The organism is Aquiflexum sp., from assembly GCF_977115555.1.
The window spans coordinates 1-40,422 of the sequence record NZ_CDSBKL010000002.1; the positions used below are offsets into that span (position 1 = coordinate 1).

Consider the following 40,422-nt stretch of genomic DNA (forward strand, 5'->3'; position numbering starts at 1 on the left):
TATGCTTTTCAAAATCACTAAGGTATTTGATAAAACCCTTTATCTCTTTGGACAATTCTACCAATTGGGGATAGAGTCTCTCATAGTCTTCTTTTGAAATCCTATTTGTTAACATAAGAACGTAAGCTTCACTTCTGACTTCCCCTGCCGACCCTTTTGCATAGGTCAAATACTTCATAAATGCTCGGTTACTATTATATTCAAAACCTTCTGCAATGTTATTTGAAATGGAAAGTGCAGCAGCTATTATTTGGCTTCTTGATCGGTAATCGGTTGCTAAAGTTCCTTTATCCGCCAATTCATAAACCTGAATAGCAATTTCAACTCCCTTTTTCCAAATCCCCAAATCTTCAAATCTTTCAATTTTACCCATTTCCTGAAGAATTTAATCAATCATTTTTAAACCAAAATTTTACAATTTTATAATTTTGCAATTTTCCAATCCTTTATATGGCTTCTGCCGCTTTTAGCGCAACCCTCAGCGCTTCGAGTTTGTTGGCGACTTCCTGAAGTTCGGATGGAATGGACGATTTGGCTACGACTCCGGCACCGGCTTGGAATCTGAGCTGGTTGTTTTGGGAGACAAATGATCTGATCAAAATGGCATGATTGAAATCTCCGTTGAATCCAAGAAATCCTATAGCACCTCCATAGAATTTACGGGAAGTGTTTTCAAGTTGACCTATGAGTTCCATCGCACGGTATTTTGGAGCCCCTGAAAGTGTCCCTGCCGGGAAAGTATCAGCTACCAATTGCAAAGGATTGGTCCCTTCGGGAAGGATACCGGTCACTTTGGACACCAAATGGATGACGTGGGAATAGTATTGGATTTCTTTGAAAACCTCCACTTCCACTTTTTCAGAGGACCGGCTGAGGTCATTCCTTGCCAAATCCACTAGCATGACATGCTCGGAATTTTCCTTTGGATCATCATATAGCTTTCTTGCCAGGTCAGCATCAGCCATGTCATTTCCTGTCCGTTTGAATGTCCCTGCAATAGGATAAATCGTGGCTTTGTTGTTTTTGACGACGATCTGGGCTTCCGGTGAACTCCCAAAAACCTTATAGGAACCATAGTCAAAATAAAAGAGATAAGGAGAGGGATTTACCGAGCGGAGTGCACGGTAGACATTGAATTCATCACCTTTAAACTGTGTGGTGAAATTTCTTGAAAGTACAATTTGGAACACATCCCCACGGAAGCAATGCTCCTGCCCTTTTTTGAGAATATCCAAAAATTCTGAATCAGTATAATTGGAAGACTCCTCACCCACCAAGCTGAATGAATAGGCCGGGATATTTTTGTTATTAAGCAGCGTTTCCAAAATTGGAAGCTGATTTTCAGTCTCCGCACCTTCTACCTGATGTTCGAAAAGGTGCATTTCATTTTTGAAATGGTCGACGACAATCACGTTTTGGTATACCGCATAGTGTAACATCGGTATGGAATCCGGTGATGAATTCTCAAGCTTGATATCCTCAAAATAAGCCAAAGTATCATATTGCATATAGCCAAAAAGTCCGTTGCTTATAAACTTGTGTTTCCCGTTGTCATCCTGAAACTTACCTGAAAAATTTCTCAAAGCATCTATCAGCTTTACTTCTTCACCCACTCGGTAGGTAAGGGTTTCCCCAAAAGGAAGCGTTTCTTTCACCTGACCGCAATTGAATGAAAATGAAGCTATGGGATTGAAGCAGATATAGGAAAAACTATCTTCCTGTCCATGGTAATCAGAACTTTCCAGGAGAATAGGATTGGCAAACCTATCCCTGGTCTGAAGGTAAATGCTTACCGGCGTAATCGTGTCAGCCAAGCGCTTTTTATGATGGGTTTTAATTTTAAATTTTTCCATGAGTCAGGTTTAGGGAATAAAAAAAGGCTTACTGGAAAAACCAGTAAGCCCTTTCGAAATGTTATACAAACACAAAATTAGGCAACAACAACTGGTTCTTCCATTTTAGAAGTTCCATGCCACCACCAATATTTGTTTTGAGTTGTTTTCATTTTTTCAGTGGGACAAAGTTAAAAATGCATTTTGCTTATCAAAAAGATATTGAATAAAAATTATCGGTAATTTTGAATAAAAAAATTGAAGCCATGGGTACTATGCCAAAATATTTCAAAAGGGTATTTGACGATTACCAAGTTTTGGTCAAGGTCAATCCTGAGGATTGGACCGGAACTGAACTCATCATCCATCCTGATGGAAAGGTAGAAAAAACCGAAATGGAGTTTGATGATGAAATCATGGAAGACTTGGAAGTGGATGAGTTTGTAGCAGGTAATGCCTTGGAGTTCAACCTTTATCTTGCCAAATCATAATTGGTTTACCTTATTTCCACCTAATCAATGACTCCCCTGCACCAACTTACACCCCCTCAAATCTGGAATGGACGTCCTTCGGATTCCATTCAATATTGGTATCAGGCAGTTACCTGTATGGATAATTTGGAACTCAGCAAACCAAGCAACGAAAAAGGAATTGCACTTCTTGGTTATGCGGGTGATGAAGGCGTTCGAAGAAATCAGGGGAGAACAGGTGCAGCCAAAGGTCCTGAATCTATCAGAAAAATGATGGCTCCTATGGCTTTTCACTTAGAAAAAGATACCAAAATATATGATTTTGGAGATGTCATCACAGAAAATGAAGACATGGAATCGAGTCATTCCCTGATTTCAAAAACCGTTACGGGGTTACTTTCAAACCGATATTTCCCGGTATTATTGGGTGGAGGTCATGACTTGGCATATGCCCATGGCAGAGGAATTTTTGACTACTTGATTCCAAAAGGAGAAAAACTAGGCATTATCAATCTGGACGCTCACTTTGACCTTAGAAATTTAAATGCTGGCAAAGGTCATTCAGGTTCTCCTTTTTTTCAGTTGGCAAATGAATACCAAAGCCACTTCCATTACTTATGTCTCGGTATCCAACAATCATCCAATCCAAAAGTCCTTTTTGAAACTGCTTTGAAACACAAGGTGAGGTGGATGGAGATGGAAGAATTCAATTTGGGAAATTGGGAAGCCATCTCACAAACACTCGATAATTTCTGTAGGAAAGTCAACAAAATATACCTCAGTATTGATCTTGATGGTTTTTCATCGGCTTATGCCCCGGCGGTCAGTGCACCTGCACCTATGGGATTTTCGCCTGATTTGGCTTTCAAAATATTTCATTTTTTGGCTAAAACCGGAAAATTGTTAAGTATGGATATCGTGGAACTTAATCCAACTTTTGATAATGACAACTGTACTGCAAGACTTGCTGCTAGGTGTGTTGAGTTTATAATTAGAAAACTTATTTAATTATCATTTTTTGATGACAATCAGTTGGTAATGTGACTATTGTCATTGGATTTTTTGACTAGATGGTTTTAATTGGTATCGTTAAATAAATCCATTAAACCTCTAAATTCTAGTAGCTATGGGATCACTAACTAAGCAAAACGGAAATGCGTGGCCAAAATTGGTCCAGGATTTTTTTGGAGCAGAAAGCCCATTTAATTGGGATGAAAAATTCTGGCTTCCAGAAAAAGGAGTGGAAATTCCATCCACCAATGTGATTGAAAATGACAAAGAGTTCAAACTTGAACTTTCTGCACCGGGCTTTGACAAAAAGGATTTTAAAGTTGAAGTAGTAGACGGAGTACTGAATATCAGCGCAGAAAAAGAAGAAGATAAAGAAGAGAAGAAGGAAAACTACCGCAAAAAAGAATTTTCCTATTCAAGCATCAGGCGTTCTTTCAGTCTTCCTGAAAATGTGGTGGATGAAAAAATCGATGCCAAATATGACAATGGCATTTTGAATGTAATCCTCCCAAAAAAGGTCATTGAAAGTACAAAACCCAAAAAAGCCATTTCGGTAGGCTGAAATTTTTCCCTACGTATGCGAGTCCCCGGTCTCAGAAGGCTGGGGCTTTTTATTTTATAGAAAATGTATAGTCTGTTCAAAGATTTGATATTTGGAAAGATACCTACGAATAAATTCCTTTATTTTGAGTAAAAATCGGATTTCCATTCTCTTAAATCAAAAATCATGAATAGAAAAGGTCTTGTGGTTAGTATTTTATTGATTTTCCTTTCTACCCTGCTTGCTGAAGTAAAAGCCCAAACTTTCAGGATATTTGAAAAACCTATCATTTTTGATGAGGAAAGAGAAAGACTTTCGCTCGAATACCTAAAAAACAGACATGGTATAGAAAAGGAAACTGCCACCATCCTACCGACAATGGTTGTGGTACATTGGACAGCAGTATATTCATTGGAATCGACTTTTGATGTTTTCAATCCAGTTCATCTTGGGGGTAGACCGGAACTGACATCTGCAAGCAATCTCAATGTTTCCGCCCATTTCTTGGTAGACAGGGACGGTACTATTTTCAGGTTGCTACCCGATACGACTTTTGCCAGGCATACCATTGGGCTAAATTATACTGCAATCGGTATTGAAAATATCGGAGGGCCGGAGGCTCCTTTGACCAAAGCACAGGTCAAAGCCAATGCGGATTTGATCAGATATCTGAACAAAAAATATAAACTGACCTATGTTATAGGACACCACGAATATTATGCTTTTCAGGGGACACCACTTTGGAAAGAATCTGACCCCAACTACCTGACCCAAAAACAGGATCCTGGTCCAAAATTCATGAAAAAGTTAAGAAAAAAACTGGCGGACCTGAATTTCAAAAGCAATCCTTAACAAGGCATGAACCCTCCATTTAACTTGAAAAAATACCGAATATTTTATCTTTCCATCATTCTATTTGCCATGATGGGGATGCAATCCTGCAAAACAGCAAAGCCTACTGCAGAAAACAAAACAAATCCACCAACCAACGATACCTCTCATCCGAAAGAAGCTAATTCAGGTATTTCAAATCCGATTCCATTTTACAAACCCATGGAAGTTGACCTAGGACCTAGTCCGAGGGAATTCAGAGGAGTTTGGATTGCGACTGTGGCAAATATTGACTGGCCCACCTCTCCCGCTGATCTTTACTCCAAGCAAAAAGAGGATTTTATCAAACTTCTTGATTATTACAAATCACTCAACTTCAATGCCGTCATTGTCCAAGTAAGGACTGCAGGTGATGCATTTTACCCTTCCAAATACTCCCCTTGGTCCAAATACCTGACAGGAAAGCAAGGCCAAAAACCAAACACTTTGGAAGATCCCCTCTCTTGGATGATATTGGAATCACATAAGCGGGGATTGGAATTCCATGCCTGGTTCAACCCCTATCGGGCTACGATGACTTTGGATACAGAAGAACTAAGCCCTAGCCATGATTTTGTAAAGCATCCTGAGTGGATGATAAAATATGCTACAAAATATTATTACAATCCAGGCTTGCCTGAAGTCAGGGCACATTTATTGGAAATTATCAATGAAGTAGTCCAAAACTACAACATCGACGCGATCCATTTTGACGATTATTTTTATCCTTATAAGGTTGAAAAAGTCAAGTTTGATGATGCAGCTTCCTTTAAGAAGTATGGCAAACCTGGCCAAAAACTGGATGATTGGCGAAGAGAAAACGTCAACCTTTTGGTCAAAGAAGTTAATGAAAACATCAAAGCCCATAAACCTTGGGTTCAGTTTGGGATCAGTCCATTTGGAGTCTGGAGAAACATCGACAAAGACCCAACAGGATCCAAAACAAGAGCAGGTCAGACCAATTATGACGATCTCTATGCGGATGTGATCACCTGGATGAAAAACGGCTGGATCGACTACCTCATCCCTCAATTGTATTGGAGTATGGATTATGAACTTGCCTCTCACCGTATCCTGATTGATTGGTGGTCAAAAAACAGCTATAATACCAAAATATACATTGGAAACGGCCCTTATAAAGTAAGAGACAATGCTGATAAAGCTTGGGACAACCCAATGGAAATCTCCAATCAGGTAGGGCTCTCCAAAATCACTCCAAACATATCCGGAAACGCTTATTTCAGTGCAAAATCCATGTTTGTAAAAAATAAAGACGTGGCTGATTTACTGCACAAAAACCATTATCACTTTGCTGCCTTGCCTCCAGATGTCTTTACAAATCAAGAAAATGAAAGCATTGGACAAGTCCCAATTCTCATTCCGCATGGTGATGGCTTTGCGTTTCAGTTTGAGCAGTCCTTACAGCCTGATTTCCGGTTTGCATTGATTTATACAGCACCGACCCTCTCTGATTTACAAAAGCGACAGGAGAATGTCTTTTTGCAAAGAATTTATCTTGACGAAAGCAACAGGATGTTGTTGCCAGTCTTGAATTCAATCAGCCAAAAATATATTGCCATCAGTTTTTTAGACCGATTCGGAAAAGAATCAAAACCACAGGTTTTTGAAATTCAGGCCAACCCAATAACACAAATCCCATGAAAGACATGCTCGTCCGCTTGATGGAATTGCCGGATATTTCCGAAAAGGAAGGGCAATTGGCGCAAGAGAAAATTATTTTCAGAAAGCCAATCCCACCCGAAAAATCATTTGTAAGAGATTGGGTTTTTGATCATTTTGGAATCTATTGGGCCAATGAAGTAGAAGCCTCATTCAGCCATCTGCCTGTCCACTGTTGGATTGCACAAAAGGGAAACGATATTTTGGGATTTGCCTGCTATGAAGCTACGGCTAGGAATTTTTTTGGTCCTACCGGTACTTTGGAGTCTATGAGAAACAAAGGAATCGGTAAGATTCTTTTGGTCAAAAGCCTTCAATCCCTCAAAGAAATGGGATACGCTTATGCCATCATCGGCGGTGTAGGTCCTGCGGATTTCTATAAAAATACCGTAGGTGCCAGTATCATTGATGGTTCGGAAATCAGCATATACGAAAACCTCATCCGGAAAAAACCATGAGCAAAACCATCAAAAACAATCCATGGTATTGGATTCCCCCACTGTACCTGACAGAAGGAATTCCCTATGTTTTGATCATTACGGTCTCTGTGATTATGTATAAAAAGCTGGGAGTAGACAATTCTGATATTGGTCTTTACACCAGTTTCCTGTATCTCCCTTGGGTCATCAAACCACTTTGGAGTCCATTTGTCGACCTTTATGGAACTAAGCGCAAATGGTTTTTGGCTATGCAATTGGTTTTGTCTTTTGCCTTTTTGTGTGTTGGACTTACATTGCCGACTAGTCAATTCTTTGTACTATCCCTTGCATTTTTCTGGTTGGCTTCATTTGCCTCTGCTACAAACGACATCGCCTCAGATGGGTTTTACCTTTTGGCATTGAAAGAAGACCAACAATCTTTTTTCATTGGATTGAGAAGTACCTTTTACCGTGTCGCAATGGTGACTGGGCAGGGATTGTTTGTCATTGTAGCAGGATACTTGGAAGTCAAATATGGGGACAATACCAAAGCATGGTCTCTTACCATGGTAATGGTCGCCGGATTGATGTTTATTTTGAATCTGATCAACTTTTGGACCACTCCCAATATCGAAAAAAGCAGCGCTTATGTAAAAGAGATCCAATTGACCTTTGGGAAAGTTTTCATCTCCTTTTTTCAGAAAAAAGAAATCTGGGCAGCAATGGCATTCATACTTTTTTACCGCTTGGGAGAATCCCAATTGGTAAAAATGGCCTCTCCTTTCCTTTTGGACAGCCGTCCTGAAGGCGGTCTGGGTCTCAGCACCACGGATGTGGGTTTGATTTATGGAACCTTTGGCATCATCGCACTATCCCTTGGTGGCATCATCGGTGGAGTTGTCATTTCAAAAGATGGCTTGGGAAAATGGATGTTACCCATGATTTTGGCATTGAACGTTCCTAACTTCTTTTATTATCTCTTGGCTTATTTCCAACCCGAATCTGCTTTTTGGGCCGGGTTCGTGGTTATCGTGGAGCAGTTGGGTTATGGATTTGGGTTTGCGGCTTTTATGATGTATTTGATTTATGTTTCAGAAGGCCCTTCCAAAACCTCCCATTATGCCATCGCCACGGGTTTTATGGCCTTGGGAATGATGCTACCCGGCATGGCAAGCGGTTTTGTGCAGGAATGGTTGGGCTATGAGGGATTTTTCCTTTGGGTAGTTGCGGCTGCGATTCCTGGCATTCTGATGATCAGGTATGTAAAATTTCCGAAGGAATATGGGAAGAAGAAGGATGAGTGAATTCAGAATGAAAAATGATGAATTATTTAGAAATTATCTCAAAAATGACTTTAAAAGAAAAGATAGGGCAGCTTTTTTCGCCTGCGGCATTTATCCATGATACCGAGGAAAATTATTTGAAAATCGAGTCATTGATCAAAAACCACCATATCGGAGGCCTGACTTTTTTCCATAGCCGCCACAGTGCCGCTGCCAATTTTGAGAAAAGACAGGAGAAACTGAGTTATGAAAACACACTCGAAAAACTGCGCACTTTAATTGCTCGATATCAATCTATTTCCAAACAACCTCTTTTGATGAGCATTGATGCAGAATTTGGGTTGGCGATGAGGATAGAAAATACGCCCCAATATCCCTATGCCATCACTTTGGGAGCGCTTTCACTCGAACATGAGGATTTGGTCTTGGAAACAGGTTACAGAATAGGCAAAGACCTCAAGCAAACCGGACTTCACCTCAATTTTGCCCCTGTTGCAGATATCAATACCAATCCAAAAAACCCGGTGATCGGATACAGGTCTTTTGGACCCAACAAGGAGAAAGTAAGTCGCTTTGCCTTGGCAATGTATAAAGGAATGGAGAAAGCCGGAATCGGCGCCTGTTACAAGCATTTCCCGGGACATGGGGATACAGACACCGATTCGCACCTTGGACTTCCTGTCATCCATAAATCCAAAGAAGAATTGATGGCCGAGGAACTTTATCCTTTTGCCAATGGAATCAAGGAAGGGATTGACATGATCATGGTCGGACATCTTGCCGCCCCTGCACTTTCCAATGGGAAAAGCATTCCCGCCTCCATTTCGAAAGAAATCATCACTGATTTATTAAAGGATGAAATGGGTTTCAAAGGAATCGTCGTCTCAGATGCATTGAATATGAAAAGTGTCTCTGATCTTTTTCCTGAACCGGGACAGTTGGAATGGGAAGCTTTCGATGCAGGAAATGATTTGCTATGTTTTTCGGAAAATGTTGAAGAAGGGATAGACATGATCTCAAAGTTCGGATCTAAAGAAAAAATAGAAGAGAGTTTTCAAAAAATTTCCAGCTTGAAAGAAAAACTTGGCCTATACACTACCAGCCATACCGAAGAAGTAGGATTTTATTGGTCAAACCATGTGGAATTCAATGGTAAATTATCTCTCCGATATATCACCGAAATTTCCAACCAAAATCCGCAAACCTCTCTTGATTTATCAGATTCAAATTTTGCTAAAGTATGCCTTTTTCAAGGCAAGGAAAATGCTTTCTTTTCCGAATTGGACAAAGTTATTCCTTCCAGATCTATTGGATTGGCTTCAGTCAATGATTCAAACTGGGAGAAACTAAATGACTTTGACAATCTTTTAGTAGCTGTTTTTGTACCATCGGCCAAGCCGGTGAATCATTTTGGGATGGACATGGATATGCTTGATAAACTGATGGCAAAAATTGAAAACAAAAATTGTCAACTCTACCTGTTCGGTTCACCCCTTTCTTTGAATGAAATTAGGTTCCATCAAAAATTCAAAAAAATAATCTGTGCTTTTCAGGACTTTGAATCTGCACAAAAAGCAGCTGCCCTCTACTTCCTTCGAAAAATTGACGCAGAGGGCAGGCTTGATTGATCTCAATCAGTTTCTTGTCAATATCCTAAATTGGTCCATAACCCGGTAAGTCGCCTTGGTCAGTTCGGAGTTGACTTCCGGAGAATAAAAATCAAAACTAGCTGCTGTATATCCTTGCCAAATGGTATTTCCTCTTTTATTGTCAATCACGAAGATGACCAACATGCCATTATTTTCGGTAAATTTCACCTGATCGTAATTTTCATCTTTTTCGCGGTTTTTTCTTTCCTCTTCTTCAGTCATTTCAAGCTCTGTGCTTCTTCTCTGGACCCAATAATCAAAATCCGGCTGTTCGTAACCACGGTACTTCACATCATCGGTAAAAACCTTGTAGTTTATAAGAATGTCAGGTTTATCTGTTTGCAGCTTAAATCCCTGAGAACCCAACCTGTTTGAGATAGTCTTTTCAATAGCCAAATGATGGGATGTTGTATCAGGAAATGGGTTGTTTACAAAACCAAAAGTTTTGTACTTTTTAAAATTTCCCGCATAATTAAAATCGGATTCTGCTATGTAATCTTTTTGGCTCAAGCATGCAGAAAATAACAAAGAAATAGTGAAGAGAATTAATGATGATTTTTTCATAACAAACAACCTTAAGGAAATTAAAATGGTTTAAAGAGACATAGATGTGGTTTAAGATAATTATACAGAATTAACCAGATTAAAACTTCTTTTGTCCAATATTGTTTTGGCGATATTAAATTGATTATGAAGTGATTATAATTAAAAATATCGATGGAAACAAATAAATAATTGAATCATTTATTGTTTTTTTTGTAATTTAAGAAAGCGATGAGTTTTTAACCTTTCTACGAATATGGGGATCTTTATTGTTGGTGATGTACATGGGTGTCTCAATACCTTTTTGAATCTTTTGGACTATTGGGATCCAAAATCTGAAACCCTAATCCAGGTGGGTGACTTGATAGATAGAGGGGCTTTGTCACCCTCAGTCATCCACCTGGCTTTCGAGTTACAGATGAATTTTAAAAAGGAAGCACATTTCTTGAAAGGTAACCACGAGCAACTCATGATCAATTATATGCAAGGTGAGGACATAAAGGGTATATGGCTTTCAAACGGAGGGAACAAAACCCTTCAACAATTTGAAGAAGCAGAAGTAGATCCGGACAATTATTCGACTTGGTTGACAGACCTTCCGATGATTTGGGAAAATGACCATATCCAGGTAACCCATGCCGGTTTCTCAGGTCTTGGGATTCCCTATGACCAAAATAATCCAAATGGGGTACTTTGGAACAGACAACCACTGATCAATACAGGTAAATTGCAAATCATCGGACATACCCCTAGGTGGGACGGTATCCCAAGTTTCAACCCCGCATCTAATTCTTGGAACATAGACACCGGCGCCTACAAAGGTGTTTGCTTGACCGGTATCAGACTTGGAGATGATGGTACATTTATAGAAACTGTTTCTGTTCCGACAGAAGCAATCGACCTTCTTTAAAGGTCAAAAAACAGTTTTCCCTTTTTTTAATCTAAAAATTTCATCTACGCACTTGGGGATATCTTCTTCGTAGTGACTGACATAAATCAACGAAACAGGTAGTATTCCGCAAACCAGGTCGACAGTTTCTCTGAATCTGATCCTTTGAATGTCATCCATTCCCTGCGAGGCCTCATCCAAAACCAATAATTTTGGGTTTTTGATTAAAGCCCTGGCAAGCAATATAAACCTTTGGTTTTCTAGAGACACCTGGCTTAGCAAACGGTTGGCCATTTTTTCCAAGTGAAACAATTTCAGCCAATCCATTGCCAATTTTTCCTGTTCCTGGGAAATTTTCTTGAATAGACCCATCGTATCAAACAGCCCTGAGAGGACCACTTTGATACAAGTTTGGTTGGAGGGAAAAAACCTTGAAAGTTCAGGAGCTACAAATCCAATTTGCTTTTTGATATCCCAGATGCTTTCTCCTGAACCCCTTTTCCGGTCAAATAGCCATATTTCATTGGCATAGGCTTGGGGGTTTTCACCTAAAATCAAACTTAGAAGTGTGGATTTCCCTGCGCCGTTTTCACCTTTGAGTGCCCACTTTTCATTGGGTAGAATGGTCCAATTCACCTTGTTAAGGATCAGGTTTTCTCCGTATATCACTGAGACATTTCTGAATTCCACTATTTTCTGATAAGGGTTTTCGGTTTGTCTTTTCAAAAGCTTTTTTACAAACTCAGGATCAATGTCATTCTCAAAATTCGATAGTCCGGGATTCTCTGTTATTTCTCCGGCATTTATCATTCGGGTGATACCCTTATCAGCTAAAAGAGCCACATGGGTGATGCAAGAAGGAATCTCATTATGGCGGGTACTCATCAAGACATGTATCCCTGAGGCGATTATATCGGAAAGCATTGATCCAAAATCATCCCGGGTTTCTTTGTCCAAACCTGTCAATGGTTGGTCCAACAACAACATCTTTGGATTCTTAATCAGCGCCGATGCAAAAGTCAATCTTCTTGTCTCTCCATTGGAAAGTTTGATGATGGATTTATCTTTAAGATGCTCCAAATTCATAAAACTAATTACCCTTGGTAGGTCCCATGGTCCGGAAACCTTCACTTCAATGTTTTTCAGATATTCCTCAACAGACAAAGCTTCATCAGATTCCATCGAATTGAAGCGCTGTTGATAGTAAAAATTGCCAAGGTTAGATTTGTTCTTAAAAGTATATTGCTGTGAAACGATAGCAATCAAATCCCTGAACGAATTTACTTCCCCGGCTTCTGACTTTTGTTTTTGGTATTCTTTTGAAAATGGCCTTTGGATAATTCCTGAGGTTACCATGGTCTTGCCGAGGATAGTATCCAAAAAAGCGGTGAGCCCAACTCCTGATTGTCCCAAGATAGCCCAATGTTGCTCTGTTTCCCATTCAAAACCCAAGTCTTCAAAAACTACCTTATCAAATTGTTTTATTGCTGCATTTTGAATGGAAATTAGAGTTGGCATGCAATGGGGTTTTGTATTGGTTATAATTGTTGTAGTGGTTGTAATTGTTGTCAAGTTATCGCGTTGTCGAGTTTTTGGGTTTTGCCAAACTGCCTACTGCGACTGTTAACTGTAAACTTTTACTTCTTCCTCAAACCTTATTTTTACTGTCCATGATAATCGTCACTGGACCATCATTGATCAATGCAACTTTCATATCTGCACCGAATTCTCCTGTTTGGATGGATTTGCCCAATTCCTTTTCGAGAGAAAGAATAAATTTTTCATAAAGCGGAATGGCAATATCGGGTTTTGCGGCTTTGATGTAAGAAGGACGGTTTCCTTTCTTTGTACTTGCATGAAGTGTAAACTGACTGATGAGCAAAATGTCTCCCGAAGCCTCAAGGATACTATTGTTCATCACCATATTTTCATCCGGGAAAATCCTCAGGTTTACAATTTTCTTGCTGAGCCAGTCGATATCTTCATTGTTATCCGCCTCCTCTATTCCCAATAAAATCATCAATCCTTCGCCGATCTGACCTTTGATGCGCCCATTTATTTTGACTGTGGACTCAGATACCCTTTGAATAACTGCTATCATATCTCAAAAATCCTGCATTATTTTGGAGGAAATAGTCTCAACTTTTACTGATTTGGTTTGGTTGGCATAGTAAATCATGGCCTTTGCGACTTGGTTGTCATTGATGGGACGGAAGGATTTTCCCAACTTCAACCACACCAAAGGCTTCGTCAATATTTTGGCCACCTCTTCTCCAAAACGGAATTCTTTCCTATTGCCAAGTAAAAGAGAAGGCTGAAACAAACCGACATATTCAAATGGAATCCCTTTGAGGTCTTGCTCTACTTCCCCTTTGACTTTGTTGTAAAACACCGAGGACTGTGAATTTGCACCCATAGCGCTGACATATAGAAATTTAGTTGCACCCAAAGCATGCGTCCAATCTGCGAATCCAATCACGTAATCATGGTCAATTTGGTAGAATTTATCTTTGGAACCTGCGACTTTGATCGTGGTACCAAGTGAACAGAAAGCATGCATTTCGCATGATTTTTTAAGAATGGCATCTACGATGTGGAAAAAATTCCCACCTAGATCCTCTTCGCGGATTTTGGATTCAATATCCCAACTTTGGATCTTGCCGAAGTCTCCTTCTACTTGGATCAACTTGTTATGCTTCAGTGCCAACTTGCGTCTCCCGACCGAAATGAGGTAATCATAAGAACTGTCCTGAAGCAATTGGTGAAGCAATTGCATGCCGATCAAACCTGAAGTACCGGCTAGAAATGCTATTTTTTTCATATCAGGTAAAGTACGCCCAAAAAGATGAAAAGCAAAAGTCCAAAGTGCTTAAGCCTGTGTCTTTTCCCAATTCAAAAAATCATCGACTTCATGCTTCACCGAATTGAATACCGCCAAAATAACTGACAGGTCATCAGTAAAGCCCAAAATCGGCATGAAGTCAGGGATAATATCTATCGGAGTAATAAAATACAACAATCCCAAAACAATGAGGCCAAGTGTCTTGGAGGAAACTTTAAATTTCCCACTTCTATGGGCTTGGATCATCCTTTTGAAGATCAAGATCGGTTCCAATGCTGCCTGGACCTTTGGATGATTGGAAACTTGACTGAGCCGTTCACCTACATTTTTCAGAAGGTTTTGAAGCTTACCATCTTCTCCCGCAATTTGATTGGCTTTTTCTAGGTAAAGAAGTTTTGCCTTACCAAAAAAATCAACTGTCTTTTCCCTGAGTGATGCCATTTCTTTAGAAGTAAATCCTTATTTCAGACTTAACGGATTTTAGTGCCATTTGGATGGCATCATCTTTCTGGTCAAGTGAAAGTTGAAAAACCCGCTTGGCAAGGTCAAGACTTCTCGCTTCTTCAGGCATGTCCTGCATGGCAGTATTGATGATGGTCACTACGCTTTCCGCTGCACGGCGAACACTTTCCCATGTCTCGTCTGTAAAGTAAACCTGCTGCGAAAGGTTATGGTTAAATTCTTCCCTAACCTCATGAAGTAATTGACTGTAAAATTCCCTTGCCGAATATTCTGGATTGTTTACCCTTCTGACGAGGTTGTTTGGTGTGATTCTTTCCAGCAAAAGACATAGCCTTTCTCCAGCCTGAAGCCTTACAGGGAGAACCGTTTGGGTATTTTGGGTTTTTAAATCCAACAGCATCTTTTCCCTTTCCTTTTGAAGGAAAGATATGATAGTCAGGTACATCCCATAAATAACCAAACCTGCAGGCAAAACTATTTTCAATAAATCAGCGAGATACTCCATAGAATTACAATATTTTGATCCGAATATCAGAAATTAATGGACGCAATAAAACTTTGACAATTGATATTTTTAAAACCTAAATTTGAACTTCAACCTCAAAAAGTGGCTTAAATAGACATGTTGATTCCCATCCAAATCACCGAAAAGGCTCAAGCTGAAATCAAGGACATCATTGCCAATAAAAATATCCCCTCCGATTACTCACTCCGTGTAGGGGTCAAAGGCGGCGGCTGTGGGGGCATGTCTTACCTTTTGGGCTTTGACAAACCCAAAGAAGGTGACCAGAAATTTGAGGTTGGGGGAATTCCTGTCCTGATCGAAAAAAAACATTACATGTTTTTGATGGGGATGCTGGTGGATTTTTTTGAAGGTGATGAGGCAAGGGGTTTTACTTTTGTCAATCCTGATCTTCCTAAGAGGCACGATATTGACGAAAAATAAGTTTTTGTTGGTGTATTTTGTATCGACCTATTCCCTTCTTTTCAATCCATTTACAAGGTCTTTTTCTTCGCCTTTCAACTTCAACGACCGAATAATCCTATCAGGAGAAGGCTTTGCCGCTGAAAAAAACACCAAAGTCACTGCAAAAGCGATGGTATAACCGGCATTGCCAAACAACAATAATCCTGCTGCTGCTACCAAGGCCGCGACAAACAATATTCCAAATCTTTTGAATGAAGCTTTGGAATAGGATGTAAGTTTTGCAGGGAGTTCAGAAGATGAATCGACAATGGTTTTAGTCTCTTTTTTAAAAAAAACATATTGGGCAATCAAAAGAGTAAAAACCATACCCAATCCAAAATATTCCCAGAATTCAGTTACTTGAGGGATTTCAAAAAAGAAAATCGGGTTTTCCGAATTCAGATAAACGAATCCAAAAAAAGGAATCGGAATGGCGATCATGATGAGCACATTCCGTTCCAATTTATCGTAAATTTTTCGTATCGGGGAGATTTCCAAGATCCTATTCGATTACAATTTTGATATCCGAACCTGCTGGCTTGGAAGAGCAACAAAGGATATATCCTGCTGAAATTTCACTTTCGCTCAATCCTGCGTCCTCAATCATATCTACTTTACCTGAAATCAATTTACCCCTACAAGCTGTACAAAGGCCACTTTGGCAGCTGTAAGGCATATTGATGTCATTATCCAAACCTGCTTCCAAGATAGTTTTGCCGGCAGGCACTTCAAAAGAGTAAGATTGGCCTTCGACCACTACTTCTATTTCTCTGGTCAGCTCTGGGGATAGTTTTCCTTTGGATTTGAGTTCCGCTTCTTTGGCATCCAAGTCCAAATAAAAACTTTCTTTATGTATGTTTTTTTGGTCTACGCCCATTGAAGCAAAGGCTTCGAGCGCTGTATCCATCACGCCATCCGGACCGCACACAAAGTATTTGGAACCTTCTATTTCAGGGTAGCTGATTTCAGAAAGAATGGATTTTACTGTTTCAGGCTTCAATCTCCCCTTGTATCCTCCCCAATCTCCAGAGGGTCGACTCAAGACATCTACCACTTTCAATCTTCCCTGATATTTGGATTCAAGTCCTTCCAATTGTTTTTTGAAAATGATTTGCTCTTGGGATCGGCTGCAATAAATCAAAGTCACTTTGGAATCAGGCTCGTTCACAAGTACTGATTTTGTGATTCCCATGATAGGCGTAATTCCACTGCCTCCGGCTACCATTATAAAATGATTTTTGTTTTTGGAATGGAAATCACTCGTGAAATTCCCCAAAGGCTTCATGATTTCAATTGTTTTGCCGGGACGGACCTGATCGTTGAGGTAATTGGAGACCAAGCCATCTTTAACTTTTTTCACTGTGATTCCCGGATGCGGGTCAATATAGGGCGAGGTACAAAGGCTGTAAGATCTCCTAACTTCTTTGCCCCCCAATTCCAAAATTACAGTTAGGTATTGACCGGGTTTATATTCCAGATAGGGTTCAGGCTGCTCAAAATATATAGTTACTGTGTCAGAAGTTTCTTTAACAACTTCTCTTACTTTGAGAGACAAATATTGGTCACCTCTTTTATTTTCTTCTTTCTTTTTCTTGAATAGATTAAACATTCCAATTTCGTTTTTCCAGTTAATCCTGCGGCAAGCCCAAAATTAATGTACGGTTTTGTATTTATTTACCTTGATGCCAGATTATATCCATCTTCACAACAAATAAATTAGAAACAGGTTCGAATCCAGCAAAAGGAATCTGAAAAGAATTTGAATTTTTTGTCTAGAGTAACGAAATGGAAGAGCAATACTAAAATTCCTTGAACAGGATGTCCAATAATTAAAAAATTTACCCGAGTATTTCAGACTGAAAACCTAAATTGCAGGCCTAAATCAAAAATCATCCTTATGGAATTGACAACTCTGACAGCCGTGAGCTCCATTGACGGCAGATATGGTAACAAAACCGCTCCCCTACGTGCCTATTTTTCTGAGTTTGCTTTGATCAAATACCGGGTTCATGTGGAAATCGAATATTTCATCGCGCTTTGCGAATTGCCACTTCCCCAGCTTAAAGACTTTGACAAATCACTTTTCCCGGCCTTGAGAAATATTGTATCTCAATTTCAGATTTCAGATGCCGAAACCATAAAAGAAACCGAGAAGACCACCAATCACGATGTCAAAGCCGTAGAATATTTTATAAAGGAAAGATTTGACAACCTTCAATTACATGAATTCAAAGAATTTATCCATTTTGGTCTTACCTCTCAAGACATCAACAATACCTCTACGCCTTTAATGTTGAAAAACGGCCTCAATGAGGTTATTTTACCATCAATTGGTCGCGTGATTTCCAAGCTCCAGTCTCAGGCCAATGACTGGAAAGAAATCCCAATGCTTGCTAAAACCCATGGCCAACCTGCCTCTCCTACAAGGCTTGGAAAAGAGATAAGAGTGTTTGTAGTACGCCTTGAAAAGCAACTTGAATTATTGGCCCAAGTTCCTTATTCCGCAAAGTTTGGTGGAGCAACAGGAAACCTGAATGCCCACTATGTGGCCTATCCTGAAATGGACTGGCATGGGTTTGCCGATGATTTTGTATCAAAATACCTGGGTTTAGAGAGAAGTTATCCCACCACTCAGATTGAGCATTATGATAACATGGCTGCACTTTTTGACGGACTCAAAAGAATCAATACCATTCTTTTGGATCTTTCTAAAGATGTGTGGCAGTATGTGGCTATGAATTATTTCAAACAAAAAATCAAAGCTGGAGAAATAGGGTCTTCCGCTATGCCACATAAAGTCAATCCTATTGATTTTGAAAATGCAGAAGGAAACCTTGGGATAGCAAATGCCCTCTTCGAGCATCTCGCTGCCAAACTGCCTATCAGCAGGTTACAGCGTGACCTCACTGACAGCACTGTCCTAAGAATAATAGGAGTACCTTTGGGACACATGCTGATAGCGCTTGAATCCCTTGAAAAGGGCCTTGGCAAGCTCGAACTTAACCGTGCTGCAATAGATGCCGATCTGGAAGACAATTGGGCTGTTGTTGCCGAAGCCATTCAAACCATCCTGAGAAGAGAAGGTTATCCAAAACCTTACGAGGCATTGAAAGAATTGACTCGGACAAATGAAAAAATCACCGAATCATCCATCAAACAATTTATTGGCACCCTGAATGTTTCTGATTCGGTTAAGGATGAACTTTATAAGATCAGTCCATTCAATTTTACGGGCATATTTTAAAAACTAAATACCCACATAATACCCCCATGGATCATGGTACTTTACTTAGGAATAGGGATTGGTTAGCTTTTTCATTTTAGACAAAAGGGTGTTTGCCAATAAACTAAAAATGACACTTTAGCTGTCAGTTTTAACCTATTTGCTCCGAAATCAATGCAGAAAAGAATTTTTTCACAACTAGGCAATGATTTGCCTGCAGGATTAGTGGTATTTCTGGTAGCACTCCCACTTTGTCTTGGGATAGCCTTAGCTTCCGGGGCACCTTTATTTTCAGGAATTATTGCAGGAGTGGTTGGAGGTATTGTTATTGGAACTTTGTCCGGATCTCATACATCAGTTTCCGGACCTGCCGCGGGCCTGACAGCTATTGTTTTCAGTGCCATTACCGAACTTGGAAGCTTTGAGGTTTTTCTTTCAGCTATCGTATTGACGGGAATTTTTCAGATTTTTTTGGGGATTTTAAAAGCAGGAGTAATTAGCCAATATTTTCCAAAATCAGTGATCAAAGGTATGCTAGCAGGTATCGGAATCATTTTGATCATCAATCAGTTCCCCTATGCATTGGGCATGAACAAATCGGAAAGTCTTGAAAAACAATTGCCTTTTGTAGATGATTTGGGTGTTGGACTGAGCTTAGAAAACCTTTTCCAAACATTTGATTTCGGAGCTATAATTATTTCTGCTATTTCTATTGGCTTCTTGATTTTGTGGGAAATCAAATTTTTCAAAAACCTAGCTTTTACCAGACTGGTTCCAGGTCCATTGGTTGTTGTTTTGCTAGGTATCGGGCTAAATGAATATTTTAAGCTATTTGTACCTTCATTTTATCTGAATGCCGAAAACAAAGTTGTACTTCCTGTTTTGGAGTCTATAGATGGGATTTATAATTTATTCACCTTCCCTGATTTTTCTCAGTTGGATAACGGCGATGTATGGTTCGCAGCGATTACAATAGGAATTATTGCCAGTCTTGAAAGTTTACTGAGTTTGGATGCTGCCGATAGAATTGATCCCTCGAAACGTGTTTCCCCGCCCAATAGAGAACTTTTGGCGCAGGGAGTTGGTAATGTTTTCAACGGTTTGTTAGGGGGACTTCCTGTAACGGCAGTGATAGTCCGAAGCTCTGCTAATGTAACGGCAGGGGGGAAAACCAAGATTTCAGCAATATTTCATGGGATACTTCTGCTAGCAAGTGTAATCTTTATTCCTGAAATCCTCAATTTGATTCCATTGGCTTGCCTCTCTGCTATTTTGATGACGGTAGGCTATAAGCTGACAAAGGTGTCGTTGTATCATGGTCAATTCAAGCTTGGTTGGAATCAATTTCTCCCTTTTATCATCACTATATTGGGAATTGTATTCTTTGATCTCTTGATAGGAATTGGATTGGGTATGGGAATGGCCTTGGTATTTATTCTATTCAGGAACTTCCAAAATCCTTGATTACCATACAAAAAAGGAAGGAATCAAATGGTCTTTTGAGGATTTCCCTTTCATGAAAAGGGCTTTACGAATTAATATTTATTGAAAAAAAGTGAATACTTACAATTGAAACAAAGACCACAAGTATAGCTTAGACCCTGCAATATCAAGGGATTACAAGAGCGGTAAAAAAATCTCAGCCATCATACATCTGACACTTCCTCCACCGATTTTTTCAATAGTGGGTATTTTTGGAACAATGATTTCTGTATATCTCTTGATGGTGTTGATCTGCACATCTCCTAAAGATTGAAATGCTGAATCAGACATGATCGTAAATTTTGACCCAAGGTTATTTTGGATTTCAAGCATGTTCCCTGCAAATTGGAATTTTTGTTTGGCAGTAATCGGAATCATTTTCTTACCTGTTTTTTCCAGATATTCCTGGACTTTTAGCTTTTCAGAAGCCAAAGGGATAGACTCCAAACAGACCACGGCAATTTCAGTCCCGATATGCATCATGACGTTAGTATGGTAAATAGGTGACAAAATGCCATTGACCACTTGGGTGGCATCAAAATCCACAACTTCAAATCCCATCAGATTTCCAAAATATCCCAATGGCGTTTTGTGTGTCCTTTGAGACCTGCAAGCATAAGCTACCTTGTTTATCCTATCCAAGATCAAACTTCCAGTTCCTTCTAAAAATTGGTTATCCTGCTCAAAAAACGTCAAATCCACGATTTCACTGATCCTAAATCCTTTTTGTATCAGGATTTCAATAATATCCTTTCTCCTTTCCAGTCTCCTATTTGGTGAAAACATGGGATAAAGCAGAATCTTACCGTCCTGGTGGGTACTAAACCAATTGTTTGGAAAAATAGCATCGGTTTTTATTGGGAGATCAGTATCTTCAATCACCAAGACATCAATTCCCTTGTCCTGAAGCAGGGAAACAAAACCATCAAACTCCTGCTGTGCAATCTTATTGATTTCATCTGCTTCTCTTTCATCTCTTTGCTGGTAAAAATTATTTTCAGCAGTTTCTGGATTAAAACCAAAATTAGCCGGTCTAACCATTAAGATGTGGGAAGTAGTCTGATTTGTCATAGAGGTAAATTTTGTTAAAGCTACTTTCTGTCGTAACGGTACAATACAGGTTCAATGTTGAACCTTTTCTCACTCAAAGTAAAATAACTTTTGCCATTGGGATGAAAGGCAATTGCCTCCCCTTGCGGTTCGGGCTTATAAGGCAATATCAATGGGTCACGTGAAAGAGCCTGCTCGACAGTCTCATTTTCATTTCTCTTCCAATAATAGACCGTAAAGTAATTTTTAATCAAAATCTCCTTGCCATCTGCAGAAATATCCCCTGCAACAGACATGGTAAATGGCAATTCGATCACTTTTTCCAAAACTGCCTCTTCCTTTTCAAAAGCATCTTGTGTTGTCTTATAAAGAATATTCAGACTATCCCTTTTAGACAAAATAAAAATATCTTTTGAAATCGGATCAACCATCAATGTCTCGGCATCTTTGGGTCCATCAGGGTAAGTCAGTTTTAAAATCTCAGGTTCCACTTCCATACCCTCTGTAAATTGCACCGGTTCAGGAAACCGATATATGAAAATATTGGTGTATTTAGCTTCGTTGTCTCCTATTTCGCCGACATATACATAATTGAGTTTTGGGTCAGGTCCAGGGCCGACAGCGATATCTTCCCAATCTCTGTTCCAAACACCCTTGATTTTGAATACCACCGAACCTTTTCCCAAAGTATCAATCACATAAATGCGTCTACCTCCCCCACTATCATTATGGGTATAAATCAAACCATCATGAGACCTTGAAAATGCAATACCACTCGCTTCATCAATTTCTTTATTTTCTAATGTTCCGATACTGATCTGGTTGGAGAAAATATTTTGATCGGCCTTCTTTTCTAAGCGGACAAGGCTAGGCTGGGGAATATTCAACATCAACATTGATGGGAAAAAATATAAAAACAAAAGCAATTTCATATAATGACTCATGTGAGGCTTTCTTTACTTAAATCAACAAAGTTCGGTCTTTTTGGGTTTTTGGCAAAGTTAATTGTTGTTATGAATCCAAACCAAATTTGGATCATTGATCAGAAATTGACTTGTATTTCAATCCAATAACAAAATCCAACAATTTAAATTCAACATGTCCTTCTATTATTTTCTTTTGTAATAATTCAATTCGGGAATAACGCCATCACTCCATTCGCTTAAAGTAAAGTATCCTCTTTTGTCATCAAAACAAATTGACTCACCTTGCACCTCCTTTTCATAAGGTACCAAGCTGGGCAAAGTTGCGATCAAATCCACAAAGGATTGGTCACTTTCTCTTACCCAATAGAATATCCTATCATACGTTTTGATCAGTACTTCTTTGCCATCTTCCGAAACCGTTCCTGCAGTAGCTATTCTAAAGGAAAAGGTACCGGAGTGGATCGCTAAGTTCTTTTGGTCGATTTTCTGAGGAAAAGGTAAGGAATACAACAAAGAGAAAACATCTCGTTTTGTAACCAAGAAAATATCCTTTGTAAGCGGGTCTACCAACAAAGCCTCCACATCGCGGCTTTTATCAGGATATTCAAAAACGATTGTTTCCAATGGAACATCCAAAGTGACATATTGAAACCGATGCGATTCCTCAAATTTGGGTTCTTCAAATCTGTAAATGGTATAATCTTCATATTCCAGATTATTATCACCTGTATCTCCAATATACAGGTAATTTTTTCCAAACTCAGGCCCTATGCTAATCTCAATATCCTCCCAGTCTCTGTTCTTTGTACCCTTGATTTCATATTCGGAAATTATCTCCCCATTATTTGCATCCAGAAGATAAATGCTGTTTTTGTTTCCTTTGTCCTGTAGCGTCCATACAAATCCAGGATTTTGTCTGCTGTATGCTAGTCCAGACCCTTCCTTCAATGAGACTTTCCCTTTGGGTTGGGCTGAGTTTTCAAAAAATCCGGAGACTTCCAAATCACTGATCTTATAATCAGTTTTAAATGGTAAAGATCCCTCCACATCACTATCGGGTGATTCATTTTCATTGCACGAGAAAAGAAAATATGCAAATAGAGGTAAGAAAAAACAGGATTTCATCAGTTCAAAAGAAAGGAATTGAGATCGAAAGATAAGAAATATTTAATTGAGGCTACAGACTATAGAAAGTATCCAAAATTTGAAACTAGAAGTCAAAAAAATAGGCGGACAATCTCTTATCCGCCTGTTTTAATTATCTGGATATTTATTTTATCCTGCTTTCTCCTTTTTATCAACAGTGATGGTCAATTGGTCACCCTCACCAGAATAATCCGCCATGATGACGTCGCCTTCAGAAAGCTCTCCTTTAAGGATTTCTTCAGCGAGTGCATCTTCGAGATATCTCTGTATAGCTCTATTGAGAGGTCTAGCACCGTACTGTTGGTCATAGCCTTTTTCAGCCAGGAAGTCTTTGGCTTTTTCAGTCAGCTTTATAGAATATCCCAAATCTGTTATTCTCTTGAAAAGCTTGCTTAAACTGATATCGATGATCTTATGGATATGCTCTTTATCAAGTGAATTAAATACCACAACATCATCAAGCCTATTTAGGAATTCAGGACTGAATGCTTTTCTTAAAGCACTTTGAATGGTGGATTTCATCACATCATCCACGCTGGTAGTTTTGGCTTTAGAAGCAAACCCTATACCTGCTCCAAAATCTTTCAAATCTCTGACTCCAATATTAGATGTCATGATGATGATGGTGTTTCTGAAGTCCACTCTTCTTCCCAATCCGTCTGTAAGAATTCCGTCATCCAAAACCTGAAGTAAGATGTTGAAAACATCAGGATGCGCTTTTTCGATTTCGTCAAGGAGGACTACAGAATATGGCTTTCTTCTGACCTTTTCAGTCAACTGGCCACCTTCTTCATAACCGACGTATCCTGGAGGTGCTCCGACAAGACGGGATACACTGAATTTCTCCATATATTCAGACATGTCAATCCTGATCAAAGCATCATCCTTATCAAAGAGGTAATTGGCCAACATTTTGGCAAGTTCTGTCTTGCCTACTCCAGTAGGTCCAAGGAAAATGAATGAACCTATTGGCTTTTTCGGATCTTTTAAACCCACTCTTGTTCTTTGGATAGCTTTTGAAAGCTTTTTGATAGCTTCTTCCTGTCCGATAACTTTTGCCTGAAGCTCTTCATTCATGTTTAGAAGCTTCAACCCCTCATTCTGTGCAATTCTTTTTGCAGGAATTCCGGTCATCATGGCAATCACTTCGGCAACATTGTCCTCTTCAACAGTGTAGCGCTTGGTTTTACTGTCTTCTTCCCATTTGGCTTTGGCATTTTCGAGTTGCTCCAGGAGTTTTTTCTCTTTGTCTCTCAATTGGGCAGCTTCCTCATATTTCTGACTTTTAACGACCCTGTTTTTCTCCACTTTTATTTTCTCCACTTCTTCCTCGAGTCTCAAAATATCTTCCGGTACGTGGATATTGTTAATGTGAACCCTTGCTCCCGCTTCGTCAAGAATGTCAATAGCCTTGTCAGGCAAGAATCTGTCTGAAATATACCTGTCAGAAAGCTTTACACACGCATCAATTGCCTCAGGGGTATAGATCACATTGTGGTGATCTTCATATTTATCCTTGATGTTGTTTAAGATTTGGATAGTTTCCTCAGGGGTAGTAGCATCTACCATTACCATTTGGAATCTCCTGGCCAATGCACCGTCTTTTTCGATATACTGTCTGTATTCGTCCAAGGTGGTTGCTCCGATACATTGGATCTCTCCACGTGCCAGAGCAGGTTTGAACATATTTGAAGCATCCAATGAACCGCTAGCACCGCCAGCACCTACTATGGTATGCAACTCATCAATAAATAAAATAACATTGGGAGATTTTTCAAGCTCGTTCATGACGGCTTTCATTCTCTCTTCAAATTGGCCTCTATATTTGGTTCCTGCCACCAAGGAAGCTAAGTCTAAAGTCACCACACGTTTGTTGAACAAGACACGTGATACTTTTTTCTGTACAATTCTCAATGCCAAACCTTCTGCAATAGCCGTCTTTCCTACACCGGGCTCCCCGATAAGGATAGGATTGTTTTTCTTTCTTCTTGAAAGTATTTGTGCGACCCTTTCGATTTCTTTTTCTCTGCCAATGATCGGATCCAGCTTGTCATCTTCAGCCATTTTGGTGAGATCACGCCCAAAATTATCCAATACAGGGGTTCTTGACTTTTCCCCGGTGGTTTTGGATGCTCCTGAAGAACTGCCTGAAGAACCGAACAATTTTGAACCATCCTCATCGGGATCATCTGCTTCCGCTTTTGCACGTGGAGAAGAATCAGTCTGAAATTCCAGCATCTCTTTTACAGAATCATAATTTGTATCAAACTTATGAAGAATCTGGGTAGCAATATTGTCCTCATCCCTTAGGATTGAAAGCAATAAATGCTCAGTTCCGATTAGTTGACTTTTGAATATTTTCGCTTCCAAATAGGTGATTTTCAAAACCTTTTCGGATTGCCTTGTCAACGGGATGTTGGCAAGGTTTTTTACATTATGCGTGGCTGTTCCTTTAACAGCCCTTTCGATAGAATTCCGAAGTTCGTCAAGTGGCACACCTAACTTCTTCAATATGGAAACAGCCACTCCTTCCCCTTCTCGAATCATACCCAGCAAGAGGTGCTCTGTACCGATGTAATCATGTCCCAACCGCAATGCTTCTTCACGACTGAGAGAGATCACCTCTTTGACCCTGTTTGAAAATTTTGCTTCCATGTATTTCCTTTCTAAATTTTATTTTAAATCTGTAATAATGTTACCGAATTTGTTTTAAAAACACAATCTATTTGCAGAATGTTCAATGATTTTTTTTCGAATGCATCAGGACTTCTTTCGATTCAGGCCCCATGCAAAACAACAAATCGATGATGCTCAAGTTGGGAACAAAGTCTAAGCCAAACATTTGTGGGTAATTGCGGGGGGTCATGACGTTTCTCAGAGTAAAACCTTCTTTAGTATGGATAATCCCTCGGGAATCGACAGATTCGGGTGCAAAGTCATTTTCCATCTCCAAATTCAACCTAACTTTCAGCTTTAGAAGCTTCAGACAAACTGTCAGTAATTCCAAATTTACATCAAACAAAAATGTCAGGTTTTTTTCGAAGACCTGTTCAAAATAAGGGTAGAAATATTCGTAAAACGGTGCTTTTCCATAGGCACTCTGAATTCCTCTGAGGTGGACATTTTTCCACTTTTGGCTATAATCGATTTTCACATCCTTGTACAGTTGCTTTTTACTGCTTCCGATGACCGGAACTGAAAGCACATCTACCTTATTGGCCAATAGAACCTGGGCTCTGTTTCTATAAGTCTGCTTCTGAAATCTCTCCGTTTGGTCAATATGAATTTCCTCAAAACCAAGTACAGAAACGAAATATTCGATGGGAGGCAAATAAAAAAGATCAGTTATTATGGTTCTATCTTGGCTCAAATGGTACTTTGTTTAGTAAGGAATAATAATTATTATGAAATTTAAGGATAATTTCAATTTTGACTTTACTGTGGCTTGATTACATGATGTCCTCGACAGAACCCAAACCTTGACGGACAACTTCAATTTCTTCACCGGTACAGTCCAAAATAGTAGACGCTACATTCTTCCCATATCCACCATCAATGACCACATCGACCAAATCCCCGTATTTTTCATAGATCAGCTCAGGATCAGTGCTGTATTCAATCACTTCATCTTCATCGTGGATGGAAGTGGTCAAAATAGGAGATCCCAACTCCTTCACCAAAAGTCTTGGAATGGCATGATCAGGAACCCTGATACCTACGGTTTTCTTGTTGCTGTTGAGAATTTTTGGAACAGAATTGTTGGCTTCCAAAATAAAGGTATAGGGACCTGGCAAAGCTTTTTTCATCATTTTGAATACAGGTGTGCTCAGGGCACGGGTATATTCAGAAATATTACTCAGGTCATAGCATATGAATGAAAAGTTATGCTTTTTCACCTTTATGCCTTTGATTTGGGCGATTCGCTCTACAGCCCTGAGATTGTGGATATTGCAGCCCATTCCATAAACCGTGTCTGTGGGATAAATGATTACCCCCCCGTCAAGAAGAATGTTGACGATTTTTTGGATTTTCTTGGGATCAGGATTTTCGGGATAAAGTTTGATAAATTCGGCGGCCATGGCAGCAAGGATATTCAAAGGTTTGGTTTATGGTTTATTTTAAACCATTCGATAAAGTCAATTACGATAGGGACATCTGCATCAGCCCAATCAAGAATAAGCAGATTTTCAGGTTCCATCCATTGGGTTTGATGATGCTCTGTAAGGACCAAATGTCCACTTATATAGCCACAAAGAAAAGGAATAAGTTCAATTTCCTTTCCTGCACCATAAGAATGAAAGCTACTTTTAAATGCCTTTTTTATCTCAATTTCAAGATTGAGTTCTTCTTTGATTTCCCGGATCAAACATGCTTCCGCAGATTCATTGGCTTCTATTTTTCCTCCCGGAAATTCCCATTTAAAGGGGAGGTCCATTTTTTTACCTCTTTGGGCAACGAGGATTTTTTCTTCCTTAATGATAATTGCACAAGTCACTCGAATGGTTTTTGCCATAGGTATAAAGGAATTGCCTGCCCTTGAACAAAAATCTCTATTTTTGCGGTTATTCTGTTATGTCATCAAATTTTATGTTCAAAGACAATAAAACAAAGTATTATCTCATAGCGGTGGTTTCCTTTTCGGTGCTCCTCACTTCCTTGTCCTTTTATTTTTATCAGGCATTTTTCAGCCCAAATGCCCTCATAGATAAGGAAGATCCTTATATTTTAAAAATCCCTAGTAATGCAACCTTCCAGATGGTATCAGACAGTCTTTACCAAAATGGCGTGATCCATGAACTGATTACTTTCAGTTTTGTATCAAAAGTACTTGGATATCAGGAAGCTGTAAAATCCGGATTATACACTATTCCTGCTAAAACAAGTAACCTGAATCTTGTCAGACTCTTGAGGTCGGGAAATCAGACTCCGATAAAATTGACTTTCAATAATGTCCGAACCAAAGAAGACCTTGCAGAAAAAATAACCAAAAACCTTGAAATCAGTCCGGATGCATTCATGGATTTGATTACCGACTCTGTATACATCCGAAAGTTCGGTTTTAAAGAAGAAACAGTCATGGGGATGTTCATTCCCAATACCTATGAAATCTGGTGGAATACAAGTGCTGAGAAGGTCTTTGACAGAATGTACAAGGAATATGGAAATTATTGGACTGAAGCAAGGTTGGCAAAAGCACAAAATTTGGGATTGACCCCGATAGAAGTCTCGACTTTGGCTTCAATTGTCCAAGCCGAAACCCAAAAATCTGATGAAAGACCTAAAGTTGCCGGTGTATATCTAAACAGGCTAAGAATCAATATGCCACTTCAAGCCGACCCGACTCTTGTCTTTGCAGTAGGAGATTTCAATCTAAAAAGGGTTCTGAATGTCCACAAAGAAATCGACAGCCCATATAATACCTATAAGAATACAGGCCTTCCCCCCGGCCCTATCAACTTGCCCGAAATATCCTCTCTTGAGGCTGTTTTGAATTACGAAGAACATGATTATTTATATTTCTGTGCCAAAGAGGATTTTTCAGGTTATCATGCCTTTGCAAAAAATTATAATGAACACATCAACAATGCCCGCAGGTACCAGGCAGCATTGAACAGATCTAAAATATACTGACATGTTCCAAGCAGAAACCAAAGTAAGGGTCCGGTATGCAGAAACAGACCAAATGGGATATGTTTATTATGGTAACTATGCCATGTATTTTGAGGTGGCAAGGGTCGAAGCGCTTCGTGCCGCAGGCTTTTCCTACAAACAGATGGAGGATGACGGAATCATCATGCCAGTTTTGGACCTTCATACCCAATTTATCAAACCAGGGAAATATGATGAGCTTCTGACTATAAAAACTACCATTCCTGAAATGCCGGGTATTAGGATAAAATTCGAATACGAAGTCTTCAATGAGTCCGAAGATTTGATTACCAAAGGCTGGACAACTTTGACTTTTTTGAAAAAAGAAAGCCATAAACCCTGCAGACCATCCCATTATTTACTAGATTTATTACGTCCATATTTCCAGTAATCTATTTTTAAGTGAAAAAGAGACTCCGTTTATTATCTATTCAATTTACGAGAAAAGCCAAGTTTCTTAGAAAATTCCATTTTGGAAATCCTGACCAAAACCTTTATGACGTGGGTAGGATATTCATGTTTCAAATGCGGAAAGATGAAATCACTGAAAGGGCGGGTGCTATGGCCTTCAGTTTTACAGTAGCGATGTTTCCGCTTTTACTTTTTCTATTAAACATCATCCCTTATATAGGATTGTTTTTCCCAAATGTCACCACTCAAAACATCCTTTTGTTTATCGGTGAATTTATTCCCTCAAGTGTCTATCAGGAAGCTGAAGCGACGATCATGGATATTGTCAGCAAACCGAGACAGAGCTTGTTGTCTCTTGGTTTTTTCTTGGCCTTATTTCTATCTACCAACGGCGTAGTCTCCATGATGAATGCGTTCAACGCTGTTTACAAAACGAAAGAAAATAGACCTTTTTGGATGACCCGACTTATTGCCATTGGAATTGTCATAATTTTGGTATTGGCCATTTGCGGTGCCGTAGTAATCATGATTTTTGGCAGCAGTATCCTTTACCGTATATCTGAATGGGAGATAGTTTCGAGCAATTTATATGTATTCATGCTTACTGTATTTAGATTTTTGGTACTTCTTTCGGTGTTTTTGATAGCCTTGGCATCGATTTTCAGGTTAGCCCCTGCTGTCCATGACAAATGGAAGTTTTTTTCTGTTGGATCCCTTACCGGAGGTGCGCTGATTACAGGAGGGTTTTACCTCTTTTCCTTTTACCTGAATAATTTTGCAACCTATAATAAACTGTACGGTTCCATTGGGGCGATGATAGCGGTTATGTTATGGCTGTTTATTACTTCCTTGATTGTATTGGTAAGTTTTGAGATCAATGTAAGTTTGGACAAAGCTGCGGGTAGGCATATTAAAACCAAAATAAAAGAAGAAGATGAATCATGATTTTTATCATGATTCAATAACATATTCATCAAGTTTGGAGTCCTTAACGCTTTTTAATTTTGTACCTGATTCAAAAATCATTTTATATGGAAACCAACAAAAGCATTTTCATTGCCACAACACAGCCATTCAGTGGAAAATCGATAGTAGCTCTTGGATTAGTCGATATGCTGCTTTCCAAAGCACATCGGATAGGCTACTTCAAACCCATAATAAACAACAAACCTGGGGTTAAAAAAGACCCACATTTTGAAACCCTGATCCAATATTTCAAACTCCCTATTCAATATGAAAAATCTTACGGATACACCAAAGAAGAAGCAAATCATTTGATCGAAGCGGGATTGCAAGGTGAAATATTTGATACCATCATCAGCAAATTTAAAGTGCTGGAAGAAGAGTATGATTTCACAATTATTGAAGGAAGTGATTTTTTGGGTGAAGGAACCGCTTTTGAATTTGATGCGAACGTGGCCATTGCAAAAAACCTTGGCTCTCCTGTAATAATTGTCCTATCCGGAGATGGCAAATCGGTATCCCAAATAGTAACATCTGCAGTGGTAACCATTAATAATTTTCTCCAGAGGAAAGTCAAAGTACTGGCAGTGGTCATCAACAAAGTAGAAGAAGATGACCGAAAAGAGATAAAAAAGAGCTTGCAGGGTCAATTGAATAAAGGTATAATCCTGGCGGTGATCCCCAAAATTCAGGAGCTGAAAAGTCCATCCATGAGAGAAATCAAGGAACACCTTGGAGCTGAGGTGATGTTTGGGGAAAATTTTCTCTCAAATCCTGTGGACCACTTCATTTTTGGAGCGATGCAGATTTCTAACTTCCTCAAGCATATCAAGAAGAATGTCTTGATAGTGACACCCGGAGACAGAGCGGATATCATCATGGCCTCCCTACAGGCCAACCATTCCAAAAATTTCCCGAGGATCGCAGGAATTGTTCTCACAGGGGGATTTGAAATCGCAGATTCAGTCATCAAATTGATAGAGGGTTCGGATGTCAATGTACCGATTTTGAGAGTAAACGATCCTTCCTTTTATGCTGCTACCAAAGTGGCGGCCATTCATTCCAAAATCAGTCCGGACTGTCCTGATAAAATCATTGGTGCCATCAATACCTTTAGGAAATATATCGATACCGATGCCCTTGAAAAAGAAATGATCAATTTTGTTGGTGTAGGTATGACACCAAGGATGTTTCAGTTTCAATTGGTCAAATGGGCAAAAAACAAAAAGAAACACATTGTATTGCCTGAAGGCCAAGATGACAGGATATTGAAGGCAGCTGACCGGCTTGTAAAGCAAAAAGTTGTGAAAATCACCCTACTTGGTGATGTCCAAGAAATCAATACAAGCATAAGCAGACTTGGATTATACCTCAACGAAGATAATTGCCAAATAATAAATCCCCGAGATTCTTCCAATTTTGAAGAATACGCGCATACGCTTTATGAATTGAGAAAAGGAAAAAACATGCCTTTGGAGGTCGCCCGAGACCTGATGACTGATGGGTCGTACTATGGAACAATGATGGTCCATAAAGGCCATGCCGACGGAATGGTTTCCGGAGCCATCCATACTACAGCCCACACCATTAGACCTGCACTTCAGTTTATCAAAACCAAGCCAGGCATTTCTTTGGTATCTTCTGTCTTTTTTATGTGCTTGACTGATAGGGTAACCGTTTTCGGTGATTGCGCCATCAATATCAACCCAAGTTCGGAGGAATTGGCCGAAATCGCCATTTCTTCTGCAGATACGAGTAGGAGGTTTGGAATCGAACCAAGGGTAGCCATGCTTTCCTATTCCTCAGGAGAATCCGGCACGGGAGAGGATGTAGAAAAAGTCCGGAAAGCTACCGAAATCGTCAAGTCAAAAAGACCGGACATCAAAGTAGAGGGACCAATCCAATATGATGCAGCAGTAGATCCTGCTACAGGCCGACAAAAAATGCCGAACTCGGAAGTGGCAGGAAATGCCTCTGTGCTGATTTTCCCTGACCTAAATACAGGTAACAATACCTATAAAGCTGTCCAAAGAGAAACCGGGGCGGTGGCTATTGGACCGATGTTGCAAGGCCTCAACAAACCTGTCAATGACCTCAGTCGTGGCTGTACGGTGGATGATATTTTCAACACTGTCGTAATTACAGCGATACAGGCACAGGAGTAATGTTATTTCAATTATTATTGGTTTGGGAATCGGCATTCATCAATTCTCAAACCTTTTTTATTAAGTTTCCCAAATGAATTCCCCGCAATCCATCTACGAATCCCTCGGTGAGGATAAGATAAAATTGATCGTCAAATACTTTTACCAAAATGTGGCAGAAATCAAGGAGTTGCGAAAGCTTTACCCGGAGGATTTGGCACCTGCCGAAGAAAGGCTATTTTTGTTCCTGATTCATGTATTTGGGGGCCCACATACTTACCTAGAGCAACGAGGACACCCCATGCTTCGCAGACGACATTTCCAATGGCCGATAGATGGTAACATGAGAAACTCCTGGCTCAATTGCATGCTTCCTGCAATCGAAAAAGTTCAAATGGACACAGATGTAAAAGAAGCATTACAAGGGTATTTTGTCAAAGTAGCAAACCATATGATCAATCAATAAGCCATGGTTATACTCAAAAGGATATATTCAATCTATGCTTTTTTGATCTTTGTTCTGACTTTTTTATTGCTATTTCCCCTTTTTCTAACTTGCATCTGGATTCCGGGTTGGGAGAAATACGGCCGGAAAGTCAATCAATTCTGGGCAAGCCTTTTCTTTTTTCTGATCTTAATGCCAATCAAAGTGGAGGGGAAAGGAAATATCAAAAGTGGCCAGCCTTATATTTTTGCCGCTAACCACTTTTCCTACCTGGACATCGCGATGATGGGTTTTATTCCAGGGGATGTCGTTTACATAGGGAAAAGCTCGATTAGGAAAGTCCCACTTTTTGGCTATTATTTTAAAAAATTACATATCGCGGTCAACAGGTCAAGTATCAAAAGTAGAAGTGAAGTATTGGTCAGGGCAAAAAACGCCATTTCCAAAGGAAGCAGCATTGTGATTTTTCCTGAAGGAGGAATTACTACAGGGATGCCTCCACACATGAACAAGTTTAAAGATGGTGCATTTAGTCTGGCCATAGACAAACAAATACCTTTGATTCCTGTCACTTTATCGTTTAATCATTTAATTTTGCCCGATGATGGGAGGTTTTTATTGAATTTCAAAAAAGGAAAAATCGTAATACATCCCCCAATCCAAACGCTTGGCCTGACTGCAAAAGACATTCAGGGCATCAGAAATAAATGTTATTACACCATTCAGGACCAACTTTGGGAAGACAACAACCTCTTGGATACTGAAAAAATAATAATTCATACTTTATGAAAATTGATTTGAATACCGTAAAGAAAATCTCTCACCTCGCAAGACTTGAGTTTGACGAAGTAGGAGCTGAAAAAATCCAAAAAGACATGACCCAAATCCTCGACTGGGTAGAGCAACTCAGCGAGGTGGATACCGACGGAATCGAGCCTATCACGACTATGTCTTCAGAAGTCAATGTCATGCGGGAAGATGTTGTCGGAGAGCACCTCTCACATGAAGCGGGATTGCTCAACGCCCCTCAGCGGGATTCGGATTACTTCAGGGTTCCAAAGGTGCTCGAATAATGCCTGCAAAAAACTACCGAAGAATTGACGATATAATTATGAAAGGCCTTCCAATATCACTTTCAGTGATAGGAGGCCTTTTCCTATTGTTCGGTGCTTTCATTTGGAAAAGGGGAATCATGCCCGTCCTTCCCGGAATTTTTTCGGAAGCCATCTCTGTACCCGTGAAATTGGTTCAGGTTGGTGGAGAATTGGTGAGAATTGAAATGGATAACTTTCTTTTGTTCCAAAATTTCGAATCCCTGCAGGCATTGACTTTCCCCTCCCTCACCCTGCTCTTCGGCGGCTTGGTTTGGGTACTTTTCTGCTTAGGACTTGCTTTGGTCAGCACTCTCAAAAAACTGTATTTTACCGCTGCAACCGCCTTGGTGATATTCTTAATGGCATTTAGCGGGATCAATGGTTTGAATATTGGCAGCATATCTAGCAATTATGCACTGATAGGATTGATGGTAGGAATCCTCATCCCACTGATTGGATTATCCTTTTTTGCAGTATCCTGGGGTATTTTGAGAAGATTTATTGTCCTCCTTATTTCAGGATCAGCTACACTCTACCTTCTGACACAAATATCGGAAATTCCTTCTCCTTGGCTTTGGTTGGGAGAAAACAGTGCTTTTCCCGCAACCGCTGTATCAGTTATTTTTCTGTTGCATATCGGTCATGCTTTCATTTCCGGAAGTTCCATTCTCCTGATTAAATTGAATAAAGGAACCGGAATCAAAATCACTTGGCACCTTCTGTTTATTTTCTTGATCTATTTCTTATTGGTCTTCTTTTCATTTTTGGACCTGACCGGAGAGGTGGATCTCCCCTTCCCAATTATTCAACCGGCAGTTTTGATGCTGATTGTCGGATTGATAGGGTATTATGTTTTGCAATTTAAAATCCAACAGACAGATCAGGTATACAAGCATCCCGAAATTGGAAAATCTTTCTTTTGGATAGGGTATGCCTTGACAACAATCACTTGGGGATGGGTTATCTTTAAGGAAAACCAACCTATGATAGAATTTTTCAACCATGTTTTTATCTATGGTCAGGTGGCTTTCAGCTTGTTGTTCTATCTATACCTGATGTCTAATTTTTCTGAAATTCTGAACTCAGGAAAAGACATTGAGAAAATCATTTTCAAGCCTCAGTTTTTTGCTTACTTCCACATGAGGATTGGGGCAATCATGGCTTTTGTGGTATTGGCCATCTATGCTGACGCAATCATAGGAGTGCAGTTGTCCTCAGGCAGTTCCAATATCAATGCCGAATACTATTATCAAACCGATAGACCTTTGGAAGCAGCGATACTCTATGAAAGTTCGTGGATGCAATACCGAAAAAACGACAAAGCTAAGAATTCAGCCGCTCATCTCCGGTTTTCCCTCAACCAAACCAACTTGGGCATGGAAAACCTGTACCAGGTTTTTGACAACTCTCCCTCAGTGATCAACACGATTTTACTGAGTTCCAAATTGCATCAGCAAGAAAAAATCTTTGATGCCGTTTTTTACCTTGAAAGAGGATTGAGTTACTTTCCGGGAAATCCTTATTTGATCAACAACCTCTCCTTGCTTTATTCTAAACTGAATAAGCCTACAGAGGCGATCTCAATACTTCAGGATATTACAGACCAAAATCCTGTCCTGAAATCCAACCTTCTTGGCTTGCAGGTCAAACATAAGTTAGAACCGACGGAAGCTTCAATAATTTCTGATGATCAAATATTCAGAATCAATTACTTGGTGTCAGAAAACGTGAAAGGCAATTTTGCACCCTATGAATTGAGCACCGCTAACCTTTCGGCGAATTTCCAATTGAAAACAGCAATTCTCCGCAACCAATGGACCAACAAGGTTACCTCTCCATTATCCTTGGACCTTGCCATCATTGATTCCCTTGTCGCTCAGGAGCAAATGAGTTTTGAGGAAATGAATTACAGGGAAACACGGATTTTGAGAACACTTCAGGAATCCTATATCAATGAAACGCTGAAATACCTGAACGGAACTGCGATGGTCCTACCCAATGCCGCAGGTTATTACCATTCAATTTCCGCCAAAATCCTCTTTGGTGAATTGGATTTCGAGAAATCTGCTGTAGATATCTTGGTAGCAATGGAAAGGGGTTTTCAGAATTTCCAGCCAATCCACCTAGCTATTTTACATTTTGGAGGAAGGCCCGAAGCAGCTCAAATAATCCATCAAAAATTTGAGGTTTCATTTCCCGCTTGGATGGCTTGGGATGAAAATGGTATTTTGGCAGAGAATGAAAATACTTTATTCTTCGAAAAAACAGCAAGACTTCACCAAGCTATGCCTACTGAATTCATGAAAAATATGGACGAAATCAAGGATCCAAACTTTCAGGCAGAATATGCTTTCAAAATATTGCTTCACAAAATGCATTGGTTGAATGCCCCGGATTTTGAGAAAGTCAAAAAAGTATTGATTCAAAATCTAGGAGATATCTGGACTTCCGAAGATTTGGACTCTTGGTATGCATTTGTGACCAACGAGGAAAAAACCGATCCTACAGGTAACATAAAAATACTGATCAAGCCTGACTTGGATTTAGGGAGAAATGCCTATTGGGTGCCATTGGTACTGAAAAAAGTAAATGCAGAACAAGATGACCTGAAGAAATATGAAATCCTACAGGATGCCATTCAGTTTTCAAAAGACCCTATGCTCTGGATAAATTATGTAAAGCAAAGCAGGAAACTTGGACTTGACAGCTATGCAAGTAATGCCCTGGTGGAGATGCAGGGATGGCTGACCTTATCCCAAATTGAAAAATTACAATTAGAAAACTTATAGCACCTTTTGTCGTATTTTGAAGGTAAAGTTTTTAGCTCTAAATCTTTTACTTTAAATTAAGGCTTTTAAATAATCCGCAGATGACTAAGATAATTGAAACTACCGCAATAAGTAAAACATATAAAATGGGTGCGGAGATAGTTGAAGCCCTTAAATCCATAACCATTACAGTCAACAAAGGTGAATATGTAGCTTTTATGGGTCCCTCAGGATCAGGCAAGTCTACATTGATGAACATCATCGGATGTTTGGATTCACCAACAACAGGCTCTTATGTTCTCAACGGAAAAGACGTCAGTGACATGACCGAAAATGAGCTTGCAGAAATCAGAAACAAAGAAATCGGATTTGTATTCCAGACTTTTAATCTTCTTCCCCGTGCAACTTGTCTAGATAATGTTGCGCTTCCCTTGATCTATGCAGGATATAACAAATCCGACAGACAGGAAATGGCCAATCAGGCATTGAAGAATGTGGAACTTGGAGACCGTGTAGGCCACAAGCCCAACGAACTTTCCGGAGGTCAAAGGCAAAGGGTAGCCATTGCCCGTGCTTTGGTCAATAACCCAAGTATCATCTTGGCCGATGAACCCACAGGTAATTTGGATTCCAAAACTTCTCATGGAATCATGGAGCTTTTCCACGAGCTCCATCAAAAAGGAAATACCATCATCATGGTAACTCACGAAGATGATATTGCTCATTATGCACATAGGATTATACGATTAAGAGATGGACTTGTCGAATCCGATACTATAAACCCAAACCCGACAAGAGGAATCTCTATGTTGGTAGAAGAATAAATTCCTGGGACAATTGTAAATTCTTTATGTTATTTTTGAGCCTTGATTTATCTGGCTACCAAAATACAATTTTGCTTCCATGAAAATATATACCAAAACCGGAGATACGGGAAAAACATCATTGTTGGGAGGCCGGAGGGTTTCAAAAGCAGAATTAAGAATCGATGCTTATGGTACTGTAGATGAGCTCAACAGTTACATCGGACTGCTTAGGGATCAGGAAATCAATAATAAAAGAGAATCCCTACTCAAAGAAATCCAAGACAGACTTTTCACCATCGGAGCCACTTTGGCAACCGAACCGGGTAAAGAAAATGTCAAAAAACCTGATCTTCACGATGAAGATCTTGAACTTTTGGAAAAAGAAATAGATGAAATGGAATCGGAGCTACCCCAATTGAGACATTTCATTCTTCCCGGAGGACATCAAACTGTATCTTTTTGCCACATAGCCAGGACAGTCTGTAGGAGAACCGAACGCTGCGTGATAGACCTGATGGAAATAGAGCATGTGGATGAAATTATCGTAAAATATTTAAACCGGCTTTCTGATTATCTTTTTGTTTTGGGAAGATTAATAGCTCAAGAATTAGGAGTTGAGGAAGTTACTTGGAAGCCCAGAATCTAATACCATGAAAACAACATTACAAATCGACATTACCAAAACAGGTGAATCCAAAATCAATGAAACAGATTTTGACAATTTGGTATTCGGGAAAACGATAAGCGACCACATGTTTGTGGCTGATTATATTGATGGGGAGTGGGCAGACCTGCGCATCGAACCCTACGCGCCTTTATCTCTCAATCCTTCCAATGCCACCCTTCATTATGGCCAATCTATTTTTGAAGGAATGAAAGCTTATAAAAATGAGGGTGGTGAAATCCTACTTTTCAGAGCAGATGCCAACCAGAAGAGATTGAATGAATCCGCGAAAAGAATGTGCATTCCTGAAGTTCCTGAAGAGATTTTTATGGAAGGACTGATGACGCTTTTGGATCTGGACAGGGCTTGGATTCCCAATAAGCCGGGTTATTCGCTTTACATCAGGCCCTTTGTTTTTGCGACTGATGACTATATCGGTGTCAGACCTTCAGAAAGGTACAAGTTCATGATCTTCACTTGCCCTGTTGGGAATTATTATTCCAAACCTGTGGCAGTAAAAGTCGAACAAAAATATACCCGTGCCATTGAAGGAGGTACAGGTCAGGCAAAAGCTGCCGGAAATTATGCGGGTTCTCTCTATCCTGCCCTTTTGGCTCAGAAGGCAGGCTACGACCAATTGCTTTGGACAGATGGCAAAACCCATCAGTTTATCGAAGAAAGCGGGACAATGAATGTGATGTTTATGATCAATGGTACGATTATCACCGCCCCGACCCATACAGGTACAATTCTAAAAGGCATCACGAGGGATTCTGTGTTAACATTGGCCAAAGAAATGGGATATCCTGTGGAAGAGCGTTTTTTGAGTGTGACTGAGCTGGAGAAAGCACTCGAAGAAGGCAACCTTCAGGATGCATTTGGGACTGGAACGGCCGCAACTATAGCCCATATCTTCAAAATCCACATCCACGGACAGGATTATATCCTACCCGAAAAGCCGTCCAATGCTTTCTCCCATCAGGTTCAAAAAACCCTTGATGACATCAAATATGGTAAAATTGAAGATAACCATGGATGGATTATCAAGTTGTAAAAGAGATTCCATTATTAAATGATAATTCGAAAAACCACCTTTAGGGTGGTTTTTTTGTGATAAATTCTCAAACCTGATTAGACATTGTAAGTATGTTATGGGTTTTCATTTCAATAGTCGAAAGCAATTACTTTTTCCAATTCATTAGAATTTGTTATTCAAAAACCATTGAATACTTTGCGAATGAGACCGAGAAATATTAATATGATTACATATCAGGAAGAATCGGAAGGGAAAATATATGCAGGTGTAATTTCATACCAATAGCTATCTACTCACCCAGGATTCAAAATCACACTCATTTCCTTATATTAGCCTAAAATCTTCTATTTCCGGAATATACCTCCATTTGAATTTTCCGTTATACTTGAAATAACGTTAGAGGCTGATTGAATGAAAAGCACTTTTCCCAAAACCAAAGTATCCTTCATTACCTTGACTCTGTTGTTTTCATTGGCGCATCAGTCCTTTTCCCAAAAATTCATCTTACTCCAACACGGTTCAAACACCAAATCAGCCCTCAGGTATCAGATTGGGGAAGAATTGACCTACAAGTCGACCAGATTTGATTATTTTGTGACGGATGTGATAGTGGATATCAAAACTGACATCATTGTCCTTTCTGAAAATATCCTCCAACCAAAGGATATCACCGTTGTGGACATCCGTAACAAAGACCCAAGGAATCAGACCATCAAAAACCTTTCTTTGCTCTCCATGGGGGCAGGAGTAATTTATCTTTTAGTCAACACCGTCAATAGCTTGTACCAACAAGGCGACCTGTCGAGATTGCAAGATTCTTGGGTTTTGTCAGCAGGACTTTTGGCCGGAGGGTATGGAATTTCTAAACTCCGCTATAAAGAGTTCCGACACAAAGGAGACAATAAAATACAGATTGTAATTCTGTATGGAGATTGAAAAGAAATAGGTAAATCGGGGATTTTTTACGAGTTTTGCACCTCGAAAAAACTAAATAAATTATGACATCAGACCAGTTGAAAGACTTGAGAGCCCGCGTTTCGGCTTTGAGGAGGTATCTTTGACTACGATAAGAAGAAAGCACAAATAGTAGATTTGGAGGCTGTTGGATCACAGCCCGGTTTCTGGAATGATTGTGATGAAGCGGAGAAAACAATGAA

General features: G+C 39.7%; 41 protein-coding genes and 1 pseudogene. 25 read left to right on the top strand and 17 right to left on the bottom strand.

All coding sequences use genetic code 11. The features are described 5' to 3' along the window. Together ACZFYI_RS00205 and ACZFYI_RS00210 are read right to left on the bottom strand one after the other, a co-directional pair. Positions 1 to 373 (bottom strand): four helix bundle protein (locus ACZFYI_RS00205; protein WP_462522105.1); only part of this gene is annotated, 373 nt, incomplete at its 3' end. 73 nt (positions 374 to 446) lie between these two features. Next, positions 447 to 1,853 (bottom strand): anthranilate synthase component I family protein, encoded by a 1,407-nt coding sequence (locus ACZFYI_RS00210; protein ID WP_462522106.1) that lies wholly within the window; start codon positions 1,851 to 1,853, stop codon positions 447 to 449. Between the two features lie 245 nt (positions 1,854 to 2,098). Here ACZFYI_RS00210 and ACZFYI_RS00215 point away from each other — a divergent pair, with 245 nt between their 5' ends. The 8 genes from ACZFYI_RS00215 to ACZFYI_RS00250 all read left to right on the top strand — a co-directional run bounded on the left by ACZFYI_RS00215 (position 2,099) and on the right by ACZFYI_RS00250 (position 9,734). Beyond that, the gene (locus ACZFYI_RS00215) at positions 2,099 to 2,323 is read left to right on the top strand and encodes a hypothetical protein (protein WP_462522144.1); all 225 of its coding nucleotides are present in this window, start codon (positions 2,099 to 2,101) and stop codon (positions 2,321 to 2,323) included. A gap of 27 nt (positions 2,324 to 2,350) precedes the next feature. Beyond that, the gene (gene hutG, locus ACZFYI_RS00220; protein WP_462522107.1) at positions 2,351 to 3,310 is read left to right on the top strand and encodes a formimidoylglutamase; all 960 of its coding nucleotides are present in this window, start codon (positions 2,351 to 2,353) and stop codon (positions 3,308 to 3,310) included. Between the two features lie 118 nt (positions 3,311 to 3,428). Continuing rightward, positions 3,429 to 3,875, top strand: a complete 447-nt coding sequence (locus ACZFYI_RS00225) for an Hsp20/alpha crystallin family protein (RefSeq protein WP_462522108.1) — start codon at positions 3,429 to 3,431, stop codon at positions 3,873 to 3,875. Between the two features lie 165 nt (positions 3,876 to 4,040). Next, on the top strand, positions 4,041 to 4,706 hold the full coding sequence (locus ACZFYI_RS00230; RefSeq protein WP_462522109.1) for an N-acetylmuramoyl-L-alanine amidase: 666 nt from the start codon (positions 4,041 to 4,043) through the stop codon (positions 4,704 to 4,706). A 24-nt stretch (positions 4,707 to 4,730) separates the two neighbouring features. Further along, positions 4,731 to 6,386, top strand: coding sequence for a glycoside hydrolase family 10 protein (locus ACZFYI_RS00235; RefSeq protein ID WP_462522110.1), 1,656 nt, complete (start codon positions 4,731 to 4,733; stop codon positions 6,384 to 6,386). Further along, complete coding sequence (locus ACZFYI_RS00240; RefSeq protein ID WP_462522111.1) at positions 6,383 to 6,862, top strand: GNAT family N-acetyltransferase; 480 nt, start codon at positions 6,383 to 6,385, stop codon at positions 6,860 to 6,862. Before ACZFYI_RS00235 ends, ACZFYI_RS00240 begins: the two co-directional genes overlap by 4 nt. Beyond that, on the top strand, positions 6,859 to 8,127 hold the full coding sequence (locus ACZFYI_RS00245; protein ID WP_462522112.1) for an MFS transporter: 1,269 nt from the start codon (positions 6,859 to 6,861) through the stop codon (positions 8,125 to 8,127). Before ACZFYI_RS00240 ends, ACZFYI_RS00245 begins: the two co-directional genes overlap by 4 nt. Before the next feature lie 44 nt (positions 8,128 to 8,171). Beyond that, a complete protein-coding gene (locus tag ACZFYI_RS00250; protein WP_462522113.1) occupies positions 8,172 to 9,734 on the top strand; it encodes a glycoside hydrolase family 3 protein in 1,563 nt (520 codons plus the stop codon). Positions 9,735 to 9,740: 6 nt separating this feature from the next. Here the strand turns inward: ACZFYI_RS00250 and ACZFYI_RS00255 are convergent, their stop codons facing one another. Beyond that, complete coding sequence (locus ACZFYI_RS00255; RefSeq protein ID WP_462522114.1) at positions 9,741 to 10,319, bottom strand: DUF4136 domain-containing protein; 579 nt, start codon at positions 10,317 to 10,319, stop codon at positions 9,741 to 9,743. Positions 10,320 to 10,554: 235 nt separating this feature from the next. Between ACZFYI_RS00255 and ACZFYI_RS00260 the strand changes: the two genes are divergently transcribed. Then, a complete protein-coding gene (locus tag ACZFYI_RS00260) occupies positions 10,555 to 11,208 on the top strand; it encodes a metallophosphoesterase (protein WP_462522115.1) in 654 nt (217 codons plus the stop codon). 3 nt (positions 11,209 to 11,211) lie between these two features. Here the strand turns inward: ACZFYI_RS00260 and ACZFYI_RS00265 are convergent, their stop codons facing one another. The 5 genes from ACZFYI_RS00265 to ACZFYI_RS00285 all read right to left on the bottom strand — a co-directional run bounded on the left by ACZFYI_RS00265 (position 11,212) and on the right by ACZFYI_RS00285 (position 14,996). Further along, entirely contained in the window at positions 11,212 to 12,705 is a 1,494-nt protein-coding gene (locus ACZFYI_RS00265) for an ATP-binding cassette domain-containing protein (RefSeq protein ID WP_462522116.1), read from the bottom strand. Positions 12,706 to 12,835: 130 nt separating this feature from the next. Beyond that, the gene (gene dtd, locus ACZFYI_RS00270) at positions 12,836 to 13,288 is read right to left on the bottom strand and encodes a D-aminoacyl-tRNA deacylase (protein WP_462522117.1); all 453 of its coding nucleotides are present in this window, start codon (positions 13,286 to 13,288) and stop codon (positions 12,836 to 12,838) included. A gap of 3 nt (positions 13,289 to 13,291) precedes the next feature. Beyond that, positions 13,292 to 14,008: a Rossmann-fold NAD(P)-binding domain-containing protein gene (locus tag ACZFYI_RS00275; protein WP_462522118.1), complete on the bottom strand. Its 717-nt coding sequence runs from the start codon at positions 14,006 to 14,008 to the stop codon at positions 13,292 to 13,294. Positions 14,009 to 14,056: 48 nt separating this feature from the next. Next, positions 14,057 to 14,470: a YkvA family protein gene (locus ACZFYI_RS00280; RefSeq protein WP_462522119.1), complete on the bottom strand. Its 414-nt coding sequence runs from the start codon at positions 14,468 to 14,470 to the stop codon at positions 14,057 to 14,059. A 4-nt stretch (positions 14,471 to 14,474) separates the two neighbouring features. After that, entirely contained in the window at positions 14,475 to 14,996 is a 522-nt protein-coding gene (locus ACZFYI_RS00285) for a DUF7935 family protein (protein ID WP_462522120.1), read from the bottom strand. 117 nt (positions 14,997 to 15,113) lie between these two features. On the opposite strand from ACZFYI_RS00285, the gene ACZFYI_RS00290 reads away from it, so the two are divergent. Then, positions 15,114 to 15,437 (top strand): HesB/IscA family protein, encoded by a 324-nt coding sequence (locus tag ACZFYI_RS00290; RefSeq protein WP_462522121.1) that lies wholly within the window; start codon positions 15,114 to 15,116, stop codon positions 15,435 to 15,437. 27 nt (positions 15,438 to 15,464) lie between these two features. On the opposite strand, the gene ACZFYI_RS00295 is transcribed toward ACZFYI_RS00290, so the two are convergent. Further along, the gene (locus tag ACZFYI_RS00295; RefSeq protein ID WP_462522122.1) at positions 15,465 to 15,920 is read right to left on the bottom strand and encodes a hypothetical protein; all 456 of its coding nucleotides are present in this window, start codon (positions 15,918 to 15,920) and stop codon (positions 15,465 to 15,467) included. Positions 15,921 to 15,960: 40 nt separating this feature from the next. Next, positions 15,961 to 17,067 (bottom strand): 2Fe-2S iron-sulfur cluster-binding protein, encoded by a 1,107-nt coding sequence (locus ACZFYI_RS00300; RefSeq protein WP_462522123.1) that lies wholly within the window; start codon positions 17,065 to 17,067, stop codon positions 15,961 to 15,963. Positions 17,068 to 17,355: 288 nt separating this feature from the next. Here ACZFYI_RS00300 and purB point away from each other — a divergent pair, with 288 nt between their 5' ends. Both purB and ACZFYI_RS00310 read left to right on the top strand, forming a co-directional pair. Continuing rightward, on the top strand, positions 17,356 to 18,702 hold the full coding sequence (gene purB, locus ACZFYI_RS00305) for an adenylosuccinate lyase (RefSeq protein ID WP_462522124.1): 1,347 nt from the start codon (positions 17,356 to 17,358) through the stop codon (positions 18,700 to 18,702). A 153-nt stretch (positions 18,703 to 18,855) separates the two neighbouring features. Further along, entirely contained in the window at positions 18,856 to 20,145 is a 1,290-nt protein-coding gene (locus ACZFYI_RS00310) for a SulP family inorganic anion transporter (protein ID WP_462522125.1), read from the top strand. A gap of 153 nt (positions 20,146 to 20,298) precedes the next feature. On the opposite strand, the gene ctlX is transcribed toward ACZFYI_RS00310, so the two are convergent. From ctlX to ACZFYI_RS00345, 7 genes are all read right to left on the bottom strand, one after another. Continuing rightward, positions 20,299 to 21,234, bottom strand: coding sequence for a citrulline utilization hydrolase CtlX (gene ctlX / locus ACZFYI_RS00315; protein WP_462522126.1), 936 nt, complete (start codon positions 21,232 to 21,234; stop codon positions 20,299 to 20,301). 20 nt (positions 21,235 to 21,254) lie between these two features. Next, positions 21,255 to 22,103: a hypothetical protein gene (locus tag ACZFYI_RS00320; protein WP_462522127.1), complete on the bottom strand. Its 849-nt coding sequence runs from the start codon at positions 22,101 to 22,103 to the stop codon at positions 21,255 to 21,257. Between the two features lie 219 nt (positions 22,104 to 22,322). Further along, the gene (locus ACZFYI_RS00325; protein WP_462522128.1) at positions 22,323 to 23,264 is read right to left on the bottom strand and encodes a hypothetical protein; all 942 of its coding nucleotides are present in this window, start codon (positions 23,262 to 23,264) and stop codon (positions 22,323 to 22,325) included. Between the two features lie 150 nt (positions 23,265 to 23,414). Then, positions 23,415 to 25,940, bottom strand: a complete 2,526-nt coding sequence (locus tag ACZFYI_RS00330) for an ATP-dependent Clp protease ATP-binding subunit (protein ID WP_462522129.1) — start codon at positions 25,938 to 25,940, stop codon at positions 23,415 to 23,417. A gap of 82 nt (positions 25,941 to 26,022) precedes the next feature. Further along, entirely contained in the window at positions 26,023 to 26,655 is a 633-nt protein-coding gene (locus ACZFYI_RS00335) for a WbqC family protein (protein ID WP_462522130.1), read from the bottom strand. Positions 26,656 to 26,734: 79 nt separating this feature from the next. After that, the gene (locus tag ACZFYI_RS00340) at positions 26,735 to 27,364 is read right to left on the bottom strand and encodes an L-threonylcarbamoyladenylate synthase (protein ID WP_462522145.1); all 630 of its coding nucleotides are present in this window, start codon (positions 27,362 to 27,364) and stop codon (positions 26,735 to 26,737) included. Positions 27,365 to 27,378: 14 nt separating this feature from the next. Continuing rightward, positions 27,379 to 27,798, bottom strand: coding sequence for a (deoxy)nucleoside triphosphate pyrophosphohydrolase (locus ACZFYI_RS00345; protein ID WP_462522131.1), 420 nt, complete (start codon positions 27,796 to 27,798; stop codon positions 27,379 to 27,381). A gap of 74 nt (positions 27,799 to 27,872) precedes the next feature. Here ACZFYI_RS00345 and mltG point away from each other — a divergent pair, with 74 nt between their 5' ends. The 13 genes and pseudogenes from mltG to prfB all read left to right on the top strand — a co-directional run. Beyond that, positions 27,873 to 28,916, top strand: a complete 1,044-nt coding sequence (mltG, locus tag ACZFYI_RS00350; RefSeq protein WP_462522132.1) for an endolytic transglycosylase MltG — start codon at positions 27,873 to 27,875, stop codon at positions 28,914 to 28,916. 1 nt (position 28,917) lies between these two features. After that, positions 28,918 to 29,325 carry an acyl-CoA thioesterase gene (locus ACZFYI_RS00355; RefSeq protein ID WP_462522133.1) on the top strand — a complete coding sequence of 136 codons (408 nt, stop codon included), beginning with the start codon at positions 28,918 to 28,920 and terminating at the stop codon, positions 29,323 to 29,325. An 11-nt stretch (positions 29,326 to 29,336) separates the two neighbouring features. After that, the gene (locus tag ACZFYI_RS00360) at positions 29,337 to 30,290 is read left to right on the top strand and encodes a YihY/virulence factor BrkB family protein (RefSeq protein ID WP_462522134.1); all 954 of its coding nucleotides are present in this window, start codon (positions 29,337 to 29,339) and stop codon (positions 30,288 to 30,290) included. A gap of 86 nt (positions 30,291 to 30,376) precedes the next feature. Further along, positions 30,377 to 32,473: a phosphate acetyltransferase gene (gene pta, locus ACZFYI_RS00365; protein WP_462522135.1), complete on the top strand. Its 2,097-nt coding sequence runs from the start codon at positions 30,377 to 30,379 to the stop codon at positions 32,471 to 32,473. Between the two features lie 73 nt (positions 32,474 to 32,546). After that, a complete protein-coding gene (locus ACZFYI_RS00370; protein WP_462522136.1) occupies positions 32,547 to 32,918 on the top strand; it encodes a globin domain-containing protein in 372 nt (123 codons plus the stop codon). Between the two features lie 3 nt (positions 32,919 to 32,921). Continuing rightward, on the top strand, positions 32,922 to 33,686 hold the full coding sequence (locus ACZFYI_RS00375) for a lysophospholipid acyltransferase family protein (RefSeq protein ID WP_462522137.1): 765 nt from the start codon (positions 32,922 to 32,924) through the stop codon (positions 33,684 to 33,686). Further along, positions 33,683 to 33,970 carry an Asp-tRNA(Asn)/Glu-tRNA(Gln) amidotransferase subunit GatC gene (gene gatC / locus ACZFYI_RS00380; protein ID WP_462522138.1) on the top strand — a complete coding sequence of 96 codons (288 nt, stop codon included), beginning with the start codon at positions 33,683 to 33,685 and terminating at the stop codon, positions 33,968 to 33,970. Before ACZFYI_RS00375 ends, gatC begins: the two co-directional genes overlap by 4 nt. Before the next feature lie 38 nt (positions 33,971 to 34,008). Further along, a complete protein-coding gene (locus ACZFYI_RS00385) occupies positions 34,009 to 36,780 on the top strand; it encodes a tetratricopeptide repeat protein (protein WP_462522139.1) in 2,772 nt (923 codons plus the stop codon). A gap of 80 nt (positions 36,781 to 36,860) precedes the next feature. Beyond that, the gene (locus ACZFYI_RS00390) at positions 36,861 to 37,583 is read left to right on the top strand and encodes an ABC transporter ATP-binding protein (protein ID WP_462522140.1); all 723 of its coding nucleotides are present in this window, start codon (positions 36,861 to 36,863) and stop codon (positions 37,581 to 37,583) included. Between the two features lie 79 nt (positions 37,584 to 37,662). Further along, positions 37,663 to 38,211 (top strand): cob(I)yrinic acid a,c-diamide adenosyltransferase, encoded by a 549-nt coding sequence (locus ACZFYI_RS00395; protein ID WP_462522141.1) that lies wholly within the window; start codon positions 37,663 to 37,665, stop codon positions 38,209 to 38,211. A gap of 4 nt (positions 38,212 to 38,215) precedes the next feature. Beyond that, positions 38,216 to 39,283 (top strand): branched-chain amino acid aminotransferase, encoded by a 1,068-nt coding sequence (locus tag ACZFYI_RS00400; RefSeq protein ID WP_462522142.1) that lies wholly within the window; start codon positions 38,216 to 38,218, stop codon positions 39,281 to 39,283. A 393-nt stretch (positions 39,284 to 39,676) separates the two neighbouring features. Beyond that, positions 39,677 to 40,201, top strand: coding sequence for a hypothetical protein (locus tag ACZFYI_RS00405; protein ID WP_462522143.1), 525 nt, complete (start codon positions 39,677 to 39,679; stop codon positions 40,199 to 40,201). Positions 40,202 to 40,263: 62 nt separating this feature from the next. Beyond that, positions 40,264 to 40,422: pseudogene (gene prfB, locus ACZFYI_RS00410) on the top strand (peptide chain release factor 2); the annotation flags it as partial.

What these genes read in the sequence shown, in the direction of transcription:
- ACZFYI_RS00210 (WP_462522106.1), bottom strand. Translation starts at nt 1,853, where the DNA reads ATGGAAAAATTTAAAATTAAAACCCATCATAAAAAGCGCTTGGCTGAC.
- ACZFYI_RS00215 (WP_462522144.1), top strand. Translation starts at nt 2,099, where the DNA reads ATGGGTACTATGCCAAAATATTTCAAAAGGGTATTTGACGATTACCAA.
- hutG (WP_462522107.1), top strand. Translation starts at nt 2,351, where the DNA reads ATGACTCCCCTGCACCAACTTACACCCCCTCAAATCTGGAATGGACGT.
- ACZFYI_RS00225 (WP_462522108.1), top strand. Translation starts at nt 3,429, where the DNA reads ATGGGATCACTAACTAAGCAAAACGGAAATGCGTGGCCAAAATTGGTC.
- ACZFYI_RS00230 (WP_462522109.1), top strand. Translation starts at nt 4,041, where the DNA reads ATGAATAGAAAAGGTCTTGTGGTTAGTATTTTATTGATTTTCCTTTCT.
- ACZFYI_RS00240 (WP_462522111.1), top strand. Translation starts at nt 6,383, where the DNA reads ATGAAAGACATGCTCGTCCGCTTGATGGAATTGCCGGATATTTCCGAA.
- ACZFYI_RS00245 (WP_462522112.1), top strand. Translation starts at nt 6,859, where the DNA reads ATGAGCAAAACCATCAAAAACAATCCATGGTATTGGATTCCCCCACTG.
- ACZFYI_RS00250 (WP_462522113.1), top strand. Translation starts at nt 8,172, where the DNA reads ATGACTTTAAAAGAAAAGATAGGGCAGCTTTTTTCGCCTGCGGCATTT.
- ACZFYI_RS00255 (WP_462522114.1), bottom strand. Translation starts at nt 10,319, where the DNA reads ATGAAAAAATCATCATTAATTCTCTTCACTATTTCTTTGTTATTTTCT.
- ACZFYI_RS00260 (WP_462522115.1), top strand. Translation starts at nt 10,555, where the DNA reads ATGGGGATCTTTATTGTTGGTGATGTACATGGGTGTCTCAATACCTTT.
- ACZFYI_RS00265 (WP_462522116.1), bottom strand. Translation starts at nt 12,705, where the DNA reads ATGCCAACTCTAATTTCCATTCAAAATGCAGCAATAAAACAATTTGAT.
- dtd (WP_462522117.1), bottom strand. Translation starts at nt 13,288, where the DNA reads ATGATAGCAGTTATTCAAAGGGTATCTGAGTCCACAGTCAAAATAAAT.
- ACZFYI_RS00275 (WP_462522118.1), bottom strand. Translation starts at nt 14,008, where the DNA reads ATGAAAAAAATAGCATTTCTAGCCGGTACTTCAGGTTTGATCGGCATG.
- ACZFYI_RS00280 (WP_462522119.1), bottom strand. Translation starts at nt 14,470, where the DNA reads ATGGCATCACTCAGGGAAAAGACAGTTGATTTTTTTGGTAAGGCAAAA.
- ACZFYI_RS00285 (WP_462522120.1), bottom strand. Translation starts at nt 14,996, where the DNA reads ATGGAGTATCTCGCTGATTTATTGAAAATAGTTTTGCCTGCAGGTTTG.
- ACZFYI_RS00290 (WP_462522121.1), top strand. Translation starts at nt 15,114, where the DNA reads ATGTTGATTCCCATCCAAATCACCGAAAAGGCTCAAGCTGAAATCAAG.
- ACZFYI_RS00300 (WP_462522123.1), bottom strand. Translation starts at nt 17,067, where the DNA reads ATGTTTAATCTATTCAAGAAAAAGAAAGAAGAAAATAAAAGAGGTGAC.
- purB (WP_462522124.1), top strand. Translation starts at nt 17,356, where the DNA reads ATGGAATTGACAACTCTGACAGCCGTGAGCTCCATTGACGGCAGATAT.
- ACZFYI_RS00310 (WP_462522125.1), top strand. Translation starts at nt 18,856, where the DNA reads ATGCAGAAAAGAATTTTTTCACAACTAGGCAATGATTTGCCTGCAGGA.
- ctlX (WP_462522126.1), bottom strand. Translation starts at nt 21,234, where the DNA reads ATGACAAATCAGACTACTTCCCACATCTTAATGGTTAGACCGGCTAAT.
- ACZFYI_RS00320 (WP_462522127.1), bottom strand. Translation starts at nt 22,103, where the DNA reads ATGTTGAATATTCCCCAGCCTAGCCTTGTCCGCTTAGAAAAGAAGGCC.
- ACZFYI_RS00325 (WP_462522128.1), bottom strand. Translation starts at nt 23,264, where the DNA reads ATGAAATCCTGTTTTTTCTTACCTCTATTTGCATATTTTCTTTTCTCG.
- ACZFYI_RS00330 (WP_462522129.1), bottom strand. Translation starts at nt 25,940, where the DNA reads ATGGAAGCAAAATTTTCAAACAGGGTCAAAGAGGTGATCTCTCTCAGT.
- ACZFYI_RS00340 (WP_462522145.1), bottom strand. Translation starts at nt 27,364, where the DNA reads ATGGCCGCCGAATTTATCAAACTTTATCCCGAAAATCCTGATCCCAAG.
- ACZFYI_RS00345 (WP_462522131.1), bottom strand. Translation starts at nt 27,798, where the DNA reads ATGGCAAAAACCATTCGAGTGACTTGTGCAATTATCATTAAGGAAGAA.
- mltG (WP_462522132.1), top strand. Translation starts at nt 27,873, where the DNA reads ATGTTCAAAGACAATAAAACAAAGTATTATCTCATAGCGGTGGTTTCC.
- ACZFYI_RS00355 (WP_462522133.1), top strand. Translation starts at nt 28,918, where the DNA reads ATGTTCCAAGCAGAAACCAAAGTAAGGGTCCGGTATGCAGAAACAGAC.
- pta (WP_462522135.1), top strand. Translation starts at nt 30,377, where the DNA reads ATGGAAACCAACAAAAGCATTTTCATTGCCACAACACAGCCATTCAGT.
- ACZFYI_RS00370 (WP_462522136.1), top strand. Translation starts at nt 32,547, where the DNA reads ATGAATTCCCCGCAATCCATCTACGAATCCCTCGGTGAGGATAAGATA.
- ACZFYI_RS00375 (WP_462522137.1), top strand. Translation starts at nt 32,922, where the DNA reads ATGGTTATACTCAAAAGGATATATTCAATCTATGCTTTTTTGATCTTT.
- gatC (WP_462522138.1), top strand. Translation starts at nt 33,683, where the DNA reads ATGAAAATTGATTTGAATACCGTAAAGAAAATCTCTCACCTCGCAAGA.
- ACZFYI_RS00385 (WP_462522139.1), top strand. Translation starts at nt 34,009, where the DNA reads ATGAAAGGCCTTCCAATATCACTTTCAGTGATAGGAGGCCTTTTCCTA.
- ACZFYI_RS00390 (WP_462522140.1), top strand. Translation starts at nt 36,861, where the DNA reads ATGACTAAGATAATTGAAACTACCGCAATAAGTAAAACATATAAAATG.
- ACZFYI_RS00395 (WP_462522141.1), top strand. Translation starts at nt 37,663, where the DNA reads ATGAAAATATATACCAAAACCGGAGATACGGGAAAAACATCATTGTTG.
- ACZFYI_RS00400 (WP_462522142.1), top strand. Translation starts at nt 38,216, where the DNA reads ATGAAAACAACATTACAAATCGACATTACCAAAACAGGTGAATCCAAA.
- ACZFYI_RS00405 (WP_462522143.1), top strand. Translation starts at nt 39,677, where the DNA reads ATGAAAAGCACTTTTCCCAAAACCAAAGTATCCTTCATTACCTTGACT.